At 35.2% G+C, this 57,671-nt stretch carries 47 protein-coding genes and 1 pseudogene (2 of these 48 only partly in view); 24 read left to right on the top strand and 24 right to left on the bottom strand.

The window, feature by feature from the left end:
- Window positions 1-73, top strand: partial view of a KGG domain-containing protein gene (locus NPX36_RS01595; RefSeq protein WP_257499693.1) — the 3' end only. Its footprint begins 632 nt before the window's first position; the window shows 73 of its 705 coding nt (coding positions 633-705); its start codon lies beyond the left edge, outside the window; the stop codon is at window positions 71-73.
- A gap of 60 nt (window positions 74-133) precedes the next feature.
- A complete protein-coding gene (locus NPX36_RS01590) occupies window positions 134-820 on the top strand; it encodes a YciE/YciF ferroxidase family protein (RefSeq protein WP_257499692.1) in 687 nt (228 codons plus the stop codon).
- Window positions 821-979: 159 nt separating this feature from the next.
- Here NPX36_RS01590 and NPX36_RS01585 read toward each other — a convergent pair whose 3' ends face one another.
- The 12 genes from NPX36_RS01585 to NPX36_RS01530 all read right to left on the bottom strand — a co-directional run bounded on the left by NPX36_RS01585 (window position 980) and on the right by NPX36_RS01530 (window position 14,127).
- Complete coding sequence (locus NPX36_RS01585) at window positions 980-1,627, bottom strand: response regulator (RefSeq protein WP_257499691.1); 648 nt, start codon at window positions 1,625-1,627, stop codon at window positions 980-982.
- Between the two features lie 8 nt (window positions 1,628-1,635).
- Window positions 1,636-3,570 carry a tetratricopeptide repeat-containing sensor histidine kinase gene (locus tag NPX36_RS01580; protein WP_257499690.1) on the bottom strand — a complete coding sequence of 645 codons (1,935 nt, stop codon included), beginning with the start codon at window positions 3,568-3,570 and terminating at the stop codon, window positions 1,636-1,638.
- Between the two features lie 79 nt (window positions 3,571-3,649).
- On the bottom strand, window positions 3,650-3,967 hold the full coding sequence (locus NPX36_RS01575) for a hypothetical protein (protein ID WP_257499689.1): 318 nt from the start codon (window positions 3,965-3,967) through the stop codon (window positions 3,650-3,652).
- A 1-nt stretch (window position 3,968) separates the two neighbouring features.
- Window positions 3,969-5,030 carry a hypothetical protein gene (locus NPX36_RS01570; protein ID WP_257499688.1) on the bottom strand — a complete coding sequence of 354 codons (1,062 nt, stop codon included), beginning with the start codon at window positions 5,028-5,030 and terminating at the stop codon, window positions 3,969-3,971.
- 11 nt (window positions 5,031-5,041) lie between these two features.
- On the bottom strand, window positions 5,042-6,061 hold the full coding sequence (locus NPX36_RS01565) for a hypothetical protein (RefSeq protein ID WP_257499687.1): 1,020 nt from the start codon (window positions 6,059-6,061) through the stop codon (window positions 5,042-5,044).
- Between the two features lie 76 nt (window positions 6,062-6,137).
- Window positions 6,138-7,895, bottom strand: coding sequence for a hypothetical protein (locus tag NPX36_RS01560; protein WP_257499686.1), 1,758 nt, complete (start codon window positions 7,893-7,895; stop codon window positions 6,138-6,140).
- A gap of 21 nt (window positions 7,896-7,916) precedes the next feature.
- The gene (locus tag NPX36_RS01555; RefSeq protein WP_257499685.1) at window positions 7,917-8,882 is read right to left on the bottom strand and encodes a hypothetical protein; all 966 of its coding nucleotides are present in this window, start codon (window positions 8,880-8,882) and stop codon (window positions 7,917-7,919) included.
- Window positions 8,883-8,891: 9 nt separating this feature from the next.
- Window positions 8,892-9,794, bottom strand: coding sequence for a hypothetical protein (locus tag NPX36_RS01550; RefSeq protein WP_257499684.1), 903 nt, complete (start codon window positions 9,792-9,794; stop codon window positions 8,892-8,894).
- A complete protein-coding gene (locus NPX36_RS01545; RefSeq protein WP_257499683.1) occupies window positions 9,791-10,726 on the bottom strand; it encodes a hypothetical protein in 936 nt (311 codons plus the stop codon). Before NPX36_RS01545 ends, NPX36_RS01550 begins: the two co-directional genes overlap by 4 nt.
- 12 nt (window positions 10,727-10,738) lie before the next feature.
- Window positions 10,739-12,484 carry a hypothetical protein gene (locus NPX36_RS01540; RefSeq protein WP_257499682.1) on the bottom strand — a complete coding sequence of 582 codons (1,746 nt, stop codon included), beginning with the start codon at window positions 12,482-12,484 and terminating at the stop codon, window positions 10,739-10,741.
- A 4-nt stretch (window positions 12,485-12,488) separates the two neighbouring features.
- Complete coding sequence (locus NPX36_RS01535; RefSeq protein WP_257499681.1) at window positions 12,489-13,121, bottom strand: hypothetical protein; 633 nt, start codon at window positions 13,119-13,121, stop codon at window positions 12,489-12,491.
- 37 nt (window positions 13,122-13,158) lie between these two features.
- Window positions 13,159-14,127, bottom strand: a complete 969-nt coding sequence (locus NPX36_RS01530; protein WP_257499680.1) for a hypothetical protein — start codon at window positions 14,125-14,127, stop codon at window positions 13,159-13,161.
- Between the two features lie 409 nt (window positions 14,128-14,536).
- Between NPX36_RS01530 and NPX36_RS01525 the strand changes: the two genes are divergently transcribed.
- Window positions 14,537-14,833 carry a hypothetical protein gene (locus NPX36_RS01525; protein WP_257499679.1) on the top strand — a complete coding sequence of 99 codons (297 nt, stop codon included), beginning with the start codon at window positions 14,537-14,539 and terminating at the stop codon, window positions 14,831-14,833.
- Window positions 14,834-14,950: 117 nt separating this feature from the next.
- On the opposite strand, the gene NPX36_RS01520 is transcribed toward NPX36_RS01525, so the two are convergent.
- On the bottom strand, window positions 14,951-16,060 hold the full coding sequence (locus NPX36_RS01520) for an inorganic phosphate transporter (RefSeq protein ID WP_257499678.1): 1,110 nt from the start codon (window positions 16,058-16,060) through the stop codon (window positions 14,951-14,953).
- A gap of 13 nt (window positions 16,061-16,073) precedes the next feature.
- On the bottom strand, window positions 16,074-16,718 hold the full coding sequence (locus tag NPX36_RS01515) for a DUF47 domain-containing protein (protein WP_257499677.1): 645 nt from the start codon (window positions 16,716-16,718) through the stop codon (window positions 16,074-16,076).
- A gap of 155 nt (window positions 16,719-16,873) precedes the next feature.
- On the opposite strand from NPX36_RS01515, the gene NPX36_RS01510 reads away from it, so the two are divergent.
- The 4 genes from NPX36_RS01510 (at window position 16,874) to NPX36_RS01495 (ending at window position 23,464) form a co-directional block, all read left to right on the top strand.
- Window positions 16,874-18,517 (top strand): acyl-CoA carboxylase subunit beta, encoded by a 1,644-nt coding sequence (locus tag NPX36_RS01510; protein ID WP_257499676.1) that lies wholly within the window; start codon window positions 16,874-16,876, stop codon window positions 18,515-18,517.
- Window positions 18,518-18,730: 213 nt separating this feature from the next.
- Window positions 18,731-19,282 (top strand): RNA polymerase sigma factor, encoded by a 552-nt coding sequence (locus NPX36_RS01505; RefSeq protein ID WP_257499675.1) that lies wholly within the window; start codon window positions 18,731-18,733, stop codon window positions 19,280-19,282.
- Complete coding sequence (locus tag NPX36_RS01500) at window positions 19,266-21,947, top strand: YfbK domain-containing protein (protein WP_257499674.1); 2,682 nt, start codon at window positions 19,266-19,268, stop codon at window positions 21,945-21,947. The genes NPX36_RS01505 and NPX36_RS01500 overlap by 17 nt, the downstream gene beginning before the upstream one ends.
- A 122-nt stretch (window positions 21,948-22,069) precedes the next feature.
- Window positions 22,070-23,464, top strand: coding sequence for a DHA2 family efflux MFS transporter permease subunit (locus tag NPX36_RS01495; protein WP_257499673.1), 1,395 nt, complete (start codon window positions 22,070-22,072; stop codon window positions 23,462-23,464).
- A gap of 190 nt (window positions 23,465-23,654) precedes the next feature.
- On the opposite strand, the gene NPX36_RS01490 is transcribed toward NPX36_RS01495, so the two are convergent.
- Window positions 23,655-24,164: a hypothetical protein gene (locus NPX36_RS01490; protein WP_257499672.1), complete on the bottom strand. Its 510-nt coding sequence runs from the start codon at window positions 24,162-24,164 to the stop codon at window positions 23,655-23,657.
- Between the two features lie 90 nt (window positions 24,165-24,254).
- Here NPX36_RS01490 and NPX36_RS01485 point away from each other — a divergent pair, with 90 nt between their 5' ends.
- Both NPX36_RS01485 and NPX36_RS01480 read left to right on the top strand, forming a co-directional pair.
- Window positions 24,255-25,385: a hypothetical protein gene (locus NPX36_RS01485; RefSeq protein WP_257499671.1), complete on the top strand. Its 1,131-nt coding sequence runs from the start codon at window positions 24,255-24,257 to the stop codon at window positions 25,383-25,385.
- A 5-nt stretch (window positions 25,386-25,390) separates the two neighbouring features.
- A complete protein-coding gene (locus NPX36_RS01480) occupies window positions 25,391-25,843 on the top strand; it encodes a hypothetical protein (RefSeq protein WP_257499670.1) in 453 nt (150 codons plus the stop codon).
- Between the two features lie 139 nt (window positions 25,844-25,982).
- Here the strand turns inward: NPX36_RS01480 and NPX36_RS01475 are convergent.
- Together NPX36_RS01475 and NPX36_RS01470 are read right to left on the bottom strand one after the other, a co-directional pair.
- Window positions 25,983-27,558, bottom strand: a pseudogene (locus NPX36_RS01475) (IS1182 family transposase); the annotation flags it as partial.
- Between the two features lie 97 nt (window positions 27,559-27,655).
- Window positions 27,656-28,714 carry an acyl-CoA reductase gene (locus NPX36_RS01470; protein ID WP_257499669.1) on the bottom strand — a complete coding sequence of 353 codons (1,059 nt, stop codon included), beginning with the start codon at window positions 28,712-28,714 and terminating at the stop codon, window positions 27,656-27,658.
- A gap of 71 nt (window positions 28,715-28,785) precedes the next feature.
- On the opposite strand from NPX36_RS01470, the gene NPX36_RS01465 reads away from it, so the two are divergent.
- The gene (locus NPX36_RS01465) at window positions 28,786-29,136 is read left to right on the top strand and encodes a 4Fe-4S dicluster domain-containing protein (protein WP_257499668.1); all 351 of its coding nucleotides are present in this window, start codon (window positions 28,786-28,788) and stop codon (window positions 29,134-29,136) included.
- Window positions 29,137-29,192: 56 nt separating this feature from the next.
- Entirely contained in the window at window positions 29,193-29,948 is a 756-nt protein-coding gene (locus NPX36_RS01460; protein WP_257499667.1) for an META domain-containing protein, read from the top strand.
- 264 nt (window positions 29,949-30,212) lie between these two features.
- Here the strand turns inward: NPX36_RS01460 and NPX36_RS01455 are convergent, their stop codons facing one another.
- A complete protein-coding gene (locus NPX36_RS01455) occupies window positions 30,213-31,313 on the bottom strand; it encodes an MBL fold metallo-hydrolase (protein WP_257499666.1) in 1,101 nt (366 codons plus the stop codon).
- A 111-nt stretch (window positions 31,314-31,424) separates the two neighbouring features.
- On the opposite strand from NPX36_RS01455, the gene NPX36_RS01450 reads away from it, so the two are divergent.
- Window positions 31,425-31,940, top strand: a complete 516-nt coding sequence (locus tag NPX36_RS01450; RefSeq protein WP_257499665.1) for a hypothetical protein — start codon at window positions 31,425-31,427, stop codon at window positions 31,938-31,940.
- A 42-nt stretch (window positions 31,941-31,982) separates the two neighbouring features.
- Here the strand turns inward: NPX36_RS01450 and lgt are convergent, their stop codons facing one another.
- The 4 genes from lgt to folE are packed head-to-tail and all read right to left on the bottom strand — an operon-like array spanning window position 31,983 to window position 35,385.
- Window positions 31,983-32,900, bottom strand: coding sequence for a prolipoprotein diacylglyceryl transferase (gene lgt / locus NPX36_RS01445; RefSeq protein WP_257499664.1), 918 nt, complete (start codon window positions 32,898-32,900; stop codon window positions 31,983-31,985).
- A gap of 22 nt (window positions 32,901-32,922) precedes the next feature.
- Window positions 32,923-33,153, bottom strand: coding sequence for a membrane protein insertion efficiency factor YidD (yidD, locus tag NPX36_RS01440; RefSeq protein WP_257499663.1), 231 nt, complete (start codon window positions 33,151-33,153; stop codon window positions 32,923-32,925).
- Between the two features lie 54 nt (window positions 33,154-33,207).
- Window positions 33,208-34,674, bottom strand: coding sequence for a cysteine--tRNA ligase (gene cysS / locus NPX36_RS01435; protein WP_257499662.1), 1,467 nt, complete (start codon window positions 34,672-34,674; stop codon window positions 33,208-33,210).
- 39 nt (window positions 34,675-34,713) lie between these two features.
- Window positions 34,714-35,385 carry a GTP cyclohydrolase I FolE gene (folE, locus tag NPX36_RS01430; RefSeq protein WP_257499661.1) on the bottom strand — a complete coding sequence of 224 codons (672 nt, stop codon included), beginning with the start codon at window positions 35,383-35,385 and terminating at the stop codon, window positions 34,714-34,716.
- A 254-nt stretch (window positions 35,386-35,639) separates the two neighbouring features.
- Here folE and NPX36_RS01425 point away from each other — a divergent pair, with 254 nt between their 5' ends.
- Window positions 35,640-41,018 (top strand): T9SS type B sorting domain-containing protein, encoded by a 5,379-nt coding sequence (locus tag NPX36_RS01425; protein WP_257499660.1) that lies wholly within the window; start codon window positions 35,640-35,642, stop codon window positions 41,016-41,018.
- 88 nt (window positions 41,019-41,106) lie between these two features.
- On the opposite strand, the gene NPX36_RS01420 is transcribed toward NPX36_RS01425, so the two are convergent.
- Window positions 41,107-41,733: a class I SAM-dependent methyltransferase gene (locus tag NPX36_RS01420; RefSeq protein WP_257499659.1), complete on the bottom strand. Its 627-nt coding sequence runs from the start codon at window positions 41,731-41,733 to the stop codon at window positions 41,107-41,109.
- Between the two features lie 281 nt (window positions 41,734-42,014).
- Here NPX36_RS01420 and ruvB point away from each other — a divergent pair, with 281 nt between their 5' ends.
- The 8 genes from ruvB (at window position 42,015) to NPX36_RS01380 (ending at window position 52,048) form a co-directional block, all read left to right on the top strand.
- Complete coding sequence (gene ruvB, locus NPX36_RS01415; RefSeq protein ID WP_257499658.1) at window positions 42,015-43,049, top strand: Holliday junction branch migration DNA helicase RuvB; 1,035 nt, start codon at window positions 42,015-42,017, stop codon at window positions 43,047-43,049.
- A 269-nt stretch (window positions 43,050-43,318) separates the two neighbouring features.
- Entirely contained in the window at window positions 43,319-44,242 is a 924-nt protein-coding gene (queG, locus tag NPX36_RS01410) for a tRNA epoxyqueuosine(34) reductase QueG (RefSeq protein ID WP_257499657.1), read from the top strand.
- 104 nt (window positions 44,243-44,346) lie between these two features.
- Window positions 44,347-44,673: a hypothetical protein gene (locus NPX36_RS01405; protein WP_257499656.1), complete on the top strand. Its 327-nt coding sequence runs from the start codon at window positions 44,347-44,349 to the stop codon at window positions 44,671-44,673.
- A gap of 60 nt (window positions 44,674-44,733) precedes the next feature.
- The gene (locus tag NPX36_RS01400; RefSeq protein ID WP_257499655.1) at window positions 44,734-45,429 is read left to right on the top strand and encodes a GLPGLI family protein; all 696 of its coding nucleotides are present in this window, start codon (window positions 44,734-44,736) and stop codon (window positions 45,427-45,429) included.
- A 65-nt stretch (window positions 45,430-45,494) separates the two neighbouring features.
- On the top strand, window positions 45,495-48,146 hold the full coding sequence (locus tag NPX36_RS01395) for a carboxypeptidase-like regulatory domain-containing protein (RefSeq protein WP_257499654.1): 2,652 nt from the start codon (window positions 45,495-45,497) through the stop codon (window positions 48,144-48,146).
- 208 nt (window positions 48,147-48,354) lie between these two features.
- Window positions 48,355-48,627, top strand: coding sequence for a hypothetical protein (locus NPX36_RS01390; RefSeq protein WP_257499653.1), 273 nt, complete (start codon window positions 48,355-48,357; stop codon window positions 48,625-48,627).
- A 53-nt stretch (window positions 48,628-48,680) separates the two neighbouring features.
- Window positions 48,681-49,352 carry a GLPGLI family protein gene (locus NPX36_RS01385; protein ID WP_257499652.1) on the top strand — a complete coding sequence of 224 codons (672 nt, stop codon included), beginning with the start codon at window positions 48,681-48,683 and terminating at the stop codon, window positions 49,350-49,352.
- Between the two features lie 38 nt (window positions 49,353-49,390).
- A complete protein-coding gene (locus NPX36_RS01380) occupies window positions 49,391-52,048 on the top strand; it encodes a carboxypeptidase-like regulatory domain-containing protein (protein WP_257499651.1) in 2,658 nt (885 codons plus the stop codon).
- Window positions 52,049-52,255: 207 nt separating this feature from the next.
- Here NPX36_RS01380 and NPX36_RS01375 read toward each other — a convergent pair whose 3' ends face one another.
- Window positions 52,256-53,773, bottom strand: coding sequence for an AAA family ATPase (locus NPX36_RS01375; RefSeq protein ID WP_257499650.1), 1,518 nt, complete (start codon window positions 53,771-53,773; stop codon window positions 52,256-52,258).
- Between the two features lie 270 nt (window positions 53,774-54,043).
- On the opposite strand from NPX36_RS01375, the gene NPX36_RS01370 reads away from it, so the two are divergent.
- The 3 genes from NPX36_RS01370 to sov form a co-directional block, all read left to right on the top strand.
- Window positions 54,044-56,329: an NADP-dependent malic enzyme gene (locus tag NPX36_RS01370; RefSeq protein ID WP_257499649.1), complete on the top strand. Its 2,286-nt coding sequence runs from the start codon at window positions 54,044-54,046 to the stop codon at window positions 56,327-56,329.
- 81 nt (window positions 56,330-56,410) lie between these two features.
- Complete coding sequence (gene ruvA, locus NPX36_RS01365; RefSeq protein WP_257499648.1) at window positions 56,411-56,992, top strand: Holliday junction branch migration protein RuvA; 582 nt, start codon at window positions 56,411-56,413, stop codon at window positions 56,990-56,992.
- 4 nt (window positions 56,993-56,996) lie between these two features.
- Window positions 56,997-57,671, top strand: partial view of a T9SS outer membrane translocon Sov/SprA gene (sov, locus tag NPX36_RS01360; RefSeq protein WP_257499647.1) — the 5' portion only. 6,642 nt of this gene lie beyond the right edge of the window; only the first 675 of its 7,317 coding nucleotides appear in the window; it begins with the start codon at window positions 56,997-56,999; its stop codon lies off the right edge, out of view.

Here is a 57,671-nt window from a genome sequence, read left to right as displayed (position 1 = left end):
AAGAATTGCGCGTATGGGTGGAAAAGCCTCTGGGAGAAGCCGTTCCGGATTTGGCGGACGCAGAAATAATTAATCAAAAGCGAGGGAGCGTAAAAAACTCCCTCTCTTTATCACTTTTTTAAATAGAAAAATTATGAGTCAGAAAGATCTAAAAGAAAAAACTATTGATAAATCTGCACCTTCAAAAAGTGAAGATTCTAAAACAATACCTGTTGAAGAACCAAAGAACACCTCAAAATCTGCCGAAAAATCTTTAAAAGATACGACAGATTCAAAGGATACCGACAATAACACTAAAAAAAATCAATCAATGGAAGATAAAAATAGCAACTCCGAACTTAAAACTTTTTTTGTTGAAGCTTTGCAGGATATCTATTATGCCGAAGCAGCTATTGAGCAGTCGCTTGCAAAAATAAAAAATAAGGCAACCTGCGAAGAACTTCAAGAAGCTTTAGAAGACCATGAATTGGTAACTAAAAAGCAAATTCTGCGTTTGGAAAAAGTATTTAAACTTTTGGGAAAAGAAGCCAAAAAGAAAAAATGCGACGCAATTGATGGTATTTTGAAAGAAGTGGATGAAATGGTGAAAAATACCGAAGACGGTTCCATGACACGCGATGTAGCAATTATTATTGGTGCTCAAAAAGTAGAGCATTATGAAATTGCAACTTACGGTGGTTTGGCGCAAATTGCCATAACTTTAGGATATGAAAAAGTAGCCGATTTACTGGAAGCGAATTTGGATGAAGAAGAGGATACCGATTATTTACTAACTGAAATTGCTGAAGAACATGTGAATTTCGAAGCAGCAGAAGAGTAAATATAAAACCATCTTAACCTTAGGTTAATCTATATAAAGTAGTTTTGTAACCAATCATTTGGTTGGATACTTTGCTACCAAAAAATTGCTATGAAGAATGAAACTGTTTCTGTTTTCAGATAATTATTTGAAAAGGAAACAGTTTTTTATATATAACAATCATATCAACCGATTTCGCTTTGCTGTTTCCACCGCTTCAATTTTTGAATGCACTTGCAGTTTCTGGTAAATATTTTCGGTGTGCCGCCGAACGGTGGACGGTGAAATGAATAAATTTTCGGCAATGGCGGTGTAAGGAAGTCCTTTGGAAAGTTGTTCCAATACTTCAATTTCCCGAGCAGTCAGCGTAATTTCCTCTTGATTTTCGGGTGGCGCGATCAGTGGATGACGCAGTAATTTTAAGGTTTTCATCGCAATGGACGGTGTCATTACCGCACCGCCTTCCAAAGTTTGAACAATGGCATCGTAAAGTTCTTTTGGTGGTGTTTCTTTCAGCAAATAACCATCGGCTCCGGCTTGTATGGCATTGAAAATATTTTCGTCATCGTCAAAAACCGTCAGCATAATGATTTTAATCTGTGGGTATTTTTGTTTGACCAACTTTGTCGTTTCAATGCCGTTTTGATTGGGCATTTCGATGTCCATCAGAATGAGGTCGGTGCGTTTATCGGTCTGCAACTTTTCTATACATTGCACGCCGTCATTTGCCGTAAAAGAAAGCTGTATATTTTCAAATAATGATAATTTATCCTTAACACTTTTGATAAGAAAATTATTGTCTTCGATGATGGCGATTCTTGTTTTCATACATTTCATTAATTATTATGAACATTAAACCACACCTTCGTTCCTTTCCACATTTCCGATTGCATTTGCAATTCGCTGTTTAATTCCAGAGCTCTTTTTCGCATATTCAGCAAGCCATTTCCTGGTTCGATTTCGCTTTCCTCAAAACCTTTTCCGTCATCTTTTACCTGAAATTGTAGGGCAGAATTCTCTTTGGAAATAAGAATTTCAATCCGGTTGGCGTCTGCATATTTAAATGCATTGTTGGTAGCTTCCTGAATAATCCTGAAAATATTCAAGCCCTGAATGCCCGTAAAAACTTCTTCTTCCGAAACATCATCGGCAACCTGAAATTCAATCTGGGTATCGCTTTGCGACTGTTTTGCTTTTTCGATGAAATTGGCAATTCGGCTTTCTAAATCTTTGATGGTAATGCCTTGTTTGTTCATTGCCCAAATGGTATCCCGCAGTTCCTGAATGGTTTCTTTGGCAAAGGAGCCAATGTTGCTCAATCGTCCGATCAGGTTTTCGTCTTGGTCCTTCACATAATATTTAATGGTGTCGATGGCGGAAATGATAAAGCTCAATTGCGCCCCGATATTGTCGTGCAAATCCCGTGAAATCGACAAACGCTGTTCCTGTAATTTGTTTTGATTTTCAATTTGTTGAAGTGCCAATTTCAGTTCGTTGTCTCGTTTTTGGCGAAGGTTTTTCAGCACCTGTTGTTTGTAAAAAAGAAAACCCATCAAACCGATGATCACCGCCAAAGCCGCCAAACCAAAAATCCAGAAATTACGGTTGGTCAATTTTGCCTGTTGTTGCAGGATTTGATTTTCTTTTTCTGCCGTTTCGTATTTGATTTGAAGACGAAATATTTCCTTTGCCTTTTCTGTCACAGCAAGTCTTTCTTTTAAATTTTTATTAATTTCAAGAAATTCATTTGCTTTTTTAAAGTCGCCTTTTGATTTGTAAACGGTGGCTAAAACATAAGAAATATCTGACAATTGCGGCAACATACTTTTTTCTTCTGCTAGATTATATCCTGCAACTGCCACCTTTTCCGCTTGTTCCAATTTATTTTGAACTAGATATAATTCGGTCAGGTAGGTTTGCGTAATAACCATATCCTTATAATCTGCATTCGTTTGCTTTATTTTAATGGCATTAAGAAAGTACTGTTCTGCCAAACTATATTTTTTAAGCCCTTTGTATGCAAGTCCAAGATTGACAAGCGGGTAACTCTTAAAACGCTCTTGTTTAGTTTTTTCAAAATAAGCCAATACTTTTTTGGCATGTTCAATAGATAATGTATATTCATCTGTCTTTGCATATGCCCCAGATAAATTGTTACGAGCTGCAATCTCGTTAACTTCATCACCAATGTCAGTAAAAAGCTCCAGCGCCTTTTTATATAAATCAATCGCCTTAGCATAATCTCCGATATCGAAATAAACAAACCCCATATTTACGTATGCATGGGCTGTGAAACTTCGATCATTAATTTTTTTTCCATATTCAATTGATTTTAAATGACTCTCTATAGACTTACTGTATTCTCCCGATTGGTGATAAATATTGGCTAATGCACGGTATGAAAGAGCGACTAATTTATATTCCTTCTTTGATAACAATTTAGGAATTATTGGTTCTAATTCATTTAAGGCTTTGTTATATTGAGCCGCATCTCTTAGTAAAGTTGCTTTCAAAATCTTCAGATGCGCAGTTACGTGCAAATTATTTCCAACTAGCTTCTCTGCTTTTTTTTGATAGTAATGTGTGCTATCCACATTTGAAAATCGATATTCAATAGCCAGATTTATGAGGGAAATTGCTTTCGCGCTATCCGTTTTGCTATTTGAATAAGCTACTTTCAAACTATCAATTTTAGAAATGCTAGTCTGTGCCAATGCTTTATTCAGTGAGAAAACAAAAAAACATAATAGTATAAGTAGCGTTTGTTTCATATTGCGATAGCTTAATTAAGAATTGAATTGTTCATCAAATTCGCTCATTCCATTATAAGCTGTTAAATTACTAAAAAAATCAAGCAGAACTTTCTTCGGATTTGAAAATTTTCAGGATGGATTGCAAATAAATCTGAAGCGATTGCAGTATTTCTGTTGAATTTGGCGAAATGGAAGCCGGGGTTTCTGAGTGGGTCAAAAGTTCGTCCAGTTCTTGCCAGCGTTGATCTACCGATTGGTTCAACGCTTGTTGAAGCGGGTTTGGTTTTTCTTCTGTAAATTTTTCCGAACGACTTTCCAGCGTAAGCGCATAATCGTTTAAAACCTTTTTCAATAAAGGAATGAGCAGCAATATCAACCCAATAATCACGATAAAAAACAAAGCCAATGCTACCATTTTATTGTCCTTTTTGCTTTTTTATTTTCCGCCATTTCACAAATCCCCAAATTAAAACTCCAACAAGCAATACTACGATAAGAACGGGTGCCACAATCATAAAGATTGTCAGCAAACCCGGCAAAGCTCCGCCAATGGTGCTTTTTACTTCGTATGGATTGCCTAATTCTGCTTCGGTGTAAGTAAGTTCATTGAACGAAATGCGGCTGAATTCATCAATAGTGTCGAATAGTTTATCTGACTGTGCGGTATGCTTCGCAAAGTCGAAATTTTCTATTTTTTCGTAATATGATGCCACGAGATTATCTGCAGGTGTGGGCGAAAAATGGCTTTTGGTTCCGGCAAATAGTTGGTATTTTTCATTGAATTTAAAGTTGAATCCACCCGACAAACCTTGTAAATTTTCGGGTGTTAATCCGTCTTTCAGTTGCACATAAAAATTTCCTTTTTCGATGGGTTGCTTCCAAACGCTGCCGCTTTCCAAAAGATAGATAAACGCATTTCGGTTTTCTAAATTGTAACCTTTGCGTACTTGGGCATCATTGGTGTTCACGATGAAATATACTTCTACTGTTTGTGTTTCGTTGGGTGCAAAAGCCATTTGCCAAACCATCCAATTGTCGCTGAACGGATTTACATTTCGGTCGTTGTGATTGAGTTCAGGATGATTTTCTTTGATTAAATCTAACCAACGTTCCTTGGCTTTGATTTTAAATTGACTTAAACTGTCGAGGGTAATTTGGTTCAGATCCGTTTCGCCACCCGAATAGATGCCGTTTACCGGATAACCCATTTTAAATTGCAGGTTTTCGTTGCTCGTATTTTTAAAAACATAGCTTCCTTTTACCACGGCAAAACCTTTGTAAAGCTGAATATAAATGCGTTCCTGCTGCATCTGCACTTTCTTGAAACTCAGGCTGTCCTCGGGATACAACATCGTAAAAACCGTTCCTCCGGCGTTCCAAATGCCCGGTTGCGCAGCATTGGCAAAGGTTTTCTGCACCGAAAAAATGCTGATAAAAAGGAGTAATAAGTTCAGGTATTTTTGTAAAATAATTTTCATATCAATGGGAATTAGGGAAGTTGGTATTTGTCTAACATTGCTTCAAAAATGTGTCGCTTTTTATGCTGAAAATCGGTATTTCCCGTGACGGTTCCGTCGGCATAAGTGATTTGAAAAAAGCCAATTCCTGCAATCTTTTTGGTCTTTACATCCACTTCTGCTTCGGCAATGATGTTTTTATGTTCATCGCGAAGAAATACCAACATTCGATAAGGTTTCAATTCTTCCGGATTTTTGGCATACGCCTGCAAAGTTTGTTCAGAATACCCTTGTAAATCAAAGGGCAAATTGTCTTTTGGCGCTTCGGCATCAAAACGCTGAATGCCTTTCAACAGTTTGCTTTGAGCGGTGCTGTCTTCGATGAGTTTAAATTTGATTTCCATTCTAATTTCATCCATTTCGTCTTTCAAATAAACCGTTGCGTAGAAATAACTTTGCGGTGCTACAAAAGACAGAATTTCACGGTTTTCGAGATAAAAATAGTTAGTGATAATATCGGTTTCGCCCAAAACTTTTTGGCGATGGATTTCTTTGTATAAATTTCCCTTCTGGCTGTAATGCCTTTCTGTGCTGGATTTTACGCCATCAATTTCGGCATTGATTAAATTTAATTGATTGTTTTGGTATTGAAAGTCGATATAACTTTTGGCACCATCTTTAAATCGGATTTTTTCTTTGGTTATGCGGTTTTCTTTGTCGTATTCGTAGGTATAAGTCCGGTTCAGGTACGGATTGCTGTGTTGCCAGATTTCCTGATGCAAACGACCTTTTTTGTAAACCGTTTTTGATTTCGCCCAGCTTTCGTCCAGAAAACTTTGGTTTTCGTAGCTTTCCAGATTTCCATCGGTATTGAAAACACGGATTAGTTGTTCGACCTTTTCTACGTTTTCGCCGTCAAAGCTGTAATAGATTTGTTCTACTTTTTTCACATGCTTTTTGTAGCCATAATCCCGGTAGCTGATTTCGGGCAGGGATTGGGCGGAAGCATTTGTCAAAAAGAAAAGTAAACAGACAAAAATTAGGTTTTTCATTTGTGAAAATTTAAAATTGAATAATTAAAGGGGAATCAAAGTTTTTTCCAGCCTAAAAATGCTAAAGAATTCTTTTTTAATTGGTTTTAGTACTGTACGAACCGCTGTATTTTTGAAGTCGTTCTTTCGATTTTTCCCGGATAAATTTTCTTTCATCCTCAGTAAGCATTGGAAGGATTTTCTTTACATCAATATTTCGTGGCAACTTCATCATTAATTCAAAAGAAGCATTTTTATCTTTAGCATAAATTTCCTTAAACATATTCACACAAATCTGAACAATAGCTTCGGGAGAATTGCCTTTTTGTTCCCAATTGCTTTGTCGGTTTTTCAAATAGTTTTTTAAATCATTGGGGTTCTTTCGGTATTCTTCCAAATATGATTTTGCTTCAGTGGACATATCGCTGTAAGAATTGACAGGAATACTATTTGACTCTGTCTTTTTTGTGTTGATGCTGTTGACATTGGTTGCAGCACTATTATTTTGTGTGTTAACAATATTTTGGTTGATCGTCATAAAATTAAAAGGAACATCAACAAACAATTTCACCTGATTGTTGTATGCGTTTCGGTTGGCTTCGTCAGTGCTTTGCGGATAAAGCATAATGAAATCTCCGCCTTTTGCCACCACCGCACTAATAATCATAATAGATAAACTTTTGTCCTCAATCACGTACCGAATTCCTACCGTAATTTTGTCTTTTCCACCTAACTTTTGTTCCCAAATTCCATCAATTTGATATGGAGAAGATTCGCCGCCTACAAATTTTAAATTTTCAGACTGAACGATTTTTAGATATTCATTAATTTTCTTCAATGCCGTTTCTTTGGTGTATTTGCCATTGTAAGTACGGGTTTCTATGGTTTGACCCGAAGGATTTGAAACCGCAGTTTTAGTGGTAGTTTGCTTGGGTGAGGTGTTGTCTTTTATCTCTAAATATTTGAAAAGTTCTAAAACAAAATTCTCTATTGCAACATTGTATAAATTTCTTAATTCTTCTTTTGGATGATTTTTTGAAATAGCCTGTGAACCAACCGTGAGATATTTGAGTTTTATTGTTAAACTTTTGTCACCGATTACATAATCCAAGCCTAAAACAATATTTCCTTGTGCCGACTTAACAGTCCAAGTTCCTGAAAGAAAATCGGGTTTTTCTTCAAGTTTTAAAAAAGAGGCTCCAGCTTTACTTTTGATGTCGATGTAACTTTTTATTTTTTGTAAAACGACTTCTTTACTGCTCAATCCATTGGTGGAATCATATCGTCCGTTATAATATCTGGTTTCGGTAGTTTGCTCTGAAGTGGTTGATTTAGTTTGAGTGGTGGTTTTGGGGGAAGAAGTTGTTTCTTTAGTAATATTTTTATCAATATTCATAAATGCTAAAACATCGTGAATATGTGTATCTTCTTCAAACTTATAAAGTTTAACAATTTGCTGATCAACAGATTTTGGACGTAACATTATAACATTAGTTTCATCTTTATAATAGGTGGACAACAATAAATAAATCTCTATTCTATCAGAATAAAAGGTGTATTGCACATTAGAAACTACATAACCACTTCCCAGCAAAGTATTTTTCCAGTTTGCCTTGATTGTATTGCCTTCCAACTTTCCATTGTATTGTAATTTATCATCTTTGTAAACCTTTAAAAATTCATAAAATTTCTTTAATGCGGTTTCCTGGGTATATTTTCCATCATAGTACCGAATCTCCTTAGTCTGACCAAAGGAGGAAATGCTCGTAAATAATATAAGGAAAAATGTGATTGCTAGTTTATAAACGTTTGCTTTGGCAAATCTAAATTTATAATAAGGTCTGGAGTATTTCATACTTTTAGGATTTGTGTAGTTTTATTTAATGTGCTTCACTTTCTGATCAAAAATCAAATCAAACTCTGTACTTCCGCTTTGGCTGCCATCGCTGTATTTAATTTCCTTGAAAACCATTCTTCGCTGAACACCAAATTCTTTGTCAATTTGTAATCTTTTTGTCCAGTCGCCGTTTTCATTCTTACTTTCAGCAGGAATGTCGAACAAAATCATTGCACTCGGATTTTCGCTTAAATCACCTATGGTTTGCTGAAATTTCTTGGCATCTTCCTGTTTCATTTTTCGCAGGTTCAAGGCATAATTTAACGGATCATTTTCTTTTATTTCTATTGTAAAATCAATGCGACGCTGCTTGTCATTGATCCAAATTTTATTTTTACCATCCTTTTGAAAAGAAGCCAACACATCATCGCCATCATACACAAAAATGGTTTCCGTCACCGTTCCTTTGGCGCTGGTTTCTTTTTCCGTAACGGTATTTTTTAGGTGGTCAAAGAAAGCTTCTTTTTTGCTTCCGTTTTGGTAGGTTCGTTGAATGGACCTTACCATTCCATTGGGTCCGTACTGATAAGTGTCTGTAAAATTAGTGTAAACGCCTGAAGCTGTAACTTTTTCTAAAACACCATTTGCACCGTAATGCAGTTTTTGCTTCGAATTAAAATTTGATGACGAAGCAACGGTATTGATGCTGTCCAAAACACCGTTTGTATAAACATAATTATGAGCGGTTTCGCTGGCATATTTACCATAAATCCGCATATATTTTTGAATGATAAATCCTTCCTTATTAAACGAAATTACTTCCGCCATCACCGGTTCATACCCCAAACTATCGCTTTTGTAATAAGCAATTTTGGCAAAATCGGGCTGCTTTTGAAAACCATACGATTGCCAATAGGTCTTGGGAGGTGAAAGGTGTTCGGCTTCCTGCGCTTTTAAGCCGAAACCAATCATTATTAAACATATAATAATAATAAATTTCATCATTTTAGATTTTTAGTTTCTGTATTCAATCGTTCTTCTGGTAATGGTGGAAAATTCCCATTTGCCATTTTTCATTTTGTAGTTTTTTCGTTCTATCCAGTTGCCTTTTGTATCAAAAGTATATTCAAAACGTTCTTTATCTTTACCGTCTTCCTGAATTTTTTCCAAATCTTTGTAGTCGAATTCATCTCCCGCTACATCCACTTTTCGGGTTTTATAATGATACTTGGTAAGGCTGCTAATTCCCAAGTTGGTCACTGTTTTTTCTAATTTATTTCTAGTTTGATCTAATTGCAAACGATCGGTTTGATCTAAAACACCATCCAGATATGTTTTTTTTATGCGAAGTGTAGTAGCATCGGCAGCCGATTGGTACCAAAATTCTGTTTTCTTAACTTCCGAATTTTCAGGTGTGAACACGGTTTCTTTGGTATAATCGTCATCATTCCCTTCGTATTTTACTTCAAAAACATCGGGTTGCGCAACATTTAATAAATAACGCGTTACTCTAATTTTTTCCACATCAAAAGAACCATAAGTATATTGCCATTCTTCAATAGTTTTCAGCGTGTTGGGATTGATGATTTTTACCGATTTTAATTTTTTGGAATACGCATCGATGTAATGAAATTGGATATCAAAATCAGCATAGCTGTTGTTGTAATTCACAAACTGATAATCGGTTAATTGATAAGTGCTGTTCCAACTTAAATAAGTTTCCAAAATGGGAAATTCTTCGTTTTTGTCAATAGCAATTTCCTTCGTAGTCAGACTTTTTACTTGTGAAAAATCAATCAAATCCACTCGGTTACGAAAATCCCATTCGGTTGGATAATAGGGAATGAAATCTTGGGCAGTTGCAAAGCCGGCAACCATACAAAGTAAAATTGCGCTAATATTTTTTATTATTTTCATCTTGATAATTTTAAATATTTTTGATAGGTTTCCTGAAAGAAAACTTTTAGCTGCCCATCGCTTGGCGCATTGTATATTTTATCAGGTGTTTCAATGGTTCTAATGGTAGCGATTAAATTATTTTGTTTATTGTTGGCAAGGCTGTATTCAATTTGAGCCACCCATATATCGCCATCGTACAAATAAGAATAATGTTTTTGTCTTGAGATTTTTTTACCAGAATTTTTCGCCTCGGTTATAAAATCCACCACTTGTTTCAAGTCGCCATTTGGGTTGTAGTAATACAATGTAAGCACCTTTACTTCCTCATCTTCTCCAGGCAAAACAAGGGTTTCGCTCTTCGTTAATTTTCCGTTGCTATCGTTCACGTAGGTGATATCAGACATCAATTTTTCGTCGTAATATTTTTTAAGGCGGCAACCTTCCTTTCCGTTATATTCTATTTGTTCGGTGCGTTTCCCGTGTACATTGTAAAACGATTTGCCTCGCAGTTCGCCCGCCTCGTTGTAGAACAAAATCGTTTTGTCTGTTCCTTCTGTAGGATAAGTTCTATAAAATGTGGTTTTGTAGCCCTGCTTTTCGGTACGGTAAGTATTGATTTTGTGTTCCGATCCTGCACTAGAACTTTGGAGGGTTTCTTTACTTTTCAGATTGTCGTTTTCGTATTGATAATTTACTGTTGTTTTTACCATTGAGGTACTGTCTTCATATTGTAAACTGACGATTTTATCATTTTTAAAAGTATAAACAGCATAACTTGGTCGTACAGAAAACTGTTGCTGCGGAATAGAAAAATCGGCATAACGAATAACTGCTTTCACCGTGTTTTTCGGTAAATCGAAATTCTCCGGTGTAATACTTTCCTGTGCTGTGGCTGTAAAACCGAAGACACAGAAAAGCACGAGCAAATTATATTTTAGTACAAGTTTCATTTTACAATCAAATTAATTTGTTTTACTTCTATAAGAGCCACTGTATTTTTGAAGCCGTTCTTTCGATTTTTTACGAACGAAATCTCTTTGTTCATCGGTTAGGTTGGGTAATAACTTTGTTAAAGCTACACGCTGTGGCAATTTCATTAGTAATTCAAAAGCGGCATCTGGGCTTTTTGTGTAAACCTCTTTAAATATCGCGGTGTAAGACTGAATGATTTGATCAGCAGCATAACCTTTTTGTTCCCAACTTTTCAGTTGATTCTCCAAGTAACTTTTCAAACCATTCAGGTTCATTCGGTAAGCTGCCATATAGGCTCCGGCTTCGGCTGATAAACCGCTGTAAGGATCAACGTTATTAACCGTTGAATTGGCAGATTTTGTGTTGTTTTGTACTGTAATATTGTTATTTACCGTAGAAGTTTTAGTTGTGGTGGAGGTATTATCGTTAATACCCAAATAACTGAAAAGACCATTTACAAACATCCCAACTTGGTTGTTGTATAATTTCCTTATTGTTTCATCGGAAGATTGTGGGTAAAGCATAATGGCTTTGCCATTCTTATTCAGTATAGCGCTAATTAGCTCAATAGTTAAATGATTATCTCCAATAATATACCTGATGTTTAAAGTGCCTTTATCTTGCTCAGAAATTTTTTGTGTCCATATTCCATCAATTTGGTAGGTTTTGGTTGCTCCGCCCACAAAACTGTAAGTGCCCAGCTTTTTGAGGTTGTCGATATATTTATTAATTGCAGTGAGCGCCGTTTGTTGCGTGTACTTTCCGTTGTACAATCTTGTCTCCGTAGTCTGACTAATTAATTCAGTCGTATTTATTGTAGAAGTAGTTTGAACAGTATTACTTTCCATTGGTTTCTTTGGCTTAGCCACACTCAGAATATTGTTGTAATATGTGATGTTTACCGGATAGAAATCTTGTTTTAACCGAATGACAAATTGACCTCTTAGATTATTATATTGATCGACCATTACGCTGACAATATTCGGATCAAATGCCTCCAAACCAGCTTCATCAAAAGAAAACTTCTTCGGGTTATTAGATATTTGTTCTCTTTTTTGTCGGACAAATGAAGAGGTAATCAGCGGAATACTTCCTTTGGTTGCCAGTTTTCCTTCTTTATAAATGTGCATCACAACATCCCAACCTCCTCGGTTATTTTTTGTATATGTAAACTTAAACTCTTCGGTTTCCATTACGCCTGTAGCAGCGTGAGGATCAGTAATTTTTTCGGAGATAACCTGACCGAGTGAATTGTAAACAAATTCCTGCTGGTAAATTACTTTACCGCTTTTATCTTTATTTATGACTGAAATCAGGCGGTCATTATTGTCATAACTGCAAATCATTGAACCTTTTTTGGTTACCAACCCTTTATCATTTACTGTTATTGATGTTGTGCTTTCGTAGGTTTTTGCCCCTTTACTGTCAAGGAATGCAGTGGTTTCACTTATCAGTTTTCCTTTGGCATCATATTGATAAGTGAATTGTATTTTGCTTGTTCCCGCAGCTTGCGAGGTAATTTTTTCCACCAATTTTCCTGATTCATTAAAATGCAAATAGAAAATCTCACCACCATTGCTTTTAGCACTAAACTCCTTAATCGGTCCGTTAACGTTGAAATGATTGGTAGTATAAAAAACAGCGGCAGGATTGAGCGGGGCATTTTTCCAGTCGATAGTCTGTGCTGAAAGATTTATATTAAAAAAAATCAGCAATAATAGGATCGTAGTTTTCATTGTCTTAGTTTTTTTGAAGTTGATTGTCTGATTTTGTTAAATACTGTATTATTATTTTCAGCAGCAGAAACGGAAGCACTATCAATGCAGAACCCCAGCGATTTTCGGGCGTGAATATTTCGGGATAATTTCTCACCACAAAAAACATCACCACACCGCCAACAATAATCGAAATGTGCAAAACAATAGCATTGGGACTGAATGCACTCAAATAAATTTTTACCGGTTGCTTTGTTTTATGAATGAGTATTCTTTCAATTAAAATAAAAATAAGATTGCCATTGAAAAACCAATTCTGAAAAAACAAAACCTCCATATTGGTAAAGATGATCTCGTGATTGTCTGATCCTGCGATAAATCCGAAAAAAACCACGATAAATACCCAGTAAATTCCCATCAAAAACAAACTGCTAAATTCAAATTTTTCTTTGTTTTCGCAAATTGCATATTCGTTTCGGTTTCTGAAATAAAAATCTACTGCCAACTGTACCAAAGCATTCCACCAAAAGAAATAAATCAGATAAAAAACCGTGGTTTGACCGTTAAGCACAGACAATAAAGTCAGGCTTAGAAAGATGATAAAATCCCACTTTCTATAGTTTTTTATCTGATCGTAAAAAGCAGTTGGCAATGACATTATAAATAGTTTTTAACCTAAATTTAAGAAAATAGGTTTATTTTTTATAATATTTATTATAAAATTCATCTAAATGATGTTTTAGGAACACATCAATCGCCATTTCAACTCCTTTTTCGTATTTTTTAGCATCTACAGGAACTATCGCAGCTTTGGCAGCCGCTTTGTTTTTTGCCGAATACAATGTTCCAAAAGCTGTTTTTGATCCCCAATTATCATAGTCAGAATCTACATAGTTGGAGATTTTTTCTTCCTTAATTACGCCGTCAATATCTAAATCTTTTTTCAGGACACCCTGATATTCTGCCAAAGGAGAACCACCGATTTTATTACGACCAACTATGAAATGGGCAATTGTATTATCTTCAGACAATACCAGATTGGTTTTGGCTACCACATTGGCTCCGATACCGCTTTTGCTTGAAGCTCTTGTGTTTACAAATTCTACGTATAAATCTACACGAACCACAGCTGCATCATTCAGCTCTTTAGAAAGTTTTGTGGTATTTTCAGTCGAGCCTTTTTCTTTGTAGAAGAAACCTACGTTTTGCGGATGGACAGTAATAGCACCATCCACTTTAGAAGGCGTCATATTTAAGTTGGTACTGTATTTATAGCCACTGTAAAATTCAGTGTTTTTTGCTTCCTCGGGCTTCATCACATTGAGACCCTTTGATTTTAAATCAGCAACAAACTGCGTATAAGCGTCATTGGTAATGTTCTGAAGTGTTTCTTCTGAAATATCCAAACCTACTGCAAGCGAAGCTTTTGCAGCACCCATCACGGCACCAAATATTCCTTGACCACCCTTTTTTGTTGCAGATTTCTCGCTATACACCTGATAATGCACCGCAAAATCAGCGATATACACATTTTTATTATCAAATTTTGGTTTTTCCAAACTTACAGGACCGGCTTTTCCCGGTTTAAAATCGCCTAAAGTTTGGGCATTAACGGTAGAAATTCCCATTAAAACTGCCATCGAAAGTAGTAATTTAGTTTTCATTGCTGTTTATTTTAAATTGTTACTATGCAATATTATTTAAAACAACAAGGCAATAAAATGGGGCAAATGCACCATTTTTTAAATAGCCATTCAAGGAATTTATGAAGGATGAGCAAGGTGTATGAAAGCCAATATATCAAAATTATTTCTTCCCCCTTTTCTGTGTAAAGATTCTATAAACTGCGTAAGAATTCATCATTGAATAGTGCATAATATATGCTTTAGTAACTTTTAATTGGAAGCATATGTAATATATCAGTTTAATGCTAAACCTGCTTACAGATTGTTTATTTTCGGTAACACCGTGCCGGTTTTTGATTATAAGAAGATATTCCTCACCAAATCGTAATGTACTTAGGCTTATTTATTGTATGTATTGAATAAGTAATTAATATAAAATTTAAAAGCTATGAAAAAAGATAAAACAAATATTCCTGGTAGTAATAACAATGAAAACACCAGCCCAACTGATATAAAGGGTAAAGATGTGCATGAAGCCAATCAAACTAATTCAGGTGCAGGTGGTTCACCTATAAAAGAGGGAAGTAATTTATTGCCTGAAGAAAAAAGAGAGAATCAGGAAGACAAACAGGATGGTAAAAAAGAAATCGATTCTATGGGAACCGAGGTAATGCAGGAAGAAGCGTATCACAAAAAGAAATATGGTGAACTTCCTGAGGATCAAGAGAAAGGTGAAAAGTCTTAATAAAATGTTGCAATTAAAAAGTAACGCTATTATCCCTATATCGTTGCCTTAGTAAATCAAAAAGCTCCCTTATACAAATAATAGGAGGGAGCTTTTTCTATTGAAATTGTATCGATTTTATATAAATAAACGAACCAAATGATAAATTCCCATCGCAACCAAAGCTGACACCGGAATTGTTAAAATCCAAGCCCAAAGCAATGAAATAGTAACACCCCAACGCACAGCTGATACCCTTTTTGTGATACCAACTCCAATAATGGAACCTGTAATGGTGTGGGTGGTAGAAACCGGAATACCTAAATGCTCCGTAATATATAAGGCAACAGCACCGGCAGTTTCAGCAGCAACTCCTTCTAATGGAGTAACTTTGGTGATTTTTGAGCCCATTGTTTTCACAATTTTCCAACCGCCACTCATGGTTCCTAAACCAATAAAAAAGAACGATGCTAAAGGTACCCAACCCCAATGTGAAACAAAATATTTAAAGCGTTCTGCATTTTCAATAGCTCCGTAAGGGTTTAATTCATCGGGCAGTCCCATGTGAAAACTTATAACAGCCGCACCAATAATACCCATTACTTTTTGGGCATCATTTCCACCGTGCCCCAAGCTGAATAATGCAGAAGACACTAGTTGCAAACGTTTGAACCATTTTTCGGCGCGGTGTGGTTGTGCTTTTCGACAAATCCACATAATGGCAACGGTTATAAAGTAAGCAAGTATCATTCCTAAAAACGGAGCTCCGAAAATGAATAAAAATATCGGAACTACTTTAGCATACACAATTACATCTTCACCATTTATATTGATTCCGCCTGCATGCGCAATGGCAGCACCCATAAAACCACCAATCAGTGTGTGTGAAGAAGAAGAGGGAATTCCCAACTTCCATGTAGCCAAATTCCAGAGAATAGCCGCTATTAGTCCCGCAAAAATCACTTCGAGGGTAATAAATTGTTCGTTGACCGATTTGGCAATAGTGTTACCAATCTTAAATTCGCCAATGATGTAAAGCGATATAAAATATGCCGCAAAATTAAACGCAGCAGCCCATAAAACCGCCTGAAACGGAGTTAATACACGTGTTGTTACAATGGTAGCAATAGAGTTTGCTGCATCGTGAAACCCATTAATATAATCGAAACCTAAAGCTAAAACAATAATTACTAGTAAAAGCCAGGCACCACTTACATTAAGGTTTGATAGTAAGTCAAATAGCTCCATAATGATTTAATAATTAGGAATACTTAACGGTAATCGTTTCTAAAACGTTGGCTACTCGGCGACAACTGTCTGTTGCAGTTTCCAAAGCATCCATCACCTCTTTATACTTAATTATATCAACCACGTTGGTTTCATTTTCAAAAATATCGGCAACAGCCTTGTCAAATACCTTATCTGCTTTACGTTCCAAGCGTAAAATTACTTTACAACCTTCGGTAATTGCTTTCAGGTTTTTCATGTCTTTAATATGGTAAATACACTTCGCAACTTCGTTACAAGCTTCTAAATTCGCTTCGGTAAGTTTACGCAACGGTTTAGTAACTCTATCAATTTGATACAAACGCATACGAGAAGCGGCATCGCTCAAATGATCGGCAATTTCGTCAACCGCAGTCATTAAGTTGTTAATATCTTCTCTATCAAAAGGGGTAATGAAGTTTCTTTCTAATTCAATACGGGTGGTTTGAACAATTTGTTCAATTTCAGATTTTAAAATCTCTACTTCTTTTAAAAGTTTTTCTCTGTCGTTAGCTGGTAAGTTTACCGCTTCGTGCAATGTTTCTGATAATAATTTAATTTTATTAGCAGCTTCTTCAAACAAAGGGTAAAACTTTTTATCCTTTGGAACTAAAAATTGGAAAATTGAATTTAAAGTCATTTGTGTGTTTATTAATTTTTTCGCACTGCGAAAGTAGTACTCTAATGTTAATTTAATATTAAGTTTTTCTTTTTATTTCATTTTTTTCCAAATTCGTTTTTTTATATATTGAGGGAATATTCGTATTTTAGCACAATTCATAAAACAAATAAAAAATGGATCTAAACTTCAATAAAAACGAAGATCACAATAAATTACTGTTATCAGAATTAAAACACAAATTAGCCAAAGTACACAAAGGCGGAGGTGAAAAAAGAATTGCTAAGTTGCATGAGCAAGGCAAAATGACAGCTCGCGAACGCATTGATTATTTATTTGATAAAGATGCGGCATCCATTGAAATTGGTGCTTTTGTGGGAGATGGCATGTATGAAGAGCACGGCGGTTGTCCTTCGGGTGGTGTCGTAGTGAAAATTGGCTACGTGAATGGCAAGCAAGTGATTGTGGTGGCAAATGATGCTACTGTGAAAGCGGGTGCTTGGTTTCCAATTACAGGTAAAAAGAATTTACGTGCGCAAGAAATTGCCATTGAAAACCGCTTGCCGATTATTTATTTAGTTGATTCAGCTGGCGTTTATCTGCCTATGCAAGATGAAATTTTTCCTGATAAAGAAAATTTCGGACGTATTTTTCGCAACAATGCCATTATGTCGTCTATGGGAATCACCCAAATCGCAGCCGTAATGGGCAGTTGTGTTGCTGGTGGTGCTTATTTGCCAATTATGAGCGATGAAGCTTTGATTGTGGATAAAACCGGATCGATCTTTTTAGCAGGATCTTATTTGGTAAAAGCAGCCATTGGTGAATCAATCGATAATGAAACCTTGGGCGGAGCCACCACACATACCGAAATTTCGGGTGTTACCGATTATAAAGCCAAAGACGATAAAGATTGTTTGGATACCATCCGAAACATTGTAGGCAAAATGGGCGATTACGATAAAGCAGGATTTAACAGAGTCGATTCAAAGAAACCAGCCTTAGATCCAAACGAAATTTATGGTATTTTACCTAAATCTCGAGGCGAACAATACGATACCATGGAAATCATTAAACGTTTGGTTGATGATTCTGAATTCGATGAATACAAAGCAGGTTACGGGCAAACAATCATTACGGGTTACGCACGCATCGATGGCTGGGCGGTTGGTATTGTTGCCAATCAGCGCAAGGTGGTAAAAACTACCGGAGCGAAAACCAAACCAAGCGAAATGCAGTTTGGAGGGGTGATTTATTCCGATTCTGCCGATAAAGCTACCCGTTTTATTGCAAATTGTAATCAAAAGAAAATTCCATTGGTGTTCTTGCAAGATGTTACTGGTTTTATGGTGGGATCTAAATCGGAGCATGGCGGCATCATTAAAGACGGAGCCAAAATGGTAAACGCAGTGAGCAATTCTGTAGTCCCAAAATTCACAGTGATTATGGGGAATTCGTACGGAGCAGGAAACTATGCCATGTGCGGTAAAGCCTATGATCCACGCTTTTTCTTGGCATGGCCAAGTGCCGAATTAGCGGTAATGGGCGGTGCACAAGCGGCAAAAGTTTTGTTGCAAATCGAAGCCTCATCATTAAAAGCAAAAGGCGAGGAACTTACTCCCGAAAAAGAAGCCGAATTGTTCGATAAAATCAAAGCAAAATACGACGCCCAAACATCACCCTATTACGCGGCTGCTCGTTTGTGGACCGATGCCATTATTGATCCGTTAGAAACCCGCCAATGGATTTCTATGGGTATTGAAGCCGCCAACCATGCACCCATTGAAAAACAATTCAATCTAGGTGTGATTCAAGTATAAATTAATATTCAATTCATAAAGGAAGTCTGCTGAAAAGCAGGCTTTTTTTATGAACTCATTTTACAACCTATCATGCATCATCTAAATAAATTTCAAAACCTTATTATTCAAAACATCCATTTCTAAAAAAAGAATAAAATTTTCAGAAAAAAACAATACCTTATCCCAACCTTTCAGGTGTTTGGGTACTCTTTATAAGAAAGATACATTTATATGGATGAACATTTAATAAACCAATGCAGAAAAATGGATCGCACATCGCAACGGAAGATGTACGAACTGTTGGCTCCCAGATTATATATCGTTTGCAAAAGGTATTTAAAGCAAGATATTGAAATAGAGGAAGCTTTGGCAGATGCCTTTTATACCATTTTTACAAAGATGGACCAACTAAAAGAAAATGCTGCTTTTGAGGCTTGGGCAAAAAAAATCGTGATTAATCAGTGTTTACTGACCATTCGCAGAAAAACCGATCGACCAATTTATGTGGATGATATGGCAGTACAGCCTTTCGCTCCCGAAGAAAACGACACCTTGCTGAACGAACAAGATGTATTGAAACTGCTCGATTATTTGCCACAAGGTGCAAAAAACATTTTTTGCTTGTTTGCTATTGAAGGCTACTCGCACAAAGAAATTGCCGAACAATTGAATGTTTCAGAAGGAACATCCAAATCGCAACTCAACGTGGCTCGTACCAAACTCAAAGAATTAATAGAATTGTATTTCAACCAAACACCTGAAAGCTATGGAAAATCAAGATAAAAATATAGAAAAGTACTTCCGCAAGCTGTCGGAAGAAAAAGCACCCCAAGCATTCCCGAATATGGATGAGGTTTGGGATAAAATCGAACAGAAATTAGATCAAAAAGAAACTAAAAAAGTAATTCCTTATTGGAAATATGCCGGAATTGCAGCGGCTTTGCTGGTTTTTGTTTCGGTAGGTATTCAATTTATTAAAAACAACCCTCAAAAAGAAGATTTGCCTGCCGTAAACGAGCAACGCATGGTGATTGATGAAGAAAAAGGCAAAGAAATTCTCGATGAAGAAAAAGTATCACAAAAAGACATTTACGCTTTTGAAGAGGTTGCTAATAAAGAAGAAACAAATTCCGAACAGAAGAAAAAGGAGTTTCTGCCTAAAAAAGAAGCTGTTTCAAATGCATCTAAATCGGTAGTAACCGATATTAAGTATAGAGAAGTTGAAGCTAAAAGTGATCATAAAGTTAAAGAGCAACAAGTAACTACTCAACAAGATTTTAATGATGCTAGCGTTGTAGGTCGAGATAATTCAAGAAATGAGGAAAGATCAAAATTAATTAAAGGAGTTGTTAAAACTCAAGACGGCGATCCTATTCCCGGAGCAACTGTTATGCTGGCAGGAACTAATTTAGGAACAAATACAGGAATAGAAGGAGAATATAGTTTTAACGCAAATAAGGGAGAAAAACTTCAAGTTCACTATGAGGGTTATAAACCGGTTACCTTGACAGTTTCAGATAGTAATGTACTTAATGTTACTATGGTTGAAGACGATTCTTTTGCTTTGGCTGAAGTTGTAGTTGACAGTTACCGTACAACATCTAAAAATACAGCAAACACAGCCGTTAGCACCGTAACATCAAAAACCATTGAGGGCCGCCCCAATGCATCTTTCATTCAAACATTACAAGGGCAGGTTCCAGGATTAAATATTGCTACAGGTTCGGGGCAGCCGGGAGCGACTTCAACTGTTGTCCTTCGTGGTATGGGATCAATAAATGGCAATACAGAGCCATTGTATGTCGTAGATGGAACACCAGTCAGTGCGAGAAAAGTTCGCAAGTTGAACCCGAATGATATAAAGAGTATTTCAGTTTTAAAAGATTCTTCAGCTACTGCTATTTACGGAAATCGTGGGGCAAATGGTGTTATTAAAATTGATACACAGCAAACCGATCAATCCAAAAAAAGAAAAAGCAGAAAACAACGTAAAAAAGAAGCGTTACAGATACAGGAAGCTTTAAAAACCATTCATCCCATCGAAGTTGATTCAGAATCCTATGAATCCTATCAAGAAAATCTGTTTGAAAGCAGCCACACAAATCCGGTATCCACTTTCTCTATTGATGTGGACAATGCAGCGTACACCAACATTCGCAGATTCATTAACAACGGACAAAAAGTGCCGAAAGACGCGGTGCGTGTGGAAGAAATGATCAACTTTTTTAAGTATGATTATCCAAAACCAACAGACAGTCATCCGTTTTCAATCAACACCGAATACAGCGATTCGCCTTGGAATCCGAATCATAAACTATTAAAAATTGGCTTACAAGGAAAAGAAATTCCATCAAATCAATTACTAAAATCTAATTTCGTATTCTTGGTAGATGTTTCTGGTTCGATGGATGATGTAAACAAACTACCGCTTTTAAAGGAATCAATGAAAGTTTTGTTGAACGAATTGCGCAGTGATGACCGGGTTTCAATTGTGTATTATGCAAGCGGAGTAGGGGTTTTGTTAGAACCAACAAAGGCTTCAGAAAAAAGCAAAATCATCAATGCAATTGATAACATGCGTGCCGGCGGAGGAACATCGGGTGCTGCAGGTTTAGATTTGGCTTACGAAATGGCTGCGAAACATTTTATAAAAGATGGAAACAACCGTATTATTCTAGCAACCGATGGCGATTTTAATATTGGCAAATCATCAGACAAGGAAATGCAGGAATTAATCGAAGAAAAACGGAAAAGTGGTGTGTTTTTAACGTGTCTTGGTTTTGGAATGGGCAATTATAAAGACAGCAAAATGATCACGCTTTCTAAAAAAGGCAACGGAAATTATGCATATATCGATAACATTCAAGAGGCCAACCGATTTTTAGGAAAAGAATTTAAAGGCAGCATGTATGCCATTGCAAAAGACGTGAAAATTCAAATAGAGTTTAATCCAGCACATGTTCAGGCATACCGACTAATTGGTTATGAAATGCGCAAATTGCGAAACGAAGATTTTACCAACGACGCCATTGATGCAGGCGAATTAGGCAGCGGGCATACCGTTACGGCTCTTTATGAAGTGATTCCAACCGGTGTAAAAAGCGAATTTTACCAACAACCAACCGAGTTGAAATATACCGAAAAAAAGGTTGCCGGAACCTATCAAAACGAATTGGCAACGGTGAAATTTCGGTACAAAAATCCCAAAGAAGATAAAAGTATCGAAACCATTCAGACCATCGAAAATAAATCAACCGATTTAAAAAATGCATCTTCCGATTTTAAATTTGCTTCCTCAGTAGCGTGGTTCGGATTGAAATTGCGCGATTCCAAACTGATAACCGATAAAGAAAGTAAACACATTATAGAACTTGCCAAACAAGGAATTCACAATGATAAACAAGGATACAAAGCCGAATTTATTCGCTTGGTAGAAAGTGTGAAATAGTTTGTAAAAAGTTATAATTATATAGTAACTTTGAGATGCTTTAAGATCAGAACGAAAACTTTTTCGTTCTGATTTATTTATATGTAAAAACCAAAAACTACCAAAAAACGAAGACTGTTAGCATGATCAAAGAAAACCCATCGCCTTTCGAAAAATATTTGCCCTTGGTTGCAGCCGTAGCCATGTTTATGCAGTCGTTAGACGGTACCATACTCAACACCTCTTTGCCAAGCATCGCTGCCGATATGAATTATTCGCCTTTAGAAATGCAATCGGTAATTGTGAGTTATACGCTCACGTTGGCTTTGTTTATACCGCTTTCGGGCTGGCTTTCGGATAAATTCGGAACTAAACGCATGTTTCTGTTTGCTGTGTTTTTGTTTACGTTAGGATCTTTCTTTTGCGCCATTTCGGTCGATTTACTTACGCTGAATCTTTCGCGTATTCTTCAAGCAATTGGCGGATCTATGATGGTACCCATTGCCCGTTTAGCGATTTTGTATCAATATCCCCGAAATCAATTGTTGAAAGTTATGAACTACATCACCATTCCCGGATTGTTGGGTTTGGTTGTAGGTCCGAGTTTAGGTGGCTTTTTATCGGATAACTTCTCATGGCATTGGATTTTTTTGGTGAATTTACCTGTGGGGGCTTTGGGTATGTTTTTAGCCTTTAAAATCATGCCGAATTTTAAAAACACAGTGGGCAAGTTTGATGTTTTAGGGTTGATTTATTTCAGCACCGCATTGGTATTGGTAACCTTTGCATTGGAAGTAAGCAGTGTGGGCATCAACCACTATTCATTGGTTTTAGGATTGGTCGCAGCTGCAGCTTTATTGTTTGTGCTTTATTACAAACATTTCAAAAAAACACCTAAACCCATTATCGATTTGAATCTTTTTAAAATTCGAACGTTGCGAATTGGCTTGTTGGGCAGTTTAATAACCCGTTTCGGAATCAGCGGATTACCTTTTTTGTTACCCTTAATGATGCAGGTTGGCTTTGGCTTTTCCGCCTCAAGAGCAGGAATGATGCTGTTGCCATCGGCATTAACAACTATTGCCGTAAAACCATGGATTGTGCGTTTGGTGAAACATTTTGGCTACCGAAACATTTTAATAAGCAACACATTGTTTTTGGCGGGAATTATCTTTGTTTTTAGTTTTATGCAAAAAGATACACCGCTACTATATTATATTTTACTGATGATTGCTTACGGAGCCTTTACATCGATACAAATGACCGCGATGAACACCATTTCGCTAGCCGATTTAAACGATGATCATGCGAGCGGAGGTAACAGTTTGCTGGCAATTATGCAGCAATTATCAATAAGTTTTGGAATATCTATTGCAGCATTGGTTTTAGCTTTCTATAAAGATAAAATGAATTTTTACCATGGCGATTTAGTCACTGCATTTCATTTAACCTTAATAACCCTAGCAGTTTTAACTGCATTGTCTAGCTTAACGTTTACCAAACTTAAAAAAGGCGACGGGCAGAAAATGTCGGGGTAGGAAAATTTTGAAATGTATATCTGAAACCCTTTAAATATAGTTTACCGTAATAGTTTTAAACAACTCTGCCAAAGTTTAAAACTTTGGCAGAGTTAATAGTAAATTAAACTAAAAGCCCAATATTACGTTGAGCTTTCATTAATAATTTTAGATAAAAAAAGGAAGTCTTTCATCTTCTATCAAAAGAATATTACTTCTTAAAAAATCCGCCTAAAATATCGCCAAGGTTGCCGTTTTTAACTGCACTAATAGCATCGTCGATTCCTAATTTACCGTCGCCGTTTTGATCTAGCATTGCTGTAGCGTTACCATTAGTCAACGAACCTAAAATATCGCTGATATTGAAATCACCGCTTTTGGCTTTACCCATAATCATGCTTAAAATTTGAGGTATAATGCTGCTTGCAAAACTACCCGATGTGCCTGCATCTAAACCAACGTTTGCACCTAATTTCGATGTTAACGAATCGATAATGCTTTTTACAATTGGGTTGCTTGTTAACGAATTTGTGTCGCTGTTGCCAAACATATTCATTAATTCGCCCATATTACCGCCCGAAACGGCATTTTGCAATCCTTCCATTAATGAACTGCCTGTTTCTTTTGCCACATCTCCTGCTAAATTGTCAGAAATGTTGTTGCTGCCCGATACTTCTTTCTGTGTAAGCTGATTTACAATCTGCTGAATTTGATCCATCATTTTTTAATTAAATTTTTTATAAAAATATAATTTTTTTTTATATTTGATATTAATTTTTATATTAAATTATCATGAAAACATTTTTTAGTATTGTATTGTATTGTATGTTCATTTTTTTTAACTGCATGTTCTAAAAATGATGAAATATTAGATTGTAATTGTGACCCCAAAAGTACAACAGAGAAATTAAAAATTGGTAATCAACAATTCAAAGCTTCTTTGTATGACTATGCTGAAAGTCCATATAAATTTTGGTCAATAAAAAATGAGCAGATAGATGATTTTTATTATTCATTAACAACTGATAAAACTAAAATTACAAGCATATTCATATTTAGTAATAATGTTAGTGAAAATATGCTTAAGATAGAAAATATAATTGGTTATGTAACTTTAGAGAAAAATACTGATAAAAATAATATATTAAAGTATAGTATAAATGTTTTTAAAAGAGAATCGGAACAAGGTTTTGTTAAAATTAATAAAGATGTTTTAGATACCTATTATTTGTCTTTTAATGATATAAGCAATGTTAATAATCTATATTTTGAAACTTCAAAAAATATAGTATATATTAAAAATCCTAAAAGGCAGTTTAAAGGTAAGTTGATTAAATCAAGTTTCCAAAATGAAATTAACAAGAGGTTAGAGCAAAAAGGACTTTTCGGAAAAAGTTCGACTGAAGTTTGCGCAAGCCCATGTCCATCTCATGAAGGATTCTGTTATGAAGGTATGGATCCACAGTATGAGTATTTAGCAGAGTGCTCTGATATGTGTTTAAAAGATAAAGTAGATGAAGAGCATGATGGTAAAGATTCTACACGTCCAGTTTCTTCCGTAGTTTTATCACCTGCTTCATATAGTTTTAGAGATGACTATCTTTATCAACACCCAGGAGGTGATTTATATGTTGGAATATATTATCAAATTTCAGAAGATTTTAATTATACTAATTTAGATTATACGTTTGCAGTTCGCACAGTTGATTTATTGTCATCAATTATGCCTAAAATTGTTGATTTAACACAAAATCCGTTTTCCTCAAATGTACTTTATACATCAACTGAGGCAGAAGAAGTTATAGAATATCTCTATGATATGAAATATTATGTTAATTCCAATGAAACTAAAGATAATTTAGATTTACTGATTGACAAAATCATTGAATTTGAGGGAGCTACTAATAATTATATAACAAATCATCTTGAAATAAACCCTTAGTATTGATGAGAATTATTTTAATATTTTTGATATTAACCTTTTTTTCTTGTAGTAGTATAGATCAAATGGGTAATATAGATCAAATGGTAAATTATCCGGTCGTTTATACACCTCCAAAAACTTTAAAAGAAAAAATATTTTACCAGAGAAGTTCTTTAATTCCAAGTGAAATTTTGACTTTGTATAAAGATAAAACATATTCATTTGAAACTTGTGCACAATTTAATAGAGGAACTTGGGAAAGACGCGAAGATAGTTTGTTTTTAAAATGTAAACAAAAAGGGTTTTATATAGACAGTTTAAACTATATCGAAAAATATAAATATTTAAATATTTGTTCTAGTACTCCAAGTGTTTGGATAATAAAAAGGAAAGGGATTCATAGAGAATTAACATATTTTAAAGAAAGCAAAAGCAAAAGTAAAAAACAAACAATTTTTTTAATCAAGAGAAATTAAAAAAGGATATTACAAAGAGGCTGTCCAAAAAGGCAGTCTTTTTTTATGCGGCTAATTTTTGATAGTGAAAATTGTGGTGATTATTTTTAGTTGAAGAAAATTCTTGATGCTTAAAAATGAAAATTTCAATTTCAAAAATCATTTTTGAACCTCTTTTTGCGGTTTTTACAACAATTTTCTTAGAAGTCGCTCCTTTGGCCACCATTTTTCTAAAATTATGCCCAAGAGCCATCAGTAGAAATTCTAATTCTACTTTTTCTAATCCTTTGAATGTAAATCTGTTAAATTTATTATTACTTTTAAGTTGACCAAAGACAGCTTCTACTTCTATCGGGCGTTTGCTTCGGTGTTCCAGCCCTTTCTCGCTCGTCAATAAATTTCTCGCTTTTTCTTTAAGCTCATTCAAACGGTGATTGACTTCTATTTTTCGTTTGCCTTTCGCATTGAAACATTCCCCTCGAAGCGGACAATTGTTGCAGTTTTTAGCTTGATAATAAGACACTTGCGATTCGTGTCCGTTGCTCGATATTCGTTTGCCTTTGCCTATATTTTCCATTCGTTGACCCATCGGACAAACGTAAAAATCTTGTTCTTGGTTATAGAATAAATTCTGAACCAAAAACGGATTGTTTTCCATCTTCTTTTTCTGTTCTGCATGAAAATAATTATACTTCATATACGCTGTAACGCTCTTATTTTCAAGCATTTCGTAATTCTCCTCACTTCCGTATCCTGCATCGGCAACCACTTCTTTGCTTTGTTTTTTGTAAGCATTTTCAAAACCTTCCAAATGAGATTCTAAAGTGGTGGTGTCACCAGGTTTTTGATGGATAGAGATGTGTGTAATAAACTGGTTTTCAGTTGAAATCTGCGTATTATAAGCCGGTTTAAGCTGTCCGTTTTTAATGTGATCTTCCTTCATCCGCATAAAAGTAGCGTCGGGGTCGGTTTTGCTGTAAGAATTCCTATCGCCTAAAGTTTCTAGGTCTTTTTCGTATTTTTCTAATTTTAGAAGATGCTCATCCTGAAGTTTTTGTAGCTCTTTTGCCTGTTTTTTGGTAGGTTCTTTTAGTTTTTTGTTCAATTCAGATAACTTCTCTTTTAGTTCTTCGGAATTGATTTTTTTGGGCAGTTCTTCCTTGTTAAGTTCTTGATTATCTGATTGAATACTGTTTTCAATATCTGAAAGAATCGTATTGATTTTAACTTCTAATTTTTCTTTGTACTTTTCCACAGAACCCCGCCAAACGAAGGTGTATTTATTGGATTTTTGCCTCTATTTTTGTGCCGTCAATATACTGAACATCAAGGCTGATGTAGCCCAATTCTACCAGCATTTTCACCACTTCGGCAAACAAATCTTTGATTTTCTCCTTCAAAATTTTCCCTCTAAATTCGTTGATGGTTCTAAAATTTGGCGTAGAATTTCCCGAAATGTACATAAAATGAATGTTTTCGGTAAGGGCTTTGGCGATTTTTCTACACGAATAAACGTTGGACAAATAGCTGTAAAACAACACTTTAATCATCATTATCGGATGATATGCAGAGCAACCTCCGCCTAAGTAAAGATTTGTAATATCGCTGATATCCAATTGATTAACCACCGAATCCACCAACCGAACGGGGTGGTCTTCTGGAATCAAATCAAAAATATTGATAGGGAAAAGTTCTGGAGAGTTGCCTGTTTGATTTTTAAATGTTACCTTAGCCATAGTTGGGTTTTTTGTTCAACTCTAAAATACGAATTTTTTAGAGAAAACACAACAAAAAAAGGGCTGCCCAAACTTTTTGGACAGCCTCTTGAATCATTTATAAAGATAATAAAAATTTCATTGTATCCACATTATCTGCATAATCCCAAAGTTGTGGGGTTTGTGTGGTTCCAAAAGGCAAACTATTTTCTATTATTTGGTTGGAAACAACACATTGAATTTTTTCCTTATCGGTATTTAATCGCTTTTTAACTTCGTTTATATCATCATAAAACTCATAAAAAACAGATGAAATAGGAGAGGTATATCCTGTGTCTTCTTTAATTGTCATAAAACCGTTGTCTAGCAAATTAAAATTGCTCATTAAAAAAACAGCTTTGTTGTAATCGTAATTATTGGCGTATTTATCGTCGTCTATAAGGTCTTTAAAAGCAAACATTGCTTCAAAAAACAAATCAAAATTGTAATTTTTTGGCACGAAAAGTTTCGATACATTTCTGCAACCCAAACCGTAATACCTAAAAATATCTTCACCCAAAGCCACCAAATCTTCTTTTGATTCATTGCCATTTAAAACAGCAACCGAATTTCGGTTTTTACGGATAATATGAGGGTGCTTTCCAAAATAATATTCAAAATATCGTGCGGTGTTGTTGCTTCCTGTGGCAATTACTGCATCAAAATTTTGTAGTTTATCTTTTGTAATTTCATATCGATTTTTAAGCTCGGGTTCAACTGTTTCAAGGTATTTCAACAAAACAGGAATCAGTAATTCATCGTTTGAAGATAATTTGATTAATGCCTTATTGCCCGATATCAACACTGATAAAATGTCATGGAAACCCACCATTGGAATGTTTCCAGCCAACACCAACCCTATTGTTTTTAAAGGTTCTTCCTGAAAATCATATGCAGCGAGCCATTTGGTTAGATGATCATTTGTTAACGCATCGCTCCACGATTTGAATGCAAATTCTAGTTGTTCGCGTTTAAACCAACTGTTGCTGTGGTGTAATTGGTTAATTAGACCAATAAACGGCTCAAAAAACAATTCGTTGCACAACACCTCGGGGTTTTGTTGGTAGGGTGTCGTAGTAAATTGTTTTAAAAAGTGCCCCAATTGTATAAAAGCCTTTTTTTTATCTTCTAAAATCATATAGATTTGTTTGTAAATTGTTTATGCAGTACTTTTGTGCAAAGTTACATTAATTAAATAAAATCCTTGCTATGGCAATTATAATAACCGATGAATGTATAAATTGTGGTGCCTGCGAGCCGGAGTGCCCAAATACAGCAATATATGAAGGTGCCGACGATTGGCGTTGGAAAGATGGTACAAAATTAAACGGAAAAGTGATTTTACCAGACGGTTCGGAAGTAGATGCAGACGATGCACAAACACCGATTTCGGACGATATTTATTACATTGTTCCTGGAAAATGTACCGAGTGTAAAGGTTTTCACGAAGAGCCACAATGTGCAGCTGTTTGCCCAGTTGATTGTTGTGTGCCCGATGATAATCATGTGGAAAGTGAAGAAGTGCTATTAGAACGACAAGCTTTTTTACATAACGAATAGTTAAAAGCTTCGCATTTTGCGGAGCTTTTTTTATTTTTATCGAAATTAAAATAAATATGAAAAAAGTTTTTGTGTTTTTAGCGGTAGCAAGCCTTATTGTATCTTGTGCGGTTAAAAAAGAGATTAAAGAAGATCAATCGGTTTTAAATGGAAATTGGGAACTTGCTAGCGCAAGTTTTAGTAAAGATTTAGCGAAAGATTTTAAAGAAGGTTTGCCCACTTTGACTTTTGAAAGTGCTGAAAATTTATCGGTTTACGGATACGATGGTTGCAACAGAATCAACGGAAAAGCGACTTTGAAGAAAAATCAAGAAATTAGTTTTCCTGCTGATTTTATTTCGACCATGATGGCGTGTGAAAAAGTGAAAAGTGATGACTACAGAAAAGCTTTGTCGCAAGCTACTTCGTATGAATTAAAGCAGAATGTGTTGATTTTAAAATCAGACGGTGGTGAAATGAAGTTTCATAAGGTAACGTTGAATGGAAATTGGTACTTAGATAAAATTTATGTCGGAAAAATTAAAGCAGCCGATTTGTATCCCTACAAAAAGCCTTTTATCAAGATTGATATCAACCAGCCAGTTTTTTCTGGAAATACAGCTTGCAATGCAATCAATGGACAGTTGTTAATGTATCAAAACACTATGAAATTTAACCATATTACTTCAACCAGAATGTTTTGCGAAGGTGTAAACGAAAAAGTTTTTACCGATGCTTTAGAAAAAGTCACCCATTACAAACTAGAAGGAACGCGCTTGATTTTATTAGAAAAAGAAAAGAAAATAATGGAATTGGTGCAGCAGTATGAATAATTAAAGTCGCTTTTTTGAAGCGACTTTTTTACTATATTAATCCGTAATATATTATCAAATTAAAATATAATACACTGGTATTCAAAAAAATGTTTTTTTTACAGATGCACAGATGTAATTTTACAAATTAATGATACTATGTATTAATTTTTACAGATCTTGGATGCAATACGTTCAATAAAGAGGAATCATTTTTATGATTTGCTTAAAGTGATATAAAAATCTGTGTATGTGTGCGAATTCTATAATGCACTATGGGTTATATTAATTAATCTGTTCCCACCATTTTTCAAAAACTTGATCGGGGTTATTTAAATAGATTACTTCGCCAATTTTGGGCGTTATTAATTTTGATGTGTTTTGTTTTGCACTTGCAATACTTACGCGTTCCAAAGGTTCTTTCCACGGATGATTTGCCAATTTGAATTTAGAGCTATGCACTGGGAAAAATCTTTTTGCCTGTAAATCATTGCTTGCTTGCACCACTTCTTCAGGCATCATGTGGATATATTTCCATTTTCTGTCGTACTGTCCGTTCTCTAAAATGGCTAAGTCAAACGGACCGTATTTTGTACCAATTTCTTTAAAGTGCGTATCATATCCGCTATCACCACCTAAATAGATGTTTAAATTTTTTGTTTGCAGCACATACGAAGCCCATAAAGTGGTGTTTCGTTTAAAACTTCTGCCCGAAAAATGACGTGCTGGAGTAGCTGTGATTTTAATAGCATCGGTTACAGAGGCATCTTCATACCAATCTAATTCGGTGATGTTTTCTTTTGGAAATCCCCAATATTCTAAATGTGCACCCACACCCAACGGACAAATAATTTTGCTTACTTTGTCTTTAATATTTTTAAACGATGAATAATCTAAGTGGTCGTAATGATCATGCGTTAAAATCAAAACATCAATTTTAGGCAAAGATTCGCAAGTAAACAAGTCGGCACCTGCAAAAGCAGTATTTGTTCCATATAAAGGCGATGCGTTTTTGCTTAAAACCGGATCAATCAAAAGCGATTGCCCATCAATTTTCATGTAGTAAGATGAATGCCCAAACCAAACCATAAAATCATCATTTATTGTGTTTTCTAATAAATTGGTATGTACACAAGGAATACTGTCTGTGGGTTTGGTGTGTTCAATTTTTGAAAAAAGTAATTCTTTTATCATACCAAAATAAGTAGCATCTTCTGATAATGCGGGGGTGTTGGATAGGTTTTGAAACTGACCGTTTGTATAATTTTTTGATTGTTGGATGCGTTTCAAGCGCTCGCCCGATGGCTCTTTTCCAAAAAGCGGATGTTGCAGAAAAATAAGTGTTGCGGCAATTAAAATTCCGATAACAAGAAGGGTAGTAGTCATTAATTTTTTTCGTTTTATTTTCATGCAACGAATGTCGAAATTTTTTAGGGAAGAAATGTTAAATATCTCTGAATTTTTATTCTATCGTTGTATCTTTAAATAAAAGTGGTTATGAAAAAGATACTTACTATTAGTTATTGTTTGTTGCTGTGTGGTTGCATGGGTAAATCAGCTAAAAAGGAAACTGCAAATAGTTTAAGGAAAGATACAGATTCTGTACAAAAGATTATTTCTGCCGAAGAAGCTGTGCAGTTGGCAATGAAAAAGTTTGATGCTTATTTGCCGACTATATTGTCTGAGAATCCTGATACGGGAATAGATTTACAGATTCCGAATGTTGGAGATTTTACTGGAGATGGAGTAGAGGATGTTGCTATATATTTTAACCTAGTTCCTAAAGATGGTGGTAATGCCATTATTAGTCAAGGCTTAAGTTTGTACCAAAATACAGGGGAAAATTTGAAAATTATCGCTGGTTATGAACCTGATTATTTATTTGCATTTGATACAATTCGCGACGGTAAAATACATGTTGTAAAGTTGGAATATGCAGAAACAGACGGTCATTGTTGTCCTTCAATAAAGACCCCGCATATATTAACTATAAAAGCAAATGTAGCATATTAAAAAAAGTCAAGCTTAAAGCTTGACTTTTTGTATCTGAAAAATTTAAATTTTAACAGGTCGGTTTTTGGCAGTTGCCCAAATGTAAATTCCGGCAATGATGAAAGGAATACTTAACCACTGACCGGTTGATAATAATCCTAACGAAGATTCAAATCCGCCTTGGCTTTCCTTCACGTATTCCACCACAAATCGAATCAACCATAAGAATACTAAAAACACTCCGAAGATTTTTCCTAAATAGTTGCGTGCATCGGTTTTCCAATACATAAACATTAAAACGATAAACAAAATCACATATCCAAACGCTTCGTATAATTGAGTGGGATGACGAAACGGAATCGCTTCTAAAATGGTTGAAAATCTTGGATCGGTTTCTATTAGTTTATAAGCTTCGTTTTTATTGGCAGCCTGCGTAATTCCCATTAAATTGTTTGCTCGCCAAAACTCTTCTTCACGAATAAATTTTATTCCAAAAGGAAACGATTTTTCGGTGATATGACCATAAATTTCTGAGTTGAAAAAGTTTCCCAATCGAACAAAAACCCCACCAATCGTGATTGATAAAACCACGCGGTCTAAAATCCACAACAACGGTTTTTTAATGATTCGGCTGTAAAAAAACATTGCCAAAATAATACCAATTGCTGCTCCATGGCTCGCTAATCCTGCAAATCCAGTAAACTCAAATGGGTCAAATCTAAACGGCAACAATATTTCTGATAAATGATGCTGGTAATAATCCCAATCGTAAAAGAATACATGCCCCAAACGCGCACCTAATAAAGTGGCAATAAAAGTGTAGAAAAAAAGTTTGTCTAACTCGTCTTGTGAACGGTTTTCGCGGTGATATACTTTGCTCATAATGTAATAGCCTAGACCAAAAGCCACTACAAACATTAAACTATAAAAGCGCAGGGTGAAACCTGCAATGGTAATTCCTTCAGACGGATTCCAAATCATAATAACTATTTTTTAATTGTTTTTATGGAACAGGGTCGTAGCCCGATTTTCCCCAAGGATGGCATTTTGCAATACGTTTGATACCTAACCAACTCCCTTTGAACAAGCCATGTTTTCTTAATGCTTCTAAGGTGTAATGCGAACATGTAGGCGTGAACCTGCACGAGGGCGGCGTTAAGGGCGAAATCACCAATTGGTAAAAACGTATCAGCACAACAAAAGGAAAAATGAGTATTTTTTTGAGTTGTTCCATAAATATCAAAGATAAAAAAAGCTACCGTTTAAGTACCTCTTTTTTTTGTAAAATTTATAATGTAAAAGTTGTGCCTTCTTTTCCGTCTTTTAGCTCGATACCGATTGCTGCCAATTGATCGCGAATTAAGTCAGACTGCGCAAAATCTTTGTTGGCACGTGCCAAGTTGCGCATGTTGATTAAAAGGTTTACAACTTCTTCTAATTTTTGGTTGTTGTTTGCTGTTTCTGCATGATACAATCCCAACACATCAAACACCAATGCATTTAATGTTTCTTTCAAAAGATCTAAATCGGCTGCCGAAATGGTTGCTTTGTTTTCTTTAACCGAATTAATGAATTTCACTGCTTCAAAAATGGTTGCAATCAAAACCGGGCTATTGAAATCATCTAATAATGCATCCAAACATTTCTGTTTCCATTCTGATACATTAAAGGAAGATGCTGCTGAGGTTTTTAAATCGGCAAGTGATTTTATAGCGTCCATTAATCGATCAAAACCTTTTTCAGATGCAAACATGGCTTCGTTTGAAATGTCTAAAACACTGCGGTAATGTGCCTGCAAAAAGCAGAAACGCAATACAGCCGGCGTAAAAGGTTTTTCAAAGAAATCGTTTTCGCCAGAGATTAACTGCATCGGTAAAATGTAGTTTCCGGTAGATTTACTCATGCGTTGTCCGTTCATAGTCAGCATATTAGCGTGCATCCAATAACGAACTGGCGAGTTGCCGTTGCACGCTTTTCCTTGTGCAATTTCACATTCGTGGTGCGGGAATTTTAAATCCATTCCGCCGCCGTGAATATCAAATTCATCGCCCAAATACTTCGTGCTCATTGCAGTACATTCCAAATGCCAACCCGGAAAACCATCGCCCCACGGAGACGACCAACGCATGATGTGTTGTGGAGAAGCTTTTTTCCAAAGGGCAAAATCTTGTGGATTTTTCTTTTCGTTTTGTCCGTCCAAATCACGAGTATTTTCAAACAATTCTTCGATGTTTCTGCGCGAAAGTTCGCCGTAATTTAAACCGCGTTTATTGTATTCCAACACATCAAAATAAACCGAACCGTTACTTTCGTAAGCAAAACCTTTATCGATTAGCTTTTGAGTAAGTTCCAATTGTTCAATAATATGACCGGTTGCAGTAGGTTCAATAGTAGGAGGAAGCAGGTTGAACAACTTTAATACGTTATGAAAATCAACCGTATATTTTTGAACAATTTCCATTGGTTCCAGCTTCTCTAAACGTGATTGTTTTACAAAGCGGTCGTTGTTCACATCGCCGTCATCGGTTAAATGGCCGGCATCGGTAATGTTTCGTACATAGCGCACCTTAAACCCTAAATATTGAAGGCTTCGGAAGATAAAATCAAACGAAAGAAAAGTGCGCACATTTCCCAAATGCACATTGCTGTAAACAGTAGGTCCACAAACATACATACCTACTTTATCTTCGTGCAAAGGTTTAAAAAGCTCTTTTTCTCCGGTAATTGAATTGTATATTTTTAGGTTTTCTTTCATAATTGTTGCGCTATTGCGAATTAGCAAATTCGCGTTAAACTAAAACTGCGTATCTAATTTAATATAGTCTAAAAACTCTCTGCGGGTTGTTTCGTTTTTAAAAGCACCGCTGAACTCTGCAGTAACAGTTGAACTTTCAATATCGCGAATACCACGGGAATTTACACACAAATGTTTGGCATCTACCACACAAGCCACATCGTCGGTTCCTAACACACGTTTTAATTCTTCAACAATCTGAATGGTTAAGCGTTCTTGCACCTGTGGGCGTTTTGCGTAGTAATCTACAATGCGGTTCATTTTAGACAAACCAACCACTTTTCCGTTTGATATGTATGCCACATGCGCACGCCCAACGATTGGCAGTAAATGATGCTCGCAGGTTGAATAAACCACAATGTTTTTTTCAACCAACATTTCATTATACTTATATTTATTGTCAAAAGTAGATGAAGAAGGTTTTTTTTCAGGATTCAATCCTCCAAAAATTTCCTTCACAAACATTTTAGCCACACGGTTAGGAGTACCTTTCAAACTATCGTCGGTCAAATCCATACCCAAAGTATTTAAAATATTTTCTACATCTTTCTTGATTCGTTCAATTTTTTCATCGTCCGAAATAGAAAAAGCGTCGGCTCTCAAAGGTGTATAGTCGCTAGTTCCAATGTGGTTTTCGCCTATATCATCGTGTAATGCGTCTGATTTACACATAATTTTAATAGTATTTATTAGATAAAATATTAAGAATGCAAATATAGTGAAATGTGCTAAATAAAGTATTGTAGTCAAGAAATATAATATGTGCGATGTGATTTTTCGGCAGCTTAAAACTGTTAAATTTTACCTTGTTTAAAACTTTTTCAAAAAAAACCTTAATAGTTTCTTAATTTTATGTAAATTTCGCTTTTAAAAACAAAGTGTGTTTTTTTGTTTTATTTAACTCATAAATTTTATATTAACTAACTATGAGAAACAAATATTTATTAATACTGTTTTTAGTAACCAGCTTTTTAGGATTTAGCCAGCAGTACAATTATGTGGCTGTGGACGCTACTTATACGCCCGACGAGCTTGTGAAGGATGTTTTAGTGCGATCTCAATGTGATTTGGTGTCTAATGTAAGGTATCAAAATGGAGATGGATCGCCACAAGCTCAACAGTATTACAATTTGGCGTATTTTAACCAAAACGGTTCAACTTTTCCTTTTGAGGATGGTGTCGTTTTGTGTACTGATTCACCTGCTGAAATTCCTGGGCCATCACTCAGGCAAACAAGTGGTGTGAATGGTGAACGTTGGGCTGGAGATCAAACTTTAAATGATGCTATTAATAATGCAGGGGGAGGGTCGCAGCCTACCTATCGATCCACTCAACTTGAATTTGATTTTATACCAGTCCAAAGTTCAGTTACTTTTGAATACTTATTTGCATCAAATAGTTATCATTCTCAATGTGGAGAGTGGTGTGAAAATGGAGCTATGTTTGCAGCATGGTTAATTGATACGACCACAGGAGTAGGACAAAACTTAGCGCTAGTTCCAAATACCACAGACCCAATTTCAATTAATACAGTACGTGATGTAACAAAGTCAGGAGGAACTTGCGCCAATGTTAACCCTTTGTATATGGGAAATGTTTATGCAGCCCCAAGCACTACACCAGCTTTGTCTGCACCTATAAATTATATAGGTCATACAGTTCCAATGACATCTTTAACGGCAAATGTTATTGTTGGTAGAAAGTACACAATTAAATTAGCGGTAATAGATTTCTGTCCAAACAACAGACATAGTAGTGCTGCATTTTTCAAAGCAGGAAGTTTTGATATTGGTGATTTAGATTTAGGTAACCCTGTTTTAATTGAAAATGGCGAAGGTTTATGTGTGGGCGATAGCTATACGTTACAGTCTGGTTTAGACCCTAACTTATTTACTTTTGAGTGGTTTAAAGATGGTGTGCAAATTCCAGGTCAAACCGGTCCTAATTTAGTAGTTACAGAAACGGGAGAATACAGTGTTAAAGGTTTTATACCTAACGTAACAGGCTGTGTGTTAGAAGCACCACCCGTTCGAATAGAATTTTTTGATTATGTAACGATTTCCGCGCCCCAGAATATATCATTGTGTCCGAGTTCAGGTTCTTCGACCCGATTTAATTTAGACGATGCTTTGACGGGAGTAACGAGCAATCCAGATATATTATTCAGTTATTATTTAACGCAACAAGATGCGGAGAATGATACCAATGCAATTTCTAATTTTTATAATTTACCAAATAGTACTGTCGGTTCATTAACGATATGGGTTCGTGCCTACGAGTTAAACAATCCATGTCCTTATGTAACCTCATTTACAATCAGTTTACTAAATTGTAGTTTAACGTTAAATCCTTTACCGGACTTATCGATATGTGAAGGTGAAAGTGTACAGACATTTGATTTAACCGTTCAAACCCCAGTTGTTTACAACAATGCAGCAGGATATATAGTAACTTACCATTTAAGCAAACCCGATGCAGATACAGGCATCAATGCGATACCATCGGGAAGTTTAGCAACCTATAACGGAACAAATGGTGAACGTATATGGGTTCGCGTAACCGATAGTAACAACTCATTGTCATTTGGAGTAACTTCTTTCTATTTATATAGAAACTTATTACCGTTAATCCAAACCACAGTTTTACCAATCACAGCATGTGAAAACGGAAATACAGGTTTAGCAAATTTCGATTTAAATTTAGCTTATAGCACCGTACCTGTTAGTCCACTAGGTGTGTCTTTAGAGTTTTACAGCACGCAGCAAGATGCATTATTAGGCAACACCGCTTTAATGTTACCTGTAAATTACACCGGAGCAGCGGGAACCATTTATGTGCGTGTACGCAATTTAGATGGCGACTGTTTCACGGTAGTTCCTTTGCAGTTACAAATCATCAACACTCCAGTAGCTAACAGCATTGCACCATTAACATATTGTGATTTAAACAATGATGGATTTGGAGAGTTTAACTTAGATGTAACCCGTGTATTAATCGCAGGAAACCCAATGCCGGCTAATTCGGTAGTTACTTTCCACGAAACCCAAGGAGATGCAGATGCCAATGCCAATGCCATCTTCAATACCGGCGCTTACATCAATAAAGTAAAAGACCAACAAACGATTTATGTGCGCGTAGGGTTTACCAACTCTAGCTGTTATAACACGGTTCCTTTGGTGTTAATCGTAAACAAAACCCCTGCCATTACCCCAATTCGAGGTCTTCAGGTTTGTGACATTAATAATGATGGTGTAGAAACAGTAAACTTACGCAGCAAAGAATCAGAAATGTTAACCGGTTTAAACGCTGCTAACTATACAGTAAGCTACCATATAAGTTCAGCCGCAGCAATGGCAAATACGGGAGCAATAGGCAACCCAACCAATTTTTCAACCAATGTATCAACAGTAGTTTATGTACGTGTAACCGATAACACCACAGGCTGTTTCGTAGTAAGCCGCATCAATATTGAATTGGTAGCCATGCCGGTTGTAGCCAATCCGTTACCAACGGTTACAAAATGTGATACCAATGGCGATGGTTTTGAAGTGTTTGATTTAGCAAGCTTAAAAGCAGGAATCATCGGTACGCAACAAGGTTTAGATGTAAGTTTCCATTACAACAACATTGATGCCCAAACGGGATTAAACCCATTGGCAAACCAATACCAAAATGTATCTGCCAACGTACAAACCATCTATGTACGCGTATTTAACGCAAGTACCGGATGTTTTGTAGTAAGCACTATGAATTTAGAAGTAAAAGCCAACCCTGTTATTGCCGTACCAAGTACACCTTACATAATATGTAGCGATTCAGGTTTTGGTACCATTAACATTTACTTATACGGAAAAGCATTGATAGATGCTACGGGTCAAAACTACGGATTCCAGTTTTTCGAAACCGAGTCTGATGCCATGAACAATATAAATAATATATCGAACCCGGTAGCCTATAACAATTTAACGCCAGGAAACTCAACGATTTGGATCCGCGTAAACGATCCGGTATCCGGTTGTTTCTCTGTATATCCAATTGCCTTCCAATTGGTAGTTCCACCAAAATTACCTGCGAGTTTACCAAAATTGGTGGAATGTGACGTGTTAGGAAGCACTCAAGATCAATTAAGCATATTTGATTTAACCGAGCAAAATGCGGCATTATTAGCGGCACAAACAGCTCAAGGAACCTACCAAATCCGTTACTTTACTACCCAAGCATTGGCTAATAGTAATACGAATTGGATTGTAAACCCTACACAGTTCCAAAATACAGTAAACCCACAAACAATATGGGTTCGTATAGAAGATACATCAAAACCGGGTGGTTGTGCACGTGTGATGAGTTTCCAAATAGAGGTAGTTGCACCATTTGTGTTACAGCAGCCATTGCCAATCGTATTATGTGATACCGATCAAATAAACGATGGATTGCGCGAGTTTGATTTAACCATCCGCGAATATGAATTGTTTGGCGGTCAGCCACCATTTGGAACAGTAATCAATTATTACCTAACCCAGCAAGCGGCAGAGAACGATTTCAACAAAATCGCAAATCCAAGCAAGTTCTATAATACGGTAAACCCACAAACCATTTATATCGGCGTGGAGAACCAATACGGTTGTAGAAGTGTAACTACCTTAACATTACGCGTGTTACCAGTACCTGAACCGAACTATACACCAACACCATTGGAATTATGTGAAGATACGTTTAATTCAGGTATGGCAACCTTTGATTTAAGAGATGCAGAAGCAAGTATCAGTAATTTTAATAATAATTATATTTATACCTATTATGCTTCAGAGATAGGAGCTCATACACAAGATCCTTTAAGCTTAATAGGTACACCAAGTAATTTCTTTACTGGTACATCACAAGTTTATGTACGTGTAGAAAATAGTTTCACAGATACAAACCAACGTTGTTATGTGGTTGTTGTTTTAGATTTGGTGGTACACCCATGGCCAACAGTAGGACCAATGACAACTTTGGCAGCATGTATGGATAACCCAACGCGTAGCACAAAGTTCAACCTACGCGATAAAGATGCGCAAGCCTTGGGTACGCAAGATCCAGCAACGCATATCGTAAGATATTTTGCTACCGAGGAAAATGCAGAAGACAATGTAAACCCATTGCCATATACCTATGAAAACACTACCTTAGATCGTCAGCAAATCTGGGTTCGTGTAGAAAACAGTGAAACAGGATGTTTTAATATATCTACCTTCTTTATCCAAATTGAGCAAGCAGTATATGCCTTTGCAGCGAGTGATACAGAATTCTGTGAAACCGATTTTGAAAACGATGGAGTATCGATAGTAGATTTAAGCGGATTAGACGCAGAGATTATTGGCAACCAACCAGCAGCAGCAGATGTATTTGTACAGTATGAGCGTTGGGATGGCACCATTGTAAACAAAAACAGCGTACAAGTTTTCGATGGGGAAGTAATAAGAGCAGTAGTAAAATACACCAATACGAATTTAGTATGTAGTGCAAGTGTAACTTTTACGGTTCGATTAAAAGACGCACCAGAAGTTTTACCATTAGAAAACGGAGTAGTGTGTTACGAATACCGCGACCAATTTGCTCTGATTAGTGGACATTACTTGGAAACTGGAATCCAAGAAGATACGGGTTATACCCTTGTTTGGACACGTGATGGGCAACCTTTAACGCCAACTGTAGCAGACGTGTTAAACGACGGCGGCCGATTATATGTTAAACGCGGTGGTACTTACCGAGTAGTGGTAACCGGTCCAAACGGATGTAGCACTACACGCACGGCAGTAGTAAATGAAGCGCCAAGCGTAACAATCGACGAAGTGAAGCTAACAGATAGCTTTGGTGATACCAACGCAATCGAAGTAATGGCTTATGCAGGTCCGGGCGTACAATTAGAGTATAAATTAGACAACGGTCCATGGCAAGATTCGAATATCTTTTTAGATGTCACGCCGGGTGAGCACACAGTTTATGTACGTATTCAAGGACAACCATGTGAGGCAAGTAAAGTAATCAACGTGATGGATTATCCAAAATACTTTACACCAAACAACGACGGTTACAACGATACTTGGAACATTTGGTCGTTAAAGAATCAGCCAAATGCCAAAATATACATTTTTGACCGTTTTGGAAAACTGATTAAACAATTAAGTGGAGCAAGCGAAGGCTGGGACGGAACCTTTAACGGAAAACCAATGCCATCAACCGACTACTGGTTTAAAGCAGAGTATGTAGATCCAAAAACAGGATTAACAAAAGAAGTTACAGGTCACTTCTCGTTGAAACGATAACCACTTGTAAATAACAACAAAAAAGAGGAAGCGAAAGCTTCCTCTTTTTTTATAAACGAATAATTTAAGTGTCACTAACCAACAATCCCTAAAATATCCGCTTCCTTAAAACAATCAATTTTTCTGTTAAGGTTACAATATCAAACCCGAAATGTTCCGCAATGTATTCAAAGGTTTTAAAAGTGTATATAAAAACATGCGTTTGGTCTTTACGGTAATACCAATTTTTAAAATCGGTTTGGTGGTTGTATAGGTGCGTCTTCACAATCAACAATCCCTTTGGTTTTAATATGCTGTGTAATTTTTTTAGTTCTTCAAACGGCTGATAAAAATGTTCAAAAACCTCGCAACTAAAAATGTAATCATAATGCTTGTTTAAGTACGAAGTGTCTGGATAAAAATACGGATCAAACAAATCAACCTTAAATCCTTTCTCCAGAAGCTGTTTACTAATTACCGGACCTTTTCCACAACCATAATCCAAGCCAAGCATTTCGGTTGTACAGTTTTCAATAATGGTGTTAGTAACCGGAGCTGTGAAATTTTGATAACCTGTATCGTTCACATCATTATTGTGTTGTTCGTAATGATTTTTCTCTTCAGCTTCATTAAAATACAAATCGTCACACTTTAAATAAGCATTGCAATTTGTGCAGATATAATAGTCGGTATCGGCTTTCTCCATTAAAAAAGTGTCGCATAGTGTACAGTTCATTTTTGTGATTTTATTTGTAATAATCGTTAAATATACAACGACTTAATTTGTAATGCTTTTTTTTATATTCGTAAAACTGAAAAAGTAATAGAACCAGATAAACACCTAGATTTTTTTAAAATGTATTTAAATAGATTTTATGTCGATAAAACATCGATCAACTATGATGTGTAGTACCAAAGATAATCAATATATGAGACTTCTAAAATATGGCTAACTATCAACCTATGTGGTTTGAAAAGTTTAAATAAGATATATGTAAAAATACTATCTTTGCATTTATGAACGAGCATTTAAACCCAAGCAATGAAAATTATTCCAACGAAGAAATCGATGTAGAAAAAAAACTACGTCCGCTCTCGTTTGACGATTTTGCAGGGCAAGATCAGGTATTAGAAAATTTAAAAGTGTTTGTAAAAGCAGCCAATTTGCGTGGCGAAGCTTTAGACCACACCTTGTTCCATGGACCTCCGGGTTTGGGAAAAACAACCTTGTCTAATATTTTGGCAAACGAATTAAATGTCGGTATAAAAATCACTTCTGGGCCTGTGTTGGATAAGCCAGGAGATTTAGCCGGGTTGTTAACCAATCTGGAAGAGCGCGATATTTTGTTTATCGATGAAATTCACCGTTTAAGTCCGGTGGTGGAAGAATATCTGTACTCGGCAATGGAAGATTTTAAGATTGATATCATGATTGAATCGGGTCCCAATGCACGTTCGGTTCAAATCAACCTGAATCCGTTTACATTGGTTGGGGCAACTACACGTTCTGGGTTGCTAACAGCGCCAATGCGTGCACGTTTCGGTATTCAAAGTCGTTTGCAATATTACAACATCGAATTGCTTTCCACTATCGTAGAACGAAGCGCCACTATTTTAAAAGTTCCTATTGATATAGAAGCGGCTATTGAAATTGCGGGTAGAAGCCGAGGAACACCTCGTATTGCCAATGCGTTGCTACGAAGAGTTCGTGATTTTGCTCAGATTAAAGGCAACGGACGTATCGATATCGAAATTTCGCGTTTTGCCTTAAAAGCGTTGAATGTGGATCAATACGGATTAGACGAAATGGACAACAAAATTTTATCTACCATTATTGATAAATTCAAAGGCGGTCCCGTGGGATTATCCACATTGGCAACAGCCGTTTCAGAAAATGCCGAAACAATTGAAGAAGTCTATGAACCTTTTCTTATTCAGGAAGGATTTATTTACCGCACGCCGCGTGGACGTGAAGTAACCGAAAAGGCCTACAAGCATTTGGGAAAACAAAATCTGGGCAAGCAAGGCGGTTTGTTTAATGACCATGAATAAATCTTTTAGTTATTTTTCTGTTTTTTAAACCACAATAAAAAATAGAGTTATTTAAACTTTTTATGGTTAAACAAATTATATCAAATAAAATATTTAACCACATAGATTCATAGGAAATATAGATTTTGAGGTTACATAAACACGCATGGTTTTATAAGCAGTACTTAAAACAATGCATACCTAAAGTTTTTGGAACGGTTATCACAGAATCTATGCGGTAAAAAAACTAATAATTATGTATCCGTGCATCTGTGGAAAATGAGGTAGCTATGACTAACAAAGAAAAATATACACAATTTATAAAACAGAAAGCCCGCGATTTGGGCTTTTCTTATTGTGGAATTTCACAAGCCACTTTTTTAGAAGAAGAAGCCCCGCGTTTAGAAAGTTGGTTAAAAAACAATATGCACGGCGAAATGAACTATATGGAAAATCATTTCGATAAACGATTAGATCCGCGATTGTTGGTTCCTGGTGCAAAATCGGTGGTTTCGTTGTTGCTGAATTATTTTCCTGCCGAACAACAAAATCCCAATTCCTACAAAATCTCCAAATATGCCTATGGCGAAGATTATCATTTTGTAATCAAAGACAAATTGAAAGATTTGCTGAATTTTATTAATGATGAAATAGGCGCCGTTGATGGACGTGTTTTTGTAGATTCCGCTCCGGTGCTCGACAAAGCTTGGGCAGCAAAAAGCGGTTTGGGCTGGGTTGGTAAAAACAACAATTTAATAAGAAAAACCGAAGGCTCGTTCTTTTTTGTAGCCGAATTAATCATTGATTTAGATTTGATGTACGATACCGCCACCACCAACCATTGCGGTTCGTGTACCGCTTGCATCGATGCCTGCCCTACACAAGCCATAGAATCGCCTTATGTGGTAAACGGCAGCAAATGTATTTCGTATTTAACCATTGAACTAAAAGATGCCATTCCCCATGAATTTTCCGGCAAGTTAGATGATTGGATGTATGGTTGTGATGTCTGCCAAGATGTTTGTCCGTGGAACCGTTTTGCAAAACCACACACCGAACCCCTTTTTAAACCAAAACCCACCTTGATTGATTACGACAAACAGCAATGGAATGATTTAACCAACGAACTGTTCAACGAAATTTTTAAAAAATCGGCAGTAAAGCGTACCAAATTTTCGGGGTTGATGCGAAATATTGGGTTTTTGAATCATTGAATATTTATTAAAAAAATAACATAAAAATGCTATTTTAACATAAAAATTTGCATGGTATTATTATTATTATTATCGCACCATGTTTAACATAAAATATAAAAAACATGAAAAAATTAATTTTAAGTGCATTGGCAATAGTTGCTTTTGCAGGTAGTACTTTTGCTGCTAACACAGTCGAAAAAAGTGAAATAACTACAAATGGAGACTTAATCATTAGTGTTGAAAAAGTAGAGAAAAATGAAGCTGCTGCAAAAGTAGAGTCAGACACACCTTGTGCAGATATGTGGTCAGTTGATTATGATTACTACAGAGCTATTGGTTATACACATAATCAAGCCACAAGAAGAGCGAATCAAAATTTCGATAAATGTTTAGATTCAACATATGGGGATAGTGTGGCTCAAAATGCTGTAGGTATTTTTAGATTTTAAAATCAAACAAAACAAAAGGCTGTCCTACTTTTTGGACAGCCTCTCTTTTAATTAAAAACTATGAAAACAAAATTTCTTTATTTATTATTTTTTACAAGTGTTTGTTTTGCCCAAAAGACCACTGGTGTTGTAACTTATGAAATTACTATTGGCGATGACCCAAGGGCCTTATTGCGTGAGATTGATAAACAAACTTTACGTAATGCGCAAAAGCTAGCAAGCGAAATAGAGTTTAACCTTTATTTTACGTCCACGGAAAGTTATTTTGAAATAAGTTCATTACCTATTGATTATAACTATTTTTCCGATTTATTTATTGAAAGTTCAACGCAGCCAGAATATAGTGTTTATTGTAATTTAACCAATAAAGAATACACCTATAGCTTTTATTATGAATTTAAATCGGAACATTACTTATTAAAAGATAAGGCCAACTATAATTGGAACATAACTGCTGAAAGTAAAAGTATTGATAATTTTACAGTATATAAAGCCGTAGGTACTACGCCCGATGAGCAAAAAATAGAAGCGTGGTTTGCACCTGAAATTCCCGTTGCAGCGGGTCCTGAAATTTATATGAATTTACCAGGACTTATTTTGGAATTGCAAATTGGCTATACAATGTATGCTGCCAAAAAAATAGAATTTACGAATAATTACACACAAAAGATAGCGCCTATAACAAAAGGCAAGCAAATTAATGAAGCGGACTTTCTTAGAATAACTAATGAAGAAGTTGAGTATTATAGAAAATAAATTAATACTCATTTTGTTTCCAACTTTAGGTAACAATTAAAACTAAAAAATCTGTAATAAAATCTTTGAAACCTTTACTAACTTACTTATTTTTATTATTTATCTATTTGGGCAATGCCCAAACCCTAAGCGGTGTTGTAAAAACAACCGAGGAAGAACCATTGGAAAACACCAACGTAATGGCAAAGCCAAAAGACGGCAAAGCAGGAATGAAATTTGCCATTGCCGATTATTTAGGTCGATACAAGCTTGAATTAGATAAAGAAACCAATTATACCATCACTGTAAACTATATAGGTTTTGAAGGAGTTACCTTGGAATACAATTACCAAAATTCCCCAACCACTTATGATTTTATACTTACACCCAAAGACGAATTATTAGAAGAAATTGTAATAGATTACGATTATCAACCTGTTATCGTTAAAAAAGATACGCTTATTTATGATGTGGCTGCTTTTATGAACGGCACTGAACGTAAATTAAAAGATCAATTGGAAAAGCTACCCGGTGTGGAGGTGACCGATAGTGGTCAAGTTAAAGTTCAAGGCAAAACCGTAACCCAATTCATGGTAGAGGGCAACAGCTTTTTTGGTGGCGGCACTAAATTGGGCGTAGAAAACATTCCTGCCGATGCGGTGGATAAAGTGGAAGTAATTGACCATTTTACCGAAGTTGCCCACATGAAAGAAGTTTCAGGGTCTGATGATTTGGCAATGAATATTAAACTAAAAGAAGATAAAAAGAAATTTGTTTTTGGAGATGTACGTGCCGGCTATGGCAATAACCATTTTTACGAAACCCATGCCAGTTTGTTTTATTATACCCCAAAAGTAAATTGGAGCTTTATTGGAAATCTTAATAATTTTGGTTCACAATTATTATCTTATGAAGATGTTTTTAGATTTGAAGGCTTGCGAAGTGTTTATATTAAAAACAATCAACAGCAATTAATTAATTTGTATCAATATGTAAATCCTAACACCGATGTGGTTGAAAATAAGAATCAATTCATTGCAAGTGATTTTAGATATTCTTTTCATAAAAAATGGGATGTGAAAGGTTTATTGCTTTTTAATAAAAATTGGCTACAATCCCGCACAGATCAAAACATACAATACTTACAAGCAGAAGACATCACTTTTGAAAATCGCACAAGCAGTTCAAACAACCGTAATGAGTTGCTATCTGGTAAATTATCAGCAGATTTTCGCCAAAACAAAAACACTACTTATAATTACAACCTGCAGTTGGCTGCAACAGCAAATAACCGCAACGGAGCAATCATTTCTAATACAAATTTAGAACAGAAGAGTTTAACAACGACTAGTGAAGTAGATAATTTTTCATTGTCCCAATTATTAGAATTCCACAAAACATTTACCAAAAAACATAAAGGCACTTTAGCTATTACACAATCTTATAAAAAAGAAACACCACAATACAATTGGTTTTCAAACAAAGCCTTTTTATCATCATATATTCCTTGGCAAGCAGCAGATCATTATTTGCTTAATGAAATACAAACAGTAAACCAAAACACCATTCAAATAAATGCGAAACACTATTGGATTGCTGCTAAAAAGCACCATTTTTATACCACACTAGGTTATAATGGCACTTTTACCAATTTAAACACTCAGAATAACTACACCAATAACAGTAACTGGAATAATCTAGAAGATTTTGGTTTTGGAAATCAGTTGACATACCGTTTAAATAACCCGTTTGCTGGTATTGAATATAAGTTTTTATACAAAAAATTTACTTCAACTATAGGCATTTTCATACATCATTACCAACTTCAAAACACCTATCCAACACAGCGGTTCACTTTTGAGAAAAACACAATTGAACCAGAGATTAAAATGGAATACGAGTTTAATAAATCAGAAAGCATGGTTTTAAACTATTCCCTTAGCAACAGTTATTTAGAAGCAGAAAATTATGCCAATCGCTGGCAAGTAAATTCATTCAACGCTTTGTTTAGAGGAAATGCACTGCTGCAAAATTTACAATACCAAAGAGCAAACTTAAGATATTCTAAATTTAGTATGTATTCAGGACTTAACACCTATGCATCGATCAATTACAGTCAACGTAGTAAAAACATCCGCAATCAGGTAGATTTAAATGGTATTGATCAATTATACACCACCGTGATGAGCAACCAACCCGACACCAACATAGATTTTTCTGCTTATGCAAGTAAACGCCTAAAAAAAATAGAAGTTAACGCCAATACAAGCTTAGGGTTTAGTACATACACACAAGTAACCAACAATATAGATGTTCCTTCTAAAAGAAATTCCCAAAGCATTGGTAGCGGTTTCAAAACATTGTTCAAACAAGCACCTAATATCAATTTAAGTTACACGAAGTCGTTTAGTCAATTATACAGCAGTGTTGATAACAAATCATATACCGATTGGTTTTCTGCAAAGGTTGAAAGCAAATTTTTAAAGCATTTTATAGCAAAAGCCGATTATAACTGGTCTAAGACGGCTTTTCAAAACACCAAAACAATTGTAGAACAAGCAAATGCCTATTGTGAATTTCACAAAGAAAATTCTGCTTGGACTTTTATGCTTAAAGGAAATAACTTATTAAATACAGGTATTAAAAACGAAGTTAGTTTTTCTGATTTTACAACAAGTAATACAATTATATATATATTTCCACGTGCTGTTTTGTTATCGATACAGTATAAGTTGTAATATCACCCATGAAACGTACCAAATTTTCGGGGTTGATGCGGAATATTGTTTTTTTTGAATCATTAAATATTTATAAAAAAGTCATCGCATTTTTATGTTATTTTAACATAAAAATTTGCACGGTATTATTATTATTATTATTATTATTATTATTATTATTATTATTATTATTATTATCGCACCATGTTTAACATAAAATATAAAAAACATGAAAAAATTAATTTTTAGTGCATTAGCAATAGTTGCTTTTGCAGGTAGTGCTTCGGCGCAGGTTAAAGAAGTTGTAATAATAAAGTCTTCTGACAAAACTTATTGCGATAAAAAAGCAGATGAATACATTAATGATCAAGACGGTCTTACTCCAGGAGAAGCTAGTAAGCTAAGAAAGGCTTATTATGACGGATGCATTCAAGGTAGATCAACTACAAAAACTTATGAACGTCAACCAGACACCATATCTCGATCACCTATTACAGCTTAATATTTAAGGAGGAATGAACCATTCCTCCTTACTCTAACTCAAAATTATTTGATATGAAACCAATTTTACTTTTAAGTTTTGTTTTATTTCTAAATAGCTGCTATTGCCAAACACACAAAGCTGTTTATTCTTTAAAAATAGAAGCAAACCCTATCACCGGTAGCACCCAACAGAAAGACAATATTGGACCTTTGGCAGAAGACAATGAATTCTATCTGTATTTTAACAACCAAAACTCCTACTATACTTCTTACAATGTTGAGAACAACATCAAAGATATGTCTGACGCCATAGGAGGATGTTACGATCCTGTGAAATATATATATAAAACTAAGAAGTTTCAATATAATACCGAATTTGACAAAAAGTATGTTTTTACTGATTCCAATATCCCAATCTGGACAGTAACCAAAGAAACTAAAGAGATATCTGGTTACACCTGTATAAAGGCGACTGGTGTTTACAAAGACGTTATCAACCCTCTTAAATCATATCCTATCGAAGCTTGGTTTACGCCAGAAATTCCTTATCCAATAGGTCCCAAGTACTTTACAAATCTACCAGGTTTAGTTGTTTATAGCGTTTTTAATAATTATCAAATTTTTAAGTTAGAAAAGATTAAGTTTAATGACAATACAATAGATATTGATGCTGTTACATTTGAAGGAGATGAACTATCTGATGAGCGATACATTGAATTATTAAAACAACAACTTGGTTATTAAAATTCAAATTTTTAGAGATTATTTAAACAATCCGAAAATTGAAAACACTATATATTTACATTTTATTTTTTTATACTTCTTTTGCAAATGCACAAACGCTTAAAGGTATTGTAACATCTGAAGTTAATACTCCTTTAGAAAATGCTACTATTATAGCTAAAGCGATTGATAGTGCAACAAAAACCCAATTTACTATTACCGATCATTTAGGGCGATATAAGCTTGAATTAAATAAAGAAACCAATTACACCATCACCGTAAACTATATGGGCTATGAAAGCTTCTCTTTGGAATACAATTACCAAAATGCTCCAGCTACTTATGATTTTATACTTACACCCAAAGACGAATTATTAGAAGAAATTGTAATAGATTACGATTACCAACCTGTTATCGTTAAAAAAGATACGCTTATTTATGATGTGGCTGCTTTTATGAACGGCACCGAACGCAAACTAAAAGACCAATTACAAAAACTACCCGGTGTGGAAGTAACTGATAGTGGGAAAATAAAAGTTCAAGGCAAAACCGTTACCCAATTCATGGTAGAAGGCAATAGTTTTTTTGGTGGCGGCACTAAATTGGGCGTAGAAAACATTCCTGCCGATGCGGTGGATAAAGTGGAAGTAATTGACCATTTTACCGAAGTTGCCCACATGAAAGAAGTTTCAGGGTCTGATGATTTGGCAATGAATATTAAACTAAAAGAAGATAAAAAGAAATTTGTTTTTGGAGATATACGAGCTGGTTATGGAAATAACAAGTATTATGATGCAAATGCTACAACTTTTTATTATTCTTCACGTTTTAATTGGAGTTTTATTACAAACGCCAACAATTTTGGTTCACAACAGTTAACCTATGATGATGTTAATCGTTTTGAAGGATTTAAAAGTGTATTTGTTCGTAGTACTATTAATCAGCAACAATTGATTAACTTATATACTTACTTAGAACCCAAAACTAATGTGCTTGAAAATAAGAATCAATTTATAGCGAGTGATATTCGATATGCTTTTAGTAAAAAATGGGATGTAAAAGGTGTTTTTTTAATGAATAAAAACTGGATTCGTTCACAAACAGAGCAATATATAAACTATTTGCAGTCAGATATAATCAGTTTTGAAAACCGATGGAGTTCCTTTAATCAAAGAAATAGGTTGTTATCAGGTAAAATAATCGCTGATTACAAAAAAGACAAGAACACAACCTTTAATTACAACCTGCAATTTGCCGCAACAAACAATAACAACAGTGGTAACATTTTATCGCAAAATAACAACTCAAACAATAAACTTGATATTAAAAGTAACTCTGTTAACTTTAGTTTATCTCAACTATTTGAATATCTTAAAACAATTAATAGAAAACATAAAACATCATTCGGAATTGTACATTCATTTAATAAAGAAACACCACAATACAATTGGTTTTCAAACAAAGCCTTTTTATCATCATATATTCCTTGGCAAACAGCAGATCATTATTTGCTTAATGAAATACAAACAGTAAACCAAAACACCATTCAAATAAATGCAAAACACTATTGGATTGCTGCTAAAAAGCACCATTTTTATACCACACTAGGTTATAATGGCACTTTTACCGATTTAAACACTCAAAATAACTACACCAATAACAGTAACTGGAATAATCTAGAAGATTTTGGTTTTGGAAATCAGTTGACATACCGTTTAAATAACCCGTTTGCTGGTATTGAATATAAGTTTTTATACAAAAAATTTACTTCAACTATAGGTATTTTCATACATCATTACCAACTTCAAAACACCTATCCAACACAGCGGTTCACTTTTGAGAAAAACACAATTGAACCAGAAGTTAAATTAGGATATGAATTTAATAATTCAGAGTCAATGAATTTCTTTTATTCAATAAAAAATTCATATTTAGATGCAAAGAATTATGCCAATCGCTGGCAAGTAAATTCGTTCAACGCTTTGTTTAGAGGAAATGCACTGCTGCAAAATTTACAATACCAAAACGCTAGTCTTCAATATTCTAAATTCAATATATATTCTGGAATAAATATTCACACTTCAATCAATTACAGTCAACGTAGTAAAAACATCCGCAATCAGGTAGATTTAAATGGTATTGATCAATTATACACCACCGTGATGAGCAACCAACCCGACACCAACATAGATTTTTCTGCTTATGCAAGTAAACGCCTAAAAAAAATAGAAGTTAACGCCAATGCAAGCTTAGGGTTTAGTACATACACACAAGTAACCAACAATATAGATGTTCCTTCTAAAAGAAATTCCCAAAGCATTGGTAGCGGTTTCAAAACATTGTTCAAACAAGCACCTAATATCAATTTAAGTTACACGAAGTCGTTTAGTCAATTATACAGCAGTGTTGATAACAAATCATATACCGATTGGTTTTCTGCAAAGGTTGAAAGCAAATTTTTAAAGCATTTTATAGCAAAAGCCGATTATAACTGGTCTAAGACGGCTTTTCAAAACACCAAAACAATTGTAGAACAAGCAAATGCCTATTGTGAATTTCACAAAGAAAATTCTGCTTGGACTTTTATGCTTAAAGGAAATAACTTATTAAATACAGGTATTAAAAACGAAGTTAGTTTTTCTGATTTTACAACAAGTAATACAATTATATATATATTTCCACGTGCTGTTTTGTTATCGATACAGTATAAGTTGTAATATCACCCATGAAACGTACCAAATTTTCGGGGTTGATGCGGAATATTGGGTTTTTGAATAAAGACGATTTTTAATTTTTTTGTATCTATTTTCTCGCACGCTAACGTAAGCGTCACGCTTGTGTTTCCTATAATTGCAAGATGTTGGCGCCAGTAGGGGATTATGTTTTACTTGGTACACTATTTTTTAATATAGTGTTAGTGAAAATCATAAGTGAGGAGAATATTTTTGTAACATTTGAATTATAAAATTTTCAAGCTCGTTTATATAAATAATTCCATCTGGGGTATCTTTAAAAACTGACCAACATAACTCGAAAACTTCATCTTTTGTGTTACCTATATTCAATTCATTCATTTTGTCAAATAAACAATGATTGTCAGAATTCTTTAAATGATAGTCTAAAGTTGAATTAGGATTAACGTTTAAATACTCTTTTGTTAAAAAATATTCAGGACTTTTACTAGAGTATAAGAAATGTAAATTATCATCTAAAGCATAATTATTTCTCATATCACCATCTAAAATACAAGCAAATCCAGTTTTAATTTTTTTATAATCATAAGTTTCTTTATGTACAATAAAATAATTATGAGTTTTTTCAGCACTACCACTAACAATTATGTTTACTAAGTTCTTTACATTAGTTAAATTATGAGTAGTTTGTAAATTTTGTAAAATCTTGCTAATTATTTTCTTCGCTATATCATCTTCACAATACAAATCAATCAAAGGATAAGATTGTGAATCCATTTTTGATAAAGCAGCATTTACACTAATATTTTGTATACATTTAAAATTTCCATGATAATCTTTTTCAAGAAAAACTCTTGAAATATCAGGCAGGCTTGATAATATTGTTTGAGAATGAGATGTTAAAATAAATTGTTTATTATCATTTTGTGAAATGTTATATAAAACTTCAATAAGTTTTCTTTGAACTTTTGGGTGTAATCCGACTTCTATCTCATCAATCAGAATTAAAGAATCTTTCTTAGCTTCAACTATGTCAATGATTATTTTCGCAAGAACTTCTTCTCCGGTAGCTGCATTATAACTTGAATACTCATTAACATTTTTGTACTTAAATATATCCTTATCTTGGTAAGTTGCTAATTTATTTAAAGTGAACGTTTCTTCTAAAATATAGGAAATATATTCTTCAATTAATGCTGAATTAGAAGGTGAGATTTGTGTTCCTATTGATTTTTTTGATTTATTGTATATAACTTTACTAAAATTTCTAGCTGGTGATATTCTATCTAAGTCAATAAAAACGACATCTCGAAAATCAAATTGGGATTCTTTTTTTCCAATTCCATTCCACTTTTTTGTTGTCTTTTTTCTTTGTCCTCTTTTTCTTTCAGTTTTGTCGCCTAGCTTGTAAGTTATATGGTAAGTCCAATCTTCCGTTTGAATATCTCTATTTGTAAATTGCATTAAAGAACCCCAAGTATGTCTTTCTAAATTACCATTTTGTGAATTTCTTTTAATGAAGTTGAAATGACTACAAGCGATGGCCATTAATATAGTAGATTTACCTGATCTGTTAGTTCCAGATATAACCGATATAGGATGATTAAAATTTACTTTTAGTGATTTAATATGTCGAAATGGTTCAAGTTCAATTGTTTTTAGAAATTTTGGATATACCTTTTCCTTAGTTAAATCTAAACCGTTAACAAAATCTCTATCTCTATTTGGATTTATTTTTTTTCTTACCATTAAATTACACTATTATTTCTTTTTAAGACTGCTACTAACATATATACCCGCAATATACCAATTATATTTAAAATGTTAAAAAAAAGAATCATTTCTTTTGTTTTATAATTATTAATGTTTCGGCAATGGTGTTTTAATAACATTTTCATCAAACAACAAAAATCTTGTGTAATACGATCTGTTATTTCATTTCTTCAAAAAAAAATAATCAAATCTTTTTCGTTCTTGTTTTAAGCTTGTTATATTTGTTACTTATCAAAAAACAAAATCATGCACAAAGATTCAAAAAGAAGAGAAGCTTTATTATACCACGCTAAACCAAAACCCGGTAAAATTGCCGTAGTACCTACAAAAGCAACCAGTACACAACGCGATTTAGCATTGGCCTACTCACCAGGTGTTGCAGAACCTTGTTTAGAAATCGAAAAAAATCCTGAAAATGCGTATAAATACACCGCAAAAGGCAACTTAGTAGCGGTAATTAGTAACGGAACGGCTGTTTTAGGTCTGGGCGATATTGGCGCGCAAGCATCAAAACCGGTAATGGAAGGTAAAGGTTTGTTGTTTAAAATTTTTGCCGACATCGATGTGTTTGATATCGAAGTAGATACTAAAAACGTTGACGAATTTGTAAATATTGTAAAAGCATTAGAGCCTACTTTCGGAGGCATTAACTTAGAAGACATCAAAGCACCAGAATGTTTTGAAATTGAACGCCGCCTGAAAGAAGAAATGAATATCCCTGTGATGCACGATGACCAACACGGTACTGCTATCATTTCGGGTGCGGCATTAATCAATGCCTGCGAACTGCAAAATAAACAGATCAAAGATGTGAAAATTGTGGTAAATGGTGCCGGTGCTGCTGCCATTTCGTGTACACAAATGTATATATCGGTTGGCGCTTTAAAAGAAAACATTGTCATGCTAGACAGTAAAGGCGTTATTCGCACCGATCGTGAAAACTTAGATCCTTCTAAAGCTGCTTGGGCAACCAATCGCGACATTCACACGCTGGAAGATGCCATGAAAGATGCCGATGTGTTTATTGGTTTATCAGCCGCAAATGTGGTAACACCAGAAATGCTAAAAACAATGGCAGCAAACCCAATTGTATTGGCAATGGCAAATCCAAACCCTGAAATTGCTTACGAATTGGCAATGGCAACGCGCGATGACATTATCATGGGTACGGGGCGTTCCGATTTTCCTAACCAAGTAAACAATGTTTTAGGGTTTCCATTTATTTTCCGTGGGGCGCTAGATGTGCGTGCTACAAAAATCAACGAAGAAATGAAACTGGCTGCCGTTTATGCTTTGGCGAAATTGGCAAAAGAATCGGTGCCTGAGCAAGTAAATATTGCCTATGGCGAACGCAAATTAAGCTTTGGAAAAGATTATATCATCCCAAAACCGTTTGATCCGCGTTTAATGACCGAAATTCCGCCAGCTGTGGCAAAAGCAGCAATGGAATCGGGTGTGGCTACAGAATCGATTACTAATTGGGAAGCATACCGCGATGAATTGTCAGACCGTATGGGATCCGACAATAAATTGGTGCGTATGCTGATGAATCGTGCCAAAATGAACCCTAAAAAAGTGGTTTATACCGAAGCCGATCAATTAAATGTTTTAAAAGCAGCGCAAATTGCTTACGAAGAAGGAATTGCAATTCCTATTTTGTTAGGAAATAAAGAAGTGATTTTAGAATTAAAAGTGGAAATTGGTTTTGATGCCGATGTACTGATTATTGACCCTAAAATCAATGAAGAAAGCGAGCGAAGAAAACGATATACAGAGTTCTTTTGGAAGTCGAGAGAACGCAGAGGAATTACAAAAATTGATGCAGAAAAGCTGATGCGCGACCGCAGCTATTTTGCATCGATGATGGTGTTGCAAGGCGAAGCAGATGCTATGCTAACGGGCTATTCAAGAAGTTATCCGTCTGCCTTAAAACCGGTTTTAGATTTAATTCCTCGCGTAAGTGGTGTGTCAAAAGTGGCATCGACCAATTTAATGCTTACGCGCCGAGGACCAATGTTTTTGGCCGATACTGCTGTAAACCCCAATCCAACTTCCGAAGAAATTGCTAAAATTGCATTAATGACCAACCACACTGTTAAAATGTTTGGATTGGATCCGGTAGTGGCAATGATTTCGTATGGAAACTTTGGTTCATCAAAAGAAGAAACACCAAGAAAAATGCGTAAAGCGGTTGAAATGTTGCATGAAAATTATCCGGAAATGGTGGTTGATGGCGAAATTCAAATCGATTTTGCACTGAATCAAGAAATGTTAAAAGACAAGTTTCCGTTTTCAAAATTAGTCGGTAAAAAGGTAAATACATTGGTTTTTCCAAATTTAGATACGGCAAATACCACCTATAAAATGCTAAAAGAATTAAACGGAGCCACATCCATCGGCCCTATTTTGTTAGGGTTGGATGCGCCTGTGCATGTGTTTCAATTAGGTGCCAGCGTAGATGAAATGGTGAATATGACTGCTGTGGCGGTGATTGATGCCCAACAAAAAAGTTTAAAGAAAAAAAGTGTGTAAACGCTTAAAAGCAAACCAAATTCACAAAACGTATTATATTAATTAAATTTTCTATTTTTGATGAAAATTAAATGATAAGAAATGATTGCGTTTTTAAAAGGCAGATTGGTTGAAAAAACTCCTACAGATATTATTATAGATTGCAACGGAATTGGCTATCAAGTTCATATTTCGTTGCATTCTTATTCTTTAATAAAAGATGCCGAGGCCATTCAGATATATACATACCTGCAAATCAAAGAAGATGCGCATATTTTGTATGGATTTATGGATAAGGTAGAACGCGAGCTTTTTAAGTTATTGCTTTCGGTTTCAGGGATTGGCGGCAACACCGCTCGAAACATGCTTTCATATGTGGCTCCAAAAGATTTAATCAATGCAATTGCTTCAAACGATGTGAAAACCATACAATCTATCAAAGGAATTGGCTTAAAAACCGCCCAACGCGTTATCATTGATCTACAAGAAAAAGTACAAAAATTATATGGTTTAGAAGATTTATCTGCACCTTTAAACAATACAAATGCAGAAGAAGCGTTATCTGCATTAGAAGTACTTGGGTTTGTTCGAAAAGCTACCGAAAAAGTAGTAAAAAACATCGTGCAGCAAAATCCAGAAGTTACTGTAGAACAAATTATCAAATCAGCATTAAAAAGTTTGTAAGATTTTGAAAACATCTTCACGTTTATATATTCTTTTAAAGTATTTTTTTCTTATTATCTTATTGGGTAATGCTTCACCTGTTTTTGCACAAATCGAAGAAAACGAAGAAGATAAAGTAGTAATTCGCGGAGCTATTACTTTGAAAGATGTAGATTCTATAATGAAAATGTACACCTACGACCCAGTTTCAGACAGGTATATGTACACCGTTACCAACAACGATTTCAATTTAGAATATCCCATGGTGCTAACCCGCAAACAGTATGAAGATATTTTGCTGAAAGCTGCCATGCGCGAGTTTTACGCAAAACGGATTGCAGCAGGTCAAGACCGCTTAAGCGAAGAAGAAAAGAAAGATTTATTGCCGGGATATTATGTGAACTCTAAATTATTTGAAACAATTTTTGGAGGAAACACCATCGATGTGAAACCAAGTGGTTCGGTAGAATTAGACTTGGGTCTTCGCTATTCCAAACAAGACAATCCTATTATTTCCCCTAGAAACCGCCGCACATTTGCTTTGGATTTTAACCAACGAATCAGTTTAAGTTTACAAGGAAAAGTAGGAACCCGCTTAAACACCGATATTAACTTCAATAATCAAGCAACCTTAGACTTTCAAAGGCAAATGATGAAGTTGAACTATGAACCCGATGAAGATGCTATTTTGCAAGGCTTA

This window comes from Paenimyroides aestuarii (assembly GCF_024628805.1).
GTDB classification, from domain to species: Bacteria; Bacteroidota; Bacteroidia; order Flavobacteriales; family Flavobacteriaceae; genus Flavobacterium; species Flavobacterium aestuarii_A.
This window is presented reverse-complemented; position numbering and strand designations above follow the sequence as displayed.

What these genes read in the sequence shown, in the direction of transcription:
- NPX36_RS01540 (WP_257499682.1), bottom strand. Translation starts at nt 12,484, where the DNA reads ATGAAAACTACGATCCTATTATTGCTGATTTTTTTTAATATAAATCTT.
- queG (WP_257499657.1), top strand. Translation starts at nt 43,319, where the DNA reads ATGACTAACAAAGAAAAATATACACAATTTATAAAACAGAAAGCCCGC.
- NPX36_RS01590 (WP_257499692.1), top strand. Translation starts at nt 134, where the DNA reads ATGAGTCAGAAAGATCTAAAAGAAAAAACTATTGATAAATCTGCACCT.
- NPX36_RS01420 (WP_257499659.1), bottom strand. Translation starts at nt 41,733, where the DNA reads ATGAACTGTACACTATGCGACACTTTTTTAATGGAGAAAGCCGATACC.
- NPX36_RS01450 (WP_257499665.1), top strand. Translation starts at nt 31,425, where the DNA reads ATGAAAAAGATACTTACTATTAGTTATTGTTTGTTGCTGTGTGGTTGC.
- NPX36_RS01520 (WP_257499678.1), bottom strand. Translation starts at nt 16,060, where the DNA reads ATGGAGCTATTTGACTTACTATCAAACCTTAATGTAAGTGGTGCCTGG.
- NPX36_RS01555 (WP_257499685.1), bottom strand. Translation starts at nt 8,882, where the DNA reads ATGATGAAATTTATTATTATTATATGTTTAATAATGATTGGTTTCGGC.
- NPX36_RS01480 (WP_257499670.1), top strand. Translation starts at nt 25,391, where the DNA reads ATGAGAATTATTTTAATATTTTTGATATTAACCTTTTTTTCTTGTAGT.
- NPX36_RS01545 (WP_257499683.1), bottom strand. Translation starts at nt 10,726, where the DNA reads ATGAAACTTGTACTAAAATATAATTTGCTCGTGCTTTTCTGTGTCTTC.
- NPX36_RS01495 (WP_257499673.1), top strand. Translation starts at nt 22,070, where the DNA reads ATGATCAAAGAAAACCCATCGCCTTTCGAAAAATATTTGCCCTTGGTT.
- folE (WP_257499661.1), bottom strand. Translation starts at nt 35,385, where the DNA reads ATGTGTAAATCAGACGCATTACACGATGATATAGGCGAAAACCACATT.
- ruvA (WP_257499648.1), top strand. Translation starts at nt 56,411, where the DNA reads ATGATTGCGTTTTTAAAAGGCAGATTGGTTGAAAAAACTCCTACAGAT.
- yidD (WP_257499663.1), bottom strand. Translation starts at nt 33,153, where the DNA reads ATGGAACAACTCAAAAAAATACTCATTTTTCCTTTTGTTGTGCTGATA.
- NPX36_RS01375 (WP_257499650.1), bottom strand. Translation starts at nt 53,773, where the DNA reads ATGGTAAGAAAAAAAATAAATCCAAATAGAGATAGAGATTTTGTTAAC.
- NPX36_RS01535 (WP_257499681.1), bottom strand. Translation starts at nt 13,121, where the DNA reads ATGTCATTGCCAACTGCTTTTTACGATCAGATAAAAAACTATAGAAAG.
- NPX36_RS01505 (WP_257499675.1), top strand. Translation starts at nt 18,731, where the DNA reads ATGGATGAACATTTAATAAACCAATGCAGAAAAATGGATCGCACATCG.
- NPX36_RS01515 (WP_257499677.1), bottom strand. Translation starts at nt 16,718, where the DNA reads ATGACTTTAAATTCAATTTTCCAATTTTTAGTTCCAAAGGATAAAAAG.
- NPX36_RS01460 (WP_257499667.1), top strand. Translation starts at nt 29,193, where the DNA reads ATGAAAAAAGTTTTTGTGTTTTTAGCGGTAGCAAGCCTTATTGTATCT.
- NPX36_RS01385 (WP_257499652.1), top strand. Translation starts at nt 48,681, where the DNA reads ATGAAACCAATTTTACTTTTAAGTTTTGTTTTATTTCTAAATAGCTGC.
- NPX36_RS01565 (WP_257499687.1), bottom strand. Translation starts at nt 6,061, where the DNA reads ATGAAAAACCTAATTTTTGTCTGTTTACTTTTCTTTTTGACAAATGCT.
- NPX36_RS01425 (WP_257499660.1), top strand. Translation starts at nt 35,640, where the DNA reads ATGAGAAACAAATATTTATTAATACTGTTTTTAGTAACCAGCTTTTTA.
- NPX36_RS01585 (WP_257499691.1), bottom strand. Translation starts at nt 1,627, where the DNA reads ATGAAAACAAGAATCGCCATCATCGAAGACAATAATTTTCTTATCAAA.
- NPX36_RS01530 (WP_257499680.1), bottom strand. Translation starts at nt 14,127, where the DNA reads ATGAAAACTAAATTACTACTTTCGATGGCAGTTTTAATGGGAATTTCT.
- NPX36_RS01455 (WP_257499666.1), bottom strand. Translation starts at nt 31,313, where the DNA reads ATGACTACTACCCTTCTTGTTATCGGAATTTTAATTGCCGCAACACTT.
- NPX36_RS01465 (WP_257499668.1), top strand. Translation starts at nt 28,786, where the DNA reads ATGGCAATTATAATAACCGATGAATGTATAAATTGTGGTGCCTGCGAG.
- ruvB (WP_257499658.1), top strand. Translation starts at nt 42,015, where the DNA reads ATGAACGAGCATTTAAACCCAAGCAATGAAAATTATTCCAACGAAGAA.
- NPX36_RS01490 (WP_257499672.1), bottom strand. Translation starts at nt 24,164, where the DNA reads ATGATGGATCAAATTCAGCAGATTGTAAATCAGCTTACACAGAAAGAA.
- NPX36_RS01575 (WP_257499689.1), bottom strand. Translation starts at nt 3,967, where the DNA reads ATGGTAGCATTGGCTTTGTTTTTTATCGTGATTATTGGGTTGATATTG.
- NPX36_RS01400 (WP_257499655.1), top strand. Translation starts at nt 44,734, where the DNA reads ATGAAAACAAAATTTCTTTATTTATTATTTTTTACAAGTGTTTGTTTT.
- NPX36_RS01570 (WP_257499688.1), bottom strand. Translation starts at nt 5,030, where the DNA reads ATGAAAATTATTTTACAAAAATACCTGAACTTATTACTCCTTTTTATC.
- NPX36_RS01370 (WP_257499649.1), top strand. Translation starts at nt 54,044, where the DNA reads ATGCACAAAGATTCAAAAAGAAGAGAAGCTTTATTATACCACGCTAAA.
- NPX36_RS01390 (WP_257499653.1), top strand. Translation starts at nt 48,355, where the DNA reads ATGAAAAAATTAATTTTTAGTGCATTAGCAATAGTTGCTTTTGCAGGT.
- NPX36_RS01470 (WP_257499669.1), bottom strand. Translation starts at nt 28,714, where the DNA reads ATGATTTTAGAAGATAAAAAAAAGGCTTTTATACAATTGGGGCACTTT.
- lgt (WP_257499664.1), bottom strand. Translation starts at nt 32,900, where the DNA reads ATGATTTGGAATCCGTCTGAAGGAATTACCATTGCAGGTTTCACCCTG.
- NPX36_RS01525 (WP_257499679.1), top strand. Translation starts at nt 14,537, where the DNA reads ATGAAAAAAGATAAAACAAATATTCCTGGTAGTAATAACAATGAAAAC.
- cysS (WP_257499662.1), bottom strand. Translation starts at nt 34,674, where the DNA reads ATGAAAGAAAACCTAAAAATATACAATTCAATTACCGGAGAAAAAGAG.
- NPX36_RS01580 (WP_257499690.1), bottom strand. Translation starts at nt 3,570, where the DNA reads ATGAAACAAACGCTACTTATACTATTATGTTTTTTTGTTTTCTCACTG.
- NPX36_RS01500 (WP_257499674.1), top strand. Translation starts at nt 19,266, where the DNA reads ATGGAAAATCAAGATAAAAATATAGAAAAGTACTTCCGCAAGCTGTCG.
- NPX36_RS01560 (WP_257499686.1), bottom strand. Translation starts at nt 7,895, where the DNA reads ATGAAATACTCCAGACCTTATTATAAATTTAGATTTGCCAAAGCAAAC.
- NPX36_RS01510 (WP_257499676.1), top strand. Translation starts at nt 16,874, where the DNA reads ATGGATCTAAACTTCAATAAAAACGAAGATCACAATAAATTACTGTTA.
- NPX36_RS01550 (WP_257499684.1), bottom strand. Translation starts at nt 9,794, where the DNA reads ATGAAAATAATAAAAAATATTAGCGCAATTTTACTTTGTATGGTTGCC.
- NPX36_RS01405 (WP_257499656.1), top strand. Translation starts at nt 44,347, where the DNA reads ATGAAAAAATTAATTTTAAGTGCATTGGCAATAGTTGCTTTTGCAGGT.